The organism is uncultured Nostoc sp. (assembly GCF_964247315.1).
GTDB lineage: Bacteria > Cyanobacteriota > Cyanobacteriia > Cyanobacteriales > Nostocaceae > Nostoc.
Window position 1 is genome coordinate 1 of sequence record NZ_CAXTTT010000065.1, and the last position, 42,932, is coordinate 42,932.

36 protein-coding genes and 1 tRNA gene are annotated in these 42,932 nt (G+C 40.4%); 17 read left to right on the forward strand and 20 right to left on the reverse strand.

What is annotated here, in order from left to right; all coding sequences use genetic code 11:
• Positions 1 to 219 precede the first annotated feature (219 nt).
• Positions 220 to 4,446, forward strand: a complete 4,227-nt coding sequence (locus ACFE93_RS19470; protein ID WP_375475309.1) for a CHAT domain-containing protein — start codon at positions 220 to 222, stop codon at positions 4,444 to 4,446.
• Between the two features lie 36 nt (positions 4,447 to 4,482).
• Here the strand turns inward: ACFE93_RS19470 and ACFE93_RS19475 are convergent, their stop codons facing one another.
• Entirely contained in the window at positions 4,483 to 4,758 is a 276-nt protein-coding gene (locus ACFE93_RS19475; RefSeq protein ID WP_375475311.1) for a hypothetical protein, read from the reverse strand.
• Positions 4,759 to 5,069: 311 nt separating this feature from the next.
• Between ACFE93_RS19475 and ACFE93_RS19480 the strand changes: the two genes are divergently transcribed.
• Both ACFE93_RS19480 and ACFE93_RS19485 read left to right on the forward strand, forming a co-directional pair.
• Entirely contained in the window at positions 5,070 to 5,453 is a 384-nt protein-coding gene (locus tag ACFE93_RS19480) for a hypothetical protein (RefSeq protein WP_375475313.1), read from the forward strand.
• A gap of 145 nt (positions 5,454 to 5,598) precedes the next feature.
• A complete protein-coding gene (locus ACFE93_RS19485; protein ID WP_375475315.1) occupies positions 5,599 to 6,252 on the forward strand; it encodes a Uma2 family endonuclease in 654 nt (217 codons plus the stop codon).
• On the opposite strand, the gene ACFE93_RS19490 is transcribed toward ACFE93_RS19485, so the two are convergent.
• Positions 6,249 to 7,631, reverse strand: a complete 1,383-nt coding sequence (locus ACFE93_RS19490; RefSeq protein WP_375475317.1) for a DUF2079 domain-containing protein — start codon at positions 7,629 to 7,631, stop codon at positions 6,249 to 6,251. The genes ACFE93_RS19485 and ACFE93_RS19490 overlap by 4 nt on opposite strands.
• Before the next feature lie 50 nt (positions 7,632 to 7,681).
• Entirely contained in the window at positions 7,682 to 8,881 is a 1,200-nt protein-coding gene (locus tag ACFE93_RS19495; protein ID WP_375475319.1) for a hypothetical protein, read from the reverse strand.
• A 179-nt stretch (positions 8,882 to 9,060) separates the two neighbouring features.
• Between ACFE93_RS19495 and ACFE93_RS19500 the strand changes: the two genes are divergently transcribed.
• Positions 9,061 to 10,602 (forward strand): ArnT family glycosyltransferase, encoded by a 1,542-nt coding sequence (locus ACFE93_RS19500; RefSeq protein ID WP_375475366.1) that lies wholly within the window; start codon positions 9,061 to 9,063, stop codon positions 10,600 to 10,602.
• A 42-nt stretch (positions 10,603 to 10,644) separates the two neighbouring features.
• Here ACFE93_RS19500 and ACFE93_RS19505 read toward each other — a convergent pair whose 3' ends face one another.
• The 3 genes from ACFE93_RS19505 to ACFE93_RS19515 form a co-directional block, all read right to left on the reverse strand.
• Entirely contained in the window at positions 10,645 to 11,844 is a 1,200-nt protein-coding gene (locus ACFE93_RS19505) for a hypothetical protein (RefSeq protein WP_375475321.1), read from the reverse strand.
• 186 nt (positions 11,845 to 12,030) lie between these two features.
• Positions 12,031 to 14,016, reverse strand: coding sequence for a DMT family transporter (locus tag ACFE93_RS19510; protein ID WP_375475323.1), 1,986 nt, complete (start codon positions 14,014 to 14,016; stop codon positions 12,031 to 12,033).
• Between the two features lie 35 nt (positions 14,017 to 14,051).
• Complete coding sequence (locus ACFE93_RS19515) at positions 14,052 to 15,359, reverse strand: mannosyltransferase family protein (RefSeq protein ID WP_375475325.1); 1,308 nt, start codon at positions 15,357 to 15,359, stop codon at positions 14,052 to 14,054.
• A 492-nt stretch (positions 15,360 to 15,851) separates the two neighbouring features.
• Between ACFE93_RS19515 and ACFE93_RS19520 the strand changes: the two genes are divergently transcribed.
• Positions 15,852 to 17,048 carry a 1-deoxy-D-xylulose-5-phosphate reductoisomerase gene (locus tag ACFE93_RS19520; protein WP_375475327.1) on the forward strand — a complete coding sequence of 399 codons (1,197 nt, stop codon included), beginning with the start codon at positions 15,852 to 15,854 and terminating at the stop codon, positions 17,046 to 17,048.
• 213 nt (positions 17,049 to 17,261) lie between these two features.
• Here the strand turns inward: ACFE93_RS19520 and ACFE93_RS19525 are convergent, their stop codons facing one another.
• Positions 17,262 to 17,759, reverse strand: a complete 498-nt coding sequence (locus ACFE93_RS19525) for a PDDEXK nuclease domain-containing protein (protein WP_375475329.1) — start codon at positions 17,757 to 17,759, stop codon at positions 17,262 to 17,264.
• Positions 17,760 to 18,112: 353 nt separating this feature from the next.
• On the opposite strand from ACFE93_RS19525, the gene ACFE93_RS19530 reads away from it, so the two are divergent.
• Positions 18,113 to 18,310, forward strand: a complete 198-nt coding sequence (locus tag ACFE93_RS19530) for a hypothetical protein (protein WP_292699786.1) — start codon at positions 18,113 to 18,115, stop codon at positions 18,308 to 18,310.
• A 41-nt stretch (positions 18,311 to 18,351) separates the two neighbouring features.
• On the opposite strand, the gene ACFE93_RS19535 is transcribed toward ACFE93_RS19530, so the two are convergent.
• Positions 18,352 to 18,852 carry an acyl-CoA thioesterase gene (locus tag ACFE93_RS19535; RefSeq protein WP_375475331.1) on the reverse strand — a complete coding sequence of 167 codons (501 nt, stop codon included), beginning with the start codon at positions 18,850 to 18,852 and terminating at the stop codon, positions 18,352 to 18,354.
• A gap of 117 nt (positions 18,853 to 18,969) precedes the next feature.
• Between ACFE93_RS19535 and ACFE93_RS19540 the strand changes: the two genes are divergently transcribed.
• Positions 18,970 to 21,039 carry a CHAT domain-containing protein gene (locus tag ACFE93_RS19540; protein ID WP_375475333.1) on the forward strand — a complete coding sequence of 690 codons (2,070 nt, stop codon included), beginning with the start codon at positions 18,970 to 18,972 and terminating at the stop codon, positions 21,037 to 21,039.
• Positions 21,040 to 21,284: 245 nt separating this feature from the next.
• Here the strand turns inward: ACFE93_RS19540 and ACFE93_RS19545 are convergent, their stop codons facing one another.
• From ACFE93_RS19545 to ACFE93_RS19555, 3 genes are all read right to left on the reverse strand, one after another.
• Positions 21,285 to 21,629: a DUF1815 family protein gene (locus ACFE93_RS19545; protein ID WP_334862670.1), complete on the reverse strand. Its 345-nt coding sequence runs from the start codon at positions 21,627 to 21,629 to the stop codon at positions 21,285 to 21,287.
• Positions 21,630 to 22,661: 1,032 nt separating this feature from the next.
• Positions 22,662 to 22,877, reverse strand: coding sequence for a DUF2839 domain-containing protein (locus tag ACFE93_RS19550; RefSeq protein ID WP_099101660.1), 216 nt, complete (start codon positions 22,875 to 22,877; stop codon positions 22,662 to 22,664).
• 220 nt (positions 22,878 to 23,097) lie between these two features.
• Positions 23,098 to 24,645, reverse strand: coding sequence for an ATP-dependent DNA helicase (locus ACFE93_RS19555; protein WP_375475335.1), 1,548 nt, complete (start codon positions 24,643 to 24,645; stop codon positions 23,098 to 23,100).
• 132 nt (positions 24,646 to 24,777) lie between these two features.
• Here ACFE93_RS19555 and ACFE93_RS19560 point away from each other — a divergent pair, with 132 nt between their 5' ends.
• Positions 24,778 to 25,740, forward strand: a complete 963-nt coding sequence (locus tag ACFE93_RS19560) for a M48 family metallopeptidase (RefSeq protein ID WP_375475337.1) — start codon at positions 24,778 to 24,780, stop codon at positions 25,738 to 25,740.
• Between the two features lie 128 nt (positions 25,741 to 25,868).
• Here ACFE93_RS19560 and ACFE93_RS19565 read toward each other — a convergent pair whose 3' ends face one another.
• Both ACFE93_RS19565 and ACFE93_RS19570 read right to left on the reverse strand, forming a co-directional pair.
• Complete coding sequence (locus ACFE93_RS19565) at positions 25,869 to 26,744, reverse strand: lysostaphin resistance A-like protein (RefSeq protein ID WP_375475339.1); 876 nt, start codon at positions 26,742 to 26,744, stop codon at positions 25,869 to 25,871.
• Positions 26,745 to 26,892: 148 nt separating this feature from the next.
• Positions 26,893 to 27,330, reverse strand: a complete 438-nt coding sequence (locus ACFE93_RS19570; RefSeq protein WP_094350106.1) for an AbrB family transcriptional regulator — start codon at positions 27,328 to 27,330, stop codon at positions 26,893 to 26,895.
• Between the two features lie 148 nt (positions 27,331 to 27,478).
• Between ACFE93_RS19570 and ACFE93_RS19575 the strand changes: the two genes are divergently transcribed.
• Together ACFE93_RS19575 and ACFE93_RS19580 are read left to right on the forward strand one after the other, a co-directional pair.
• Positions 27,479 to 27,640, forward strand: a complete 162-nt coding sequence (locus ACFE93_RS19575; RefSeq protein WP_375475341.1) for a hypothetical protein — start codon at positions 27,479 to 27,481, stop codon at positions 27,638 to 27,640.
• A 1,162-nt stretch (positions 27,641 to 28,802) separates the two neighbouring features.
• Complete coding sequence (locus ACFE93_RS19580; RefSeq protein WP_375475368.1) at positions 28,803 to 29,807, forward strand: succinate dehydrogenase/fumarate reductase iron-sulfur subunit; 1,005 nt, start codon at positions 28,803 to 28,805, stop codon at positions 29,805 to 29,807.
• A gap of 65 nt (positions 29,808 to 29,872) precedes the next feature.
• On the opposite strand, the gene ACFE93_RS19585 is transcribed toward ACFE93_RS19580, so the two are convergent.
• From ACFE93_RS19585 to psbX, 4 genes are all read right to left on the reverse strand, one after another.
• Positions 29,873 to 30,397: a TolB family protein gene (locus ACFE93_RS19585; protein WP_375475343.1), complete on the reverse strand. Its 525-nt coding sequence runs from the start codon at positions 30,395 to 30,397 to the stop codon at positions 29,873 to 29,875.
• A gap of 75 nt (positions 30,398 to 30,472) precedes the next feature.
• The gene (locus ACFE93_RS19590) at positions 30,473 to 31,033 is read right to left on the reverse strand and encodes a TolB family protein (protein WP_375475345.1); all 561 of its coding nucleotides are present in this window, start codon (positions 31,031 to 31,033) and stop codon (positions 30,473 to 30,475) included.
• A gap of 47 nt (positions 31,034 to 31,080) precedes the next feature.
• Entirely contained in the window at positions 31,081 to 31,998 is a 918-nt protein-coding gene (locus ACFE93_RS19595; protein ID WP_375475347.1) for a Ycf66 family protein, read from the reverse strand.
• 248 nt (positions 31,999 to 32,246) lie between these two features.
• Positions 32,247 to 32,366, reverse strand: a complete 120-nt coding sequence (gene psbX / locus ACFE93_RS19600; RefSeq protein WP_099100805.1) for a photosystem II reaction center X protein — start codon at positions 32,364 to 32,366, stop codon at positions 32,247 to 32,249.
• A 305-nt stretch (positions 32,367 to 32,671) separates the two neighbouring features.
• Here psbX and ACFE93_RS19605 point away from each other — a divergent pair, with 305 nt between their 5' ends.
• Positions 32,672 to 32,959 (forward strand): YggT family protein, encoded by a 288-nt coding sequence (locus ACFE93_RS19605; protein WP_292862288.1) that lies wholly within the window; start codon positions 32,672 to 32,674, stop codon positions 32,957 to 32,959.
• A 143-nt stretch (positions 32,960 to 33,102) separates the two neighbouring features.
• Here the strand turns inward: ACFE93_RS19605 and accC are convergent, their stop codons facing one another.
• Positions 33,103 to 34,446: an acetyl-CoA carboxylase biotin carboxylase subunit gene (gene accC, locus ACFE93_RS19610; RefSeq protein WP_375475350.1), complete on the reverse strand. Its 1,344-nt coding sequence runs from the start codon at positions 34,444 to 34,446 to the stop codon at positions 33,103 to 33,105.
• Positions 34,447 to 34,876: 430 nt separating this feature from the next.
• On the opposite strand from accC, the gene ACFE93_RS19615 reads away from it, so the two are divergent.
• The 6 genes from ACFE93_RS19615 (at position 34,877) to ACFE93_RS19640 (ending at position 40,767) form a co-directional block, all read left to right on the forward strand.
• Positions 34,877 to 34,957: transfer RNA gene (locus ACFE93_RS19615), tRNA-Leu, on the forward strand.
• Between the two features lie 200 nt (positions 34,958 to 35,157).
• Positions 35,158 to 35,787, forward strand: coding sequence for a chorismate lyase (locus ACFE93_RS19620; protein WP_375475352.1), 630 nt, complete (start codon positions 35,158 to 35,160; stop codon positions 35,785 to 35,787).
• A gap of 591 nt (positions 35,788 to 36,378) precedes the next feature.
• Positions 36,379 to 38,148 (forward strand): DUF3352 domain-containing protein, encoded by a 1,770-nt coding sequence (locus tag ACFE93_RS19625; protein WP_375475354.1) that lies wholly within the window; start codon positions 36,379 to 36,381, stop codon positions 38,146 to 38,148.
• A gap of 154 nt (positions 38,149 to 38,302) precedes the next feature.
• Positions 38,303 to 39,364 carry a c-type cytochrome biogenesis protein CcsB gene (gene ccsB / locus ACFE93_RS19630; RefSeq protein ID WP_375475356.1) on the forward strand — a complete coding sequence of 354 codons (1,062 nt, stop codon included), beginning with the start codon at positions 38,303 to 38,305 and terminating at the stop codon, positions 39,362 to 39,364.
• Positions 39,365 to 39,586: 222 nt separating this feature from the next.
• Positions 39,587 to 39,895 carry a KGK domain-containing protein gene (locus ACFE93_RS19635; protein ID WP_375475358.1) on the forward strand — a complete coding sequence of 103 codons (309 nt, stop codon included), beginning with the start codon at positions 39,587 to 39,589 and terminating at the stop codon, positions 39,893 to 39,895.
• 152 nt (positions 39,896 to 40,047) lie between these two features.
• Complete coding sequence (locus ACFE93_RS19640; protein WP_375475360.1) at positions 40,048 to 40,767, forward strand: Uma2 family endonuclease; 720 nt, start codon at positions 40,048 to 40,050, stop codon at positions 40,765 to 40,767.
• 71 nt (positions 40,768 to 40,838) lie between these two features.
• Here ACFE93_RS19640 and ACFE93_RS19645 read toward each other — a convergent pair whose 3' ends face one another.
• Positions 40,839 to 42,182, reverse strand: coding sequence for a TMEM143 family protein (locus ACFE93_RS19645; protein WP_375475362.1), 1,344 nt, complete (start codon positions 42,180 to 42,182; stop codon positions 40,839 to 40,841).
• A gap of 337 nt (positions 42,183 to 42,519) precedes the next feature.
• The coding region (locus tag ACFE93_RS19650) for a tetratricopeptide repeat protein (protein ID WP_375475364.1) at positions 42,520 to 42,932 on the reverse strand (413 nt) is incomplete at its 5' end.

A 42,932-nucleotide genomic window follows, 5' to 3' on the forward strand; every position in this document is an offset into this window, starting at 1 on the left:
TCAAAGGCTCAACGTTCAAGCAAAAAGGTGCAACTTCCGAGTTCAGAGGCTCAACATTCGAGTAATAAGGTGCAACCTCCGAGTTCAGAGGTTGAAAATTGAGATTTTGAAGGCGATTGCAGACGCATAATATCTCAAAAGCTCGTTTCCGATAGAACAACATTAAGGATTGGATGCGGTTAACATAGTAAAAATATTTTCAGCCTATTGTAAGTAAAAATGCCAAGTCAGGTTTACACATGGAAGCGCTTCTGGTGTCCCCGGTCAGGTCACATCGATCTACGTGATGGTGGATATTTAGTCAATCCAGATTCAGAGTGGGGGCATTTTTACAAATCTGATTCAGTTGCCTTTGAAACTATATCTGAGATGCGCTGTTTGGTGCTGCTAGGTGAAGCTGGTATGGGTAAGACCACAGCCACCGAACAAGCATATCATCAAGTTTCTCACAAGTTTAGTGACTCAGAAAATGTTTGTTTGTGGTTCAGACTTGGTGATTATGATTCAGACAAGCAACTATGTGATGCAATTTTCCGCGATGAAACATTGCAAGCTTGGCGCAAAGGAACAAATAAACTACATCTTTTTCTGGATAGCCTAGATGAGGGATTACTTTCTATCAAAATACTTGTCAGGATTCTTAAACGTGAAATAGAACAGCTACCTTGCGATCGCCTGTATTTTCGGATTACTTGCAGGACGGCTGATTGGAAGGATAGCTTGGAGCAAAAGCTAAAAGACAAGTGGGGAGAAGAAAATGTAGTGGTATATGAGCTAGCTCCTCTATGTCGAGTAGATGTAATTGAAGCAGCAAATAGAGGTAACATCAACTCTAATGATTTTTTACAGGAAGTCTTTAATAAAAATGCTATTCCACTTGCTATTAAGCCAATCACACTAAAATTTCTTCTGGGTATTTATCAAAATGGACGGTTTCCTTCTTCTCAGAAAGATTTATACGAAGAAGGTTGTTTACAACTATGTGAAGAGGTGAACCCAGATCGCTGCGATTCTGGCTTTACCGGGAATTTAGATGCAAAACACCGATTAGTTATAGCAAGTCGAATTGCAGCTTTACTTCTATTTTCTAAACGCTCTGCCATCTGGATAAGTCCAGAATATGGGAAGATGCCAAATTCTGATATTGCTATACGAGATATTTGCATAGGCAAAGAAAGTATTAATCAGCAAGAGTTTCCAGTTGACGAAAACTGCATTAAAGAGGTTTTGTCTGTTACCGAACTATTTTCTTCGCGCGGCCCGCATCGAATTGGTTTTGCTCATCAGACCTATGCTGAGTTTCTTGCTGCACGATACTTGGTTCACCACGAAACACCTTTAGAGCAAGTAATGAAATTAATTGCTTCCTCTGAAGATTCTGAATTTAGGTTAATTCCACAGCTTCATGAAACTGCTGCTTGGCTAGCTGGTATACTTCCTGAAGTTTTTAGGGAAGTAATGAAAACAGATCCCGATGTACTACTCCTAAGTGATGTAGCCACTGCTGGTGAAACTGATAAGGCCGCTCTAGTTGAATCACTTCTGAGATTACACAATCAGGAAAAATTAACCTACCAATACATTACTTGGCTATACAAAAATCTGAATCATCCAAAACTACCCGATCAGCTTCAACTTTATATTTGTGATTCAACAAAGAGTATAAATGCAAGGAACGTAGCTATTGATATTGCAGAAGCCTGTAATGTAAAAGCCGTACAGGAATATCTTGCCGATGTTGCTCTTGATCCTCAGCAACATTCTTCGGTTCGCATCAATGCAGCAGTGGCTGTATGCAATCTTGGCGATGAAAAAACCAAGGCAAGATTAAAACCTTTAGCAGTTGCTCAAATCCAAAATGATGTAGAAGAGCAGCTAAAAGGGTGTGGACTCCGAGCAGTTTGGCCAGGCAACATCACAGCAGAAGAGGTTTTTACCACCTTAATACAGCCAGTATCTAAATCCATTGGTGGAAGATATCAGGACTTTATAGCAAAAGAGCTTGGACAACATCTTCAAATATCTGATCTACCAGTAGCTTTCAAATGGCTAAAAAAACAAGTTACTAGGCGCGACTTGGGTTATCCTTTTGGAGAGTTGTCAGATGCAATTATGTTGAAAGCCTGGGAACATTTGAATAAACCCGAAGTAATGCAGGAATTTACTATAGTTGCTTTTTCGCGGTTGAAGAATCACGACGTAATTATATATGATGACTCATATAAACCAATCACCTTTAGCCAGGTTTTAAAAGATGATGTTCAAAAGCGCCGTCAAATTGTTGAGTCAATTATCTCGATAATTCCAGAATCAGATCAAGAGCCTTTATGGTTAATTGGCTACATAATAACAGCAATAGTTTTTGAGCAAGATTTTCAATGGTTAATTCAATGTATCCAAAAAACACAAACCGAATATCATCAAATAATTTGGGCAAAATTAATACGATGTAATTTTAGACGATTTAAATCGGAATTTGAGTATGTAGATGCCGTACTTATAGCAAGCGAAACCAACTTAATATTGAGAAAAGAGTTTGAATCTCTTATCGAAGCAATTGAGTTAGGCTCACCAAGAGCGCAGCAGGAACAGGCAATATATCTGGAAGAACAGGATGAGCGAGACGAAGACGATAAGCAAGCTCTTTTAGAACTTCTACCAAAAAAACGAGTACTTGAGATTTTAAGTCAGATTGAGGCTGGTCAGTCTAATTTTTGGTGTTCTTTATGTTTTGCATTAACTCTTAAATCTCATAGTACTCATTATGGTGATCCATTTGCATCTAGTTTGATAAATCTTCCTGGTTGGATTGAGGCAGAAGATTCAACAAAAGAAAGGATTATTAACGCTGCGAGGCTATATCTGAGTGATGGTGATCCAGAAAGTCAAGCTTGGCTGGGTACCAATAATTTACGCAACTCTGCATTAGTAGGTTATCAAGCATTAAATTTGTTGCTGCAAAAAGCACCAAACTTGATTTTCACTCTATCTGCCGAAGAATGGCAAAAGTGGACAGCAATAATCCTTGCGTATCCCAACTGGGGAAGAACTGAAAACCGAGAGCATAGACAGGAATTAATCAAGAAAGCCTATCAAAATGCTCCTAGTGAATTTATCAGAGTCTTAATGATATCAATTGAAAAAGAGAATCAAGAATATGGTTTTGTTGACATCAACCGCTTAATAAAAAATTGCTGGGATGAAAAGTTAGCTAAGGCAGTATTCGATAAAGTTCAAGACAAAGAATTAACTGATAAAAGTTTAGGTGATTTACTTGAGGATTTACTGAGATATGGATTTCTTGAAGCTAAAGCATTTGCAGAGTCTCTAATTCTTTCACCTCTTCCTAGTAGTAGCGATAAAAGAGCAAAAGCAGTTGCAGCAGCGAAAGCACTTATACTCTATACAGAAGATGCAGGCTGGCCAGTTGTTTGGCCTGCTATTCAGCAAGATACCGAATTTGGTCGAGAAGTTATTGAAAAAGTATCGTCTCACATTAAGTATAACGGGAGTGTGGAGCAACGTCTTAAAGAAGAATACATAGCTGATCTTTATATTTTTCTTGCCAAGCAATATCCTGACTCAGATGACAAAAAGCAAAACAGTTCTGAAGATAAAAAACTAACTGATATTGATATTGAAGCATATACAGTAACACCACAACACAGCATTAAAACGTGGAAAGAGTATATTCCAAAGCGTCTACAAGAGCGTGGTACTCCTCAAGCCCTTGAAGCACTTCGCAAGATTATACGTGAACTTCCAGAATTGAAAGACAAATTGCAATGGAGATTGCTAGAGGCTGAGGCTTTAATTCGTCGTCAAACTTGGCAACCACTTAAACCAGAGCAGATTCTCCAGATTGTGACTCACAAAAAGTCATCCCCCATGAAAACAATACTAATTTTGGCAGCAAATCCTAATAATTCAACTCCCCTACGTTTGGGTGAGGAGGTACGAGAAATTGATGAGGGTTTACGTCGATCTCAGAAACGCGATCAATTCAGATTAGAACAGAAATGGGCTGTTCGGGCTGCTGATGTACGTCGAGCTTTATTAGATCATGAACCACAAATCGTCCATTTCTGCGGACATGGATCTGGAAATGAAGGATTGGTGCTAGAAGATGAAAACGGACAATCAAAACTAGTCACTACAGAGGCTTTAGCAAATACATTTGAACTGTGTACTGAACACGTTGAATGTGTTCTCCTTAATGCTTGCTATTCTGAAGTGCAAGCAGAGGCAATTGTAGAACATATTGACTATGTGATTGGGATGAATGATGCAATTGGAGATGCTGCCGCAATTCATTTTGCTACGGGATTTTATGATGCTCTTGGAGCAGGAAAGTCTATTGAAAATGCTTATAAATGGGGTTGTAATGCAATTCAGTCTGAGAATCTGCCAGATCATCTGAAACCAAAACTAAAGAAGAAAAAATAGCTCAATCAGCTTTCTGGTAATTAGAAAACCGCCTCTTCAATCACCATCATCCAACCTTATACCTTCAAGTTTTAACCTCAGAACCCGAAACTTAAACTTCAGAAGCTCAACGTTCAAGCAAAAAGGTGCAACTTCCGAGTTCAAAGGCTCAACGTTCAAGCAAAAAGGTGCAACTTCCGAGTTCAGAGGCTCAACGTTCGAGCAAAAAGGTGCAACTTCCAAGTTCAAAGACTCAACGTTCAAGCAAAAAGGTGCAACTTCCAAGTTCAGAGGCTCAACGTTCGAGTAAAAAGGTGCAACTTCCGAGTTCAAAGGTTAAAAATTGAGATTTTGAAAGTGATCGCAGACGCATAATATCTCAAAAGCTAGACTCGTCGCCAAACTTGGCAACCGCTTCAACCAGAGCAGATTCTCCAGATTGTGAGCAATAAGCCAAAAAATCAAAGTGCATTTATATTTGAGGCACTTCAAAAAGTTTCAGATCAGTGGTAAGTTGCTCCATTTGTGAAAGCAATCGAGGCTGTGGTGAAAGGAGAATAAACTAAGTTGAGAAAATAAAGCGATCGCCTTCCAAGCCTGATCATGCAGACTCAGATATCGAAGAAGCAGGTAAAATTAATAGAATGGTAAAACAAAATTTTCAACCGGAACATACGCCGATATCTCCGTCAGATGGTTCTGAAAACCTGTCAACTACCATTCATTTCAACGAGATATCCAAATTAAGTGAACTTTCCTTTGACCCAAACGCTATGCCTATTTGGGAACTGGTAGCTGAAATCTCTGCCCAAGTTCCTGATGAAAAATGGCAAAAACTATCCACAGACTTAGCTAGGAGATTTGATTACTACCAGCGATCGCCTTCTGAACACCATCATTCAACCTCAGAACTCGAAAGTTGCACTTCAGAACACAAAGTTTCGACCTCAGAACGACAACAGCCAAGCAAAAAGCTCGAAACTTCTCCTTCAGAACACCAAGCTTCCCCTTCAGAACAGCATTGTTGAGCCTCTAAACTCGAAATTTCCACTTCAAAACCTCAAACTTCCCCTTCAGAACTCAAATCTTGAACTTCAAATGTCAAAGGAGCGAGCAAAAAGCCTAACAATTTGAGTTACAAGAGATATAGCTTATTGGCATAAGGGTTAAATAATGAGTGAAACTCAGACCCAGTTACCGACAGATACATGGATTTGTGCTTCTTGGCAAGAGTATGAGCAAGCGATCGCTAACTTGCTCAACGAGAAGGCAAAGAGTTACTACTATAAGGGGCACATGAGGCTGGAGATGGCACCAGTTAGTTTTGATCATGGTAAAGACCATGTTGTAATTATTTTTGCAGTGACTCTATTTGTGGCACTTAAAGGAATACTGGCGACAGGTTTAGACACAACCACTTTTCGTAAAACTGGTGTTCAGGACTGTCAGCCCGATGTAGCGTATTACCTTAGAGAACGTGCCCAAACTATCCCAGCAGGTACAGGAATCGTCAACCTTGATCGGTATCCTGTACCGGATTTGGTGATTGAGATTGCTAAAACATCTTTGCTGGATGACTTGGGGACAAAGCGATCGCTCTATGAAGAGTTAGGCGTTGCTGAATATTGGGTAGTAGATGTTCAAAATGCCCAAATCATTGCTTATGCTATGGCAGAGCAGGGTAGTAAACGTATTCAAGAATCACAAGTATTGCCGGGATTGGCAATGTTTACTTTAGAGGAAGCTTTACGCCGTAGCCGTGAGATGAATCAATCTGAAGTTGGAGCTTGGTTATTGAGCCAGTTTCAGCAAAAGGAGTATTGTTAACTAATAATTTTTTCAAAAAGATATACATCATCTTGTTGATATTCCAAGTGAAAATTTGACTGATTTTTCAATATATTTACTAAGTTAGAAAGAGATTCAGAACTTGCAGCCCAACCTGGATGGCGAACATTGAGCAAGACATAATGAAACTTATTCAATTCAGCAATATTTTGAGAAGGATTATATTTAAAACTAATTAACTGTCTGTGGGTTAAATGTGGAGTAATTATATCTGTAGTTAAAACACTATCTTTAGTCTTCACTAAAGCGATCGCCTCTTTTGTAGCTGCCCAATTGTCCAGATTATGGAGATACTTTGAGCTAAAGAAACCAAATTTAGCGAAAGCGAAAAAGCAAAGTAAAGACCACAAGATAATTGCTCGTCTTTGTTTTAGCCATGCTTTACCTACTGCTAGGCTGGCAATTAAAACTAAAATAATAAATGGAATTGCTGGTAAAGAGTAATGTAAAACTAGATTTTTTTGCGAAGGATGATCGGCAAGTAAATTTAGCGCAACGCAAGGAATTATACTTATCAACGGCATAAGAGATTGTGGTCTTAAACCCCAAAAAACAGGTAAGAATAAAAAACATAAATATTCTAAGTTTATAGTTGAAAAAAGGTTGTTAAAAATGATTTTGGGTTGAAACAGGAATATTTGTAGCGTTTCGGAAAAGGAGTTTCCCAAATAGCTATAGCGATAAAGATGACGGTTCAATAAGGTTGCTTCGCTACCAAAATAAGGGATGATCATCCAGTTAGCAATCAAAAACCATATTGTCCCACCAATAATGGCGATCGCACCATATAAACGTCGCTTTTCAAACAAGAGTAACCAAATCCCCATCGCCACTACAGTCAGCGATAATACAGCTTTACAACCTAATACCACAAGAATACTGAGGCAAAACCAAGCGATTTTTCTCGATCTAGCGGTCAAAACTGCGAACAAAAGGGCAGGAACTGCGATCGTCTCAGGGTGAAAATCACAGAGATTGCTGTTGTACACCACCGGATACATTAGATATACAGCCATAATTGCGACTGCTAAATTTTCTTTTAAACCGGCTTGTAACGCCAGAAAATATGTAGGTAAAGCACCTAACGCTAAAGCAATAGACTGTACTGCAAACAGCCAATAAACGCTAGGGTAAATTTTGTACAGTAAAGCCAAAGGATATAAAATCCAAGCAGCATGATCGGCTAACAGATGAAAACCAAGTACAGAAGAAACTGGCGGTTTTCCTTGACTAATTAAGTAAATACATTGGTCGAAAAATGCTAAATCACCAGATGAATTAAATAATTCGTGTCGTAAGCTACTGGAGATAAATAAAATTAAGCTACTAATGCCGATAATTACTTTAATATAATTCATTTTTGACAGGTTTTCTGTTATTTAAATCCTACTTGCCCTGACTAATTTTTTTATTTAAGATTAGAAGAAAATCCAGCTTGTAATTTTGGATAAATCAGATCGCACTTTCGTACAACAAACCAGAGAACAAAACCTAAAGGTATTGAAAATAACTGGATAAATATGGGAGTTCCCAAGTAACTAAATAATGATGCCATTTGCACAACTATAGCTACCCAAAAATATCGCGGAAAGTAAAAGGCAAAGATAATCGAAACAATATCGGCAGGATAAAAATATCTTTGGTGCATTTTGGGCAGGATATAGGGCATAAACAAAACTGAGATGGTGGCTAAGTGTATCAGTCTATCTTGAGTAATTTTTAGCTTACTTTTATAAACAAGATATGCTAATAAAAATATTGCAGATACAGTTAATGTTAAACCGATAGGCACAACAGTATTATAAAAATTGTTAGGAATCCATTGATAAATATTAGGCACACCTTTCGCCAATTCTTTGTATTTATTAGCTTGACTAAAGTAGATTAATAGCAATTCTTGTATCGGTCTTCCCATCAACCAAGGCGGTAAAACTGCAATTATATATACCGCCGGGATAAATGGTAAATAATACCAATGTATTTTCTTTTTAACTAAAAAAACTAATAATAAAGGTGCTAAAAACATTGCTTGTAACTTAAAAGAAAGTCCGACACCAAAACTGAGCAAAGCAGGAATTTCTTTTTGAATACATAAGAAGTAAATGCAAGCAATCATCCCTGTTGTATATATGCTGTCACATTGACCCCAGATGGCACTATTATATATGACAGTCGGACTCAAAATAACTGCTAAAAAAGCAAAGATTGGTTTACTACCAGTTGGGTATTTTAGTCTGACAATTTTGTAAGTTAAAAAGCCACAAAGAAAATCAACAGCCATTGCAAAAAGCTTGATTGTGAAAATTTTTGGCAATCCAGAAAGCAGGGTGGCAGCAATTAAAATCCAATATAGGTAGGGCGGCGTATAGTCAGCAAAACTATATTTAAGAGCGTTCAACCCACCATGAGATGCGATGAAATCATACCAAGGCGCTAAGAAAGATTTATAATCAGATGATTGATTAGGAACACAAACCAATCGGATCAGCACTGCTAAGATAATTCCAATAGTTAAGTATCCAGAAACTGGAGATGGGAAAAAATTTAAAAACCTATTAAACGGAGATTTCACTAATTTTAATAATGTATTGTCTGAAGTTTTCGTCATAAATTGTATCTATTATTCAAAAATAATGAAATCATGTCAAATTATCTATTGTTTCAGCAAAGGCTGCTCAACACTTTGCTGTAGCATAAGACTGGTTTACGAAGCTGCTATGATGCCATATAAAGCAAGCTTTCGTGGGAATATCCTGGAGGTTTGAGATGATTATCCCGATTTTAGATATGCGTCTATTCCGAGAAAAAGAATGGTTATTTAGCCTAGTGGTAATATCTCTATTTCTATGGCTGATATTTTTGGGAAACTCCCCTTTACGAGATTGGGATGAAGGTACTGTGGCACAGGTTGCTCGTGAAATTTGGCGTGCCCCACTTGGTTCAATGCATTGGCTTTACCCCACTTTGGGAGGAGAACCTTATTATAATAAGCCACCCCTGATGCACTTGTTAATTGCTTGGACTTATTCAATCGGCGGCGTGAATGAGTGGACAACGCGTCTACCGGGTGCAGTGTTAACTGCTTTAGGAGTGCCTTTGCTTTACTTGGTGGGATGTTTGCTTTTTAACCAAAGTTTACCAGCTCTGTTTAGCGCTTTAGTTTACCTGACGATGTTACCTGTGGTGCGTCACGGACGGCTAGCAATGCTAGATGGTACAACTATTACGTTTTTCTTGCTGCTGTTGTTTTGTTTGCTAAAAGCACGTCAAAATCGTCAATATGCTCTAGGTATAGGATTTTGTTTAGGGTTGATCGCTCTCACGAAAGGGATGATAGTTTTGCCGCTAGGAGCGATCGCTTGTTTATTCCTGATTGTAGATCGACAGTTTGCTTTGTTAACAAGCCCCTATTTATTGGTGGGAATGTTTTTAGGAAATGCACCAGCGATCGCTTGGTTTGTTACTCAATGGCAACATTATGGCGAAACTTTCTTTCAAGTGAACTTTCAAACACAAACCTTCGATCGACTGACACAATCTGTTGAAGGTCATAGTGGGCCACCCTGGTACTATTTAATTGAGTTAATTAAGTATAGTTTTCCGTGGCTATTATTTTTACCGTCAGGTTTTTATCTAGCTTGGAAAAAACGTCATACTTCCTGGGGTCATCTAATTATAATCGGCACAATTGTTTATTTAGGAAGTATCTCTTTAATGAGAACTAAGCTGCCGTGGTATGTTATGCCTGTATATCCATTTTTAGCTTTGGCAATTGGTGCTAAACTTAGCGAAATTTGGCAGTACGGTCATTTTAAGGTGCGAACTTGGACAATATTTATGGCTATTATTGCGATTGCTGGTTTAGGAGGTTGTGTTTACTTTATTATTGCAAAAAAAGAGCCTATTTTAATAGTCATGAGCATTGTTTTGACAATAAGTATGAGTGCAGTAGTCTGGTTAGTTAGACAACGCGATCGCAACTTTATTCCAGTGTTATTTTCTGGGATGTACTTAGTTTTAGCACTGTTAATGAGTTCGCAATCATGGATTTGGGAATTAAAGGAAGCTTTTCCAGTTAAACCAGTAGCAGAATTAATTCGGGCAAATGTTTTACCAGGAACACAAATTTATACTTCTTTTGCTTATGGGCGTCCTAGTTTAGACTTTTACTGCGATTGTAAGGTAACTCCTGCAACTGTCCCAACTTTACAACAAATGTTATCTAATAAATCTTATTTACTGTTAGACAATGGGGCTTTACAGCAAATTAATATAACTGGTAGTAAAATTATTGGAGCGACTAAAGAATTCACACTTGTTTCACCATAAGTTAAATATCTAAGATATCTTACTTTTTTAATCTTAATTAATTTATCCTTTAGGTACATATTCTCTAAAATTTAGCTTTGGATAAATTAGATCGCACTTTCGCACAACAAACCAGAGAGCAAAACCTAAAGGTACTGAAAATAACTGGATAAATAGGGGAGTTCCCAAATAGCTGAAAAATGATGCCATTTGTACAACTATAGCTACCCAAAAATATCGAGGGAAGTAAAAGGCAAAGATAATCGAAAGGATATCAGCAGGATAAAAATATCTTTCGTGCATTTTGGGCAGGATATATGGCATAAACAAAACTGAGATGGTGGCTAAGTGTATCAGTCTGTTATGAGTAATTTTTAGTTTACTTTTATAAACAATGTATGCTAATAAAAATATTGCACATACAGTTAATGTTAAACCGATAGGGACAACAATATTATAAAAATTGTTAGGAATCCATTGATAAAGATTCGGCGCACCTTTAGCCAATTCTTTATATTTATTAGCTTGGTTAAAGTATACTAACAGCAATTCTTGTATCGGTCTTCCCATCAACCACGATGGCAAAACTAAAATTATATATACCGCTGGAATTAATGGCAAATAATACCAATGAATTCTTTTTTTCAATAAAAGAGCTAATAATAGAGGTGCTAAAAACATCGCTTGCAACTTAAAAGAAAGTCCCACACCAAAACTGAGCAAGGCAGGAATTTCTTTTTGAATACACAAAAAGTAAATACAAGCAATTATTCCTGTTGTATAGATGCTGTCACATTGACCCCAGAGGGCACTATTATATATAACAGTCGGACTTAGAATAACTGCCAAAAAAGCAAAGATTGGTTTATTATCCTCTGGGTATTTTAGTCGAACAATTTTGTAAGTTAAAAAACCACAAAGAAAATCAACAGTCATCGCAAAAAGCTTAATTGCAAAAATTTTCGGCAATCCAGAAAGCAGGGTGGCAGCAATTAAAATCCAATATAGGTAGGGCGGCGTATAGTCAGCAAAACTATATTTAAGAGCGTTCAACCCACCATGAGATGCAATGAAATCATACCAACGCGCTAAAAAAAACTTGTAATCCACCGACTTATTTGGAACACAAAGCAATCGAATCATCACTGCTAATATAATCCCAATAGGCAAGTATCCAGGAACTGGGAATGGCAGAGAGTTTAAGAACCTATTAAACGGAAATTTCACTAATCTTAATAATGTTTTGTCGGAAGCTTTCGTCATAAATTGTATCAGTCTCGTTGGCTGTGTCCAAATATTACAGCAGATTTTAAGTTGATGAGGTACAAAAATACCCCACCCGCACCGATATAAATTTCATCAATATTTTGTAGTTTGGGCAATATTCCCACACTACTTATACAAGTTAAATGTGGAACAGCTGATCTTTGTTTACTAGCTGTCATGCTGCTACGAGCCTTCGTTTGTTACTTGAATAATGGATTGACTAGATTGGGCTAGATAGATACCCGCTAAAACTACGGCAAAAGTAGCCCAGTCAAACAAACCTACTTGTTCTGAAAAAATGAACCAAGCAAAAATGGAAGCTAGAACTGGTTCTAGAAGAAGTGTGACGGCGACAACGCCTGAAGAGATTCTACTGAGGCTATAAGCTAAAAGTCCCTGACCCAGCACTTGACAGAAGAGAGCTTGGAAAATGATGAAAAACCAACCCATCCAAGAATAGGGCAATAGTCTATCTTCGAGGAATGGCAGGACGGGTAGTAGAAACATTGTTGTTACTCCACAGCGCCACAGCATGATAGTTGCAGTGCTAAATCTGGTTCGGAGTTTTTCTATTAGCAGCATACATGTAGCCATGAAAACCGCAGTTAGCAATGCTAATGCATCACCTAATATTTGATCGCTTGCAAATTGCACCTTATTGAGTTCAAATGCGATCGCTCCTCCCAAAGCGATGACCAGACCAATCACGAATCTGTTGTCAAAACGTCGACCAAATAACAAATACCCAGCCAAAGCAACAAATAAGGAGTTCAAATTAGATAGTAAAGCTACATTAGCAACACTAGTTTGACTCAGCGACCAAGCCCACAAGAGGAGGTAAGTTCCAGCAGAGGTTCCCATTGCCAACAATAGCCACACTTCTTGACTTGTAAAAGGCTTCTGTTCTATAGATTGGTTATCAAGCAAGGCAGGAGTAATATTGCCTTCTGTTTCCTGCCTCCTGCCTCCTCTAATAGACTGTTGGTAGCGGAAAGCCTCAAGTCCATTCCAAAAACCAAAGACAACTGTCGCAATCCAACTGCGATGAAATACTACAGCATTTGCACCAATTTCTTGTTGACACAATTTGGTCAGCGATGGTGCTAAAGATATGGGAATTAGAGCAAACAATAATGAGACAGTTCCTAATAAAGCTGGTGTTTCAGAGAATTGTTGCTTTAGTAATGACAGTTTGATCGTCATACTTTGAACGAAAGTGTTAATTATATTTTTAACTGATTCTTGGAACGGCAAATTAACAGCCTCTTGGCTGGATACGGCTAAGTATAAACCCATTAAAACTACAGCGAAACCTACCCAATTTGAGAAAGTTAATGTTTCGGAAAAAATTACAAGAGCGAAAATGCCGCTAAATACTGGCTCTAATAGATGCACCAAGGAGACAACCACAGAGGAAAACTTGGCAAGGCTATAGGTCAAAAGCCCATGACCTAAAACTTGGCAAATCAGCGCCAAGAAAATTACCCAAAGCCACCCACTGACTGTAGAGGGAAAAAGCTGATCTTGAGTAAACAAAAGTATAGGGAAGATCGCTAAAGCCGCGATCGCACAGATCCACAACTGAATTGTGGCCGGAGAAAATTTGGTTCGTAATTTTTCTACGATCAGCAGGTATGCACTCAAGAAAATCGCCGAAACGATCGCAGCCAAGCTTCCTTGAACCTCGTCTGTGGCAATTTGCAACTCCTCAAATTCAATAGCGATCGCTCCTCCAAGGGCAATAACCATCCCAATCAGGAATTGGTTCTCAAAACCCTGACGAAATAACAGCCACACCCCTAAGCTAGTAAATATGGGAGCGAGATTATGCAACACACTAGAAATTGCAACGCTAGTTTGAGTTAGCGACCAAGCCAACAAAACTAAAGTGGCAGCCCAAAGAATACCAGCACCTAGCAATAGCAAAAGATCCTGACTGGTATAGGGTTGCTGTTCTATAGGTTTATCTCCAGAAAATTGCTGCCGTATTGCCTTGTATCCATGCCAGAGCAAGAAGACCACACTAGCAAGCCAAAAGCGATTAAATACAGTGGCACTGGGGGTGAGTTCAATTTCGCTCAATTTCATAAAAATAGAGCCAAAAGATATGGCACCTACACCTAGAAATAATGAAGCGATCGCTATCTTCGTTTGATTGGATACATTCATTAGAAAATTTAAATTCAAATAATGGATCAAATCTTCTAACCAACCCAATGCTCTTGGGCAAATCCTATAGCTATTTTGGCTAGTAGTATCACAAAAGCTCCCAATATTAAATATCCCTGACGAGGATGACGAGATAGCAGCACACCAATTGCGATGTTCAAAGGCACAATACCGTACGCGAGACGGCTTAATGAGATAGTGCCTCCAGAAGCTAGCAGCAAACCAATACCACAAAAGCCATAAACAACTGTAACTGGGGTCAGTTGCGTGTGTAAACGCCACAACACAAAGCCACCACCTAAGACCATGAACAAGTTGAGGAGGTTATCGATCCACTGTTCGCTTGCCAGAATCAACAAAAATAAGACTAAACCATAAAAGCCATAAAATAATTTTACAGAAATAAAACGTTGACGGAAATGCCATAAAAGATAGCCACTGATCACAATCGCGCCAAATAACAAGAGATACCAGGGATCTTGAATCCTGCCAGAGGAGTTTTGAACCCAGCCAAATTGCCAATTTTTACTGCCAACGGCAATTTGCATGAACATATTTAACCAACCCTGCCAATCAAACCCCAGAGTTGGTCGCCATCCCCGCTGTGCTTCGATAAAAGCTAAAGGGTCGCCAAAATAAATCGCACAATACAAACTGAATAGAAGTATGCCAATAGCAGTAGTGAAACTAACTATATAAGCAATCGGTGGTCGGCGTTCTTTCCAGGCTGCGATCGCTAATGCTGGAATTAGTGCCATACCTGTAGGACGTGTTGCTGTCGCCATCGCGCCCCAAAGGGCAGTCCAGCCATACTGCTTTCGATCGAACGCCCGCAAAGTTGCCGTACTCAAAAACAAATATAGCCCCTCTGTGTAAATCACCCCCGTAAACATCGAAGCTGGATACAAAGAAAGCACAGCAGTTACCCAGTGTGCTGCATTGATGCCATGATGCTCCTTGGCCCAAAAGTACAAACAGTAAAGTGCTGCAAAAAATGCCAAGTTGTTGATTAATGTGCCTGCCAATTCAAATGGTAAGCCCAACTCCATCAAAACCCAGATGCTTAAGGGAAACAGGGGAAAGAAGGCCAGATTATGTTGCTTGCCGTCATTCACAAATTCATAACCAGAAGTTGCGATCGCTCGATAATGGATACTATCCCAAGCATCAAAAACCCCCCAGCCAAAATGAGGCAAAAATTCCTCTGCTGGTAATGGTAGTTTTGGCGCAACCAGCAACATAGCTGTCCAGATGAATATTCGACTGGCAAGCCATATTGCTGCTGGAAATAGGAAATCATTCTTCCATAAAACTTTTTTTATAACTACTTGAACTTTGACCATAGGGTTGAGTGCTTCAACAAACTCCTTTGTGCATCCTTTTACCTATGGCTGTAACACAGTAATTTATGAGTAATATTTTGCATATTAAATCCTCCACCAACATAATTAACAAACTGGACAGATTAAAAATTACTTAAAAGTGTTCCATGCTTGGTTACTTTTGCCAATTTTCTCAGAATTTATCTTTAGAAATATAGTATTTATAAATACAAATTTTGTCTAGTTATATGAAAATTTGTCATTTGTCAAGAGTCATTGGGCATTGGGGAAAAGGCAGGAAGCAAGTGGTAACAGAGCGTAGTCGTTGGCGCAGCCTCTCGTAGAGAAGTGAGGCAGAAGGCAGAAGTTCTTTAATGCGTGAATTTTGAATTGATTTCTCCCTCATCTCCCCACTCCCTCTTTTGGCATCAGTGTATCGATTATAGTGATTGCTGTGATTAAAGAGTCCCAAGCAACTTATAGTGAGAGTTGTCTGTAAATCCTTAAGCAATTGTGAAAGCGATTACTCTTGTTGGTTCCACTGGTTCTATTGGTACTCAGACTTTAGATATTGTCACTCAGTATCCAGACCGATTTCGGATTGTGGGATTGGCAGCTGGTAACAATGTCGAAATGTTGGCTGCCCAAATTCGGCAGTTTCGACCAGAAATAGCAGCCATTTGCTCAGAAGAGAAGTTACCAGCGCTCAAAGAAGCGATCGTTGACCTCGATCCCCAGCCGATTCTATTGGCAGGTGATGCCGGAGTGATAGAAGTCGCTCGCTATGGCGATGCCCAAACCGTTGTTACTGGTATCGTTGGTTGTGCTGGTTTGCTACCCACGATCGCAGCGATTGAAGCTGGTAAAGATATTGCCTTAGCAAACAAAGAAACTCTAATTGCTGGGGCCCCTGTGGTTCTACCCCTAGTTGAAAAACATGGTGTAAAATTACTCCCAGCTGATTCCGAACATTCCGCAATCTTTCAATGCCTCCAAGGTGTGCCCAAGGGAGGCTTGCGGAAAATTTTACTCACTGCATCTGGTGGAGCTTTCCGGGAATGGGATGTAGAAAAGTTAGCAGAAGTGACTGTTGCTGACGCCATCAAGCATCCTAATTGGTCGATGGGGCGGAAAATCACAGTAGACTCTGCTACTTTGATGAATAAAGGACTGGAAGTCATTGAGGCTCACTTTCTGTTTGGCTTGGATTATGACGATATCGAAATTGTCATTCATCCCCAGAGCATTATTCACTCGCTGATTGAACTGCAAGATACTTCAGTTTTAGCCCAACTCGGTTGGCCAGATATGCGCTTACCTTTACTGTATGCTCTATCTTGGCCCGATCGCATCTACACCAACTGGGAACGACTAGATTTAGTCAAAGCTGGAAATTTCACCTTCCGCGAACCAGATCACCAGAAGTATCCTTGTATGCAGTTGGCTTATGCTGTGGGTAAAGCTGGTGGTTCAATGCCAGCGGTGTTGAATGCTGCAAATGAGCAAGCTGTAGCTTTATTTTTAGATGAAAAAATTCGGTTTTTAGATATTCCTCGGTGTATCGAATGGGTGTGCGATCGCCATCAAAATGATAACCGTGCAAATCCCTCTTTAGATGACATTTTGACAGCAGATAAATGGGCAAGACAAGAAGTTTTAACAGCGACTGAAAAATTAGAAACTCACTCGCGGATAATTTCTTTGCGATAAAAACCTTTAATTCAGATACCCAAAAGGCAGATTTTCTGGCTCTTGACCAATTCTTGTTTAGCCTTCAGCATTAGACTGAAGGCTAACGGTTAAATCCAACTGCGATAATTAGTCCAAGAAAAGCTACCTCAAGGGAGTGCCCTGCCACAAATCCCAATAAATGCGTAGCCGTAAAGCTTGTCGTTAGACATCACACTTTCCCATCAACCCCATCTAAGAATCACGTTTTTTTGTCGAACCAAAATCAAACTGTTTCTCAAGCCGATCTTGTTCTTCTTTCAACCATTGTTTAAGAGTTTCTTCTGAAGGAAGTGCTACCATATAACGCGAGACAAATAATTGATTATTAAGTCCTGCTGTCGCATAGTAAACCTCTTCTGCATCTTTTTCAGCACAAAGAAGAATACCCACGGGAAAATTTTTATGAGGATATGCAACGTTTTCTCGCAAGTAGTTTAGGTAAAAATTCATTTGTCCGGCATAATTATGCTTAAACTTACCTAGCTTTAAATCTATAGCAATCAAGCACTGCAAAGAGCGATGATAAAATAATAAATCAAGAAAATAATGCTCTCCCTTAACTGTAATTCGGAATTGACGGTCAACAAAGCAAAAATCTCGACATAATTCATGTATAAATTCTTGCAAATGATTAATTAAAGCTTCTTCGAGGTCAGATTCCGAATAGCTAGCTCTTTCTTCTAAGAGCAAAATTTCAAATTAAACCCTGATACAACAGCCTTTTCAGTCTCAGGATGTTTTCAAAAATCAAATCGGAGTCCTAATCTAACTCTTGTATCTTGTGATTATTGATACAAAAGCTTTAAAAAAGTCTTTCCAGTAATTCTGCCAAATTGCCAAATAACTTGCCTCTGCTCCGCATTTTTGTTTCATTTTCAGGTAATATGGCATTGGCACAGTTACACAAAAAATCTGAGCTTTAGTATCTATTCAAAATTAGGTCTAATAGCTTTAGCACTAGTAATTGTTACTCAGACAAAAGTTTATCTTTTCTGAATAAACGGGTTCTCAGATAACGGCTACTGTTAAGGAATTTATATATTATGATTGCTACGTTGATTGTAGCTTGGATTGTCTTCATAATATTATGGAAGTTGCTAAAGGCAACCGTGAGTAGTGCATTAACTATAGCGGCAATCCTTGTTTTATTAAACATCGGTTTTGGCGTTACTCCGCAAGATATTTGGAATCATATAACGCAGTTTGCTCAAACTCTCTCGCAGATCCAAATCGGCAAGTAAAAAATGAATTATGAATGCAGAATTCAGAATTAATTTTTTGTTCAATTGTTATTTAATACTGAAATCTTGGCTAATGCATCCTTAACACTCGCCGGCAACTGACGCATAATCTTACCTCTTTCACGATCTAAAGCGACTAAAGTCACCTTGGCAGTGACGTACAATTGTTGTCCATCGGTTGAGACAATGGCATAGTCCCAATTGATTCGTACACCAGTCACCTCAGCCATGCGGGTTTTTACCAGCACTGCCATACCCAATTGAATTGAACGGTGATAGCGCACCGACAGTTCTACAACTGGTAAATCGCAGCCTATAGCAACTAAATCAGCAAATTCAACCCCTATAGATCGTAAACATTCAATCCGCGCTTCTTCCATCCAAGCTATATAGGAACCGTGCCAGACAAGACCGGCATAATCAGTGTGGTGGGGTTGCACTCTTACAGGATATTCAAACCAATTCCCAAATTCATGACTTGATCGATTGTCAAGGGCACTGGTTGGTGGTAGTTTTGGTTGGCTGGGTTTTTCTTCTGACATCTTCAATTTTCTCAATACCTATAAATTTTTCAAATTATTGAATAGCATAAAAATTAATTGTGTTGCCGGAATTCTTGATTTAATATTTACACTTCTGAGTATAGGGAGTGTTTTGTTATGCAGCCTAATCTCCGGTATGTTGGTGTTGTTACTTTAACTCTACTTAGTTTACTAACTTTTGGGATGGCTTTCCGAGAAAGTAGCCAGGTAAACCCAAATGCAAGGTTGAGGTATGATTCTGGAGAAAAAGCTCAAGCTTTACCCAAGAATAATCAGCTCTCAGAAATTGCAAGGCTCAACGAAGAAGCTATCAAAGAATCTCGGCAAGGTCAATCGAAAGAAGGATTGCAGAAGTTACAGAAAGCATTAGCCATCAGCAGAGATTTTGGAGAGCGCTCTTGGGAAGCGATAACATTCAACAATATTGGCAGAATCTACCAAAGTCAAAAAAAGTATCCTGAAGCACTTCAATCCTATCAGCAAGCCTTATTAATTAACAAAGAACTTGGGGATCTGGTTCGACTTGGCAAAACCTACAGTAACATAGGTTACTTATTCGATATCCAAAACAAACCAGAGTTAGCAATTTTTTTCTACAAGCATTGCTTGATTAATCGTGAGAAAGCTCGCTTGAATCCATCAGCACTGAGTGCAGCACAACCAGATGCTTACAGCATAACTGTTAGCCAGACATATCGCATTTTGGGCGAACGATTGCTGAAACAGGAACGTGTTGCTGAGGCACAAAGGACGATGGATTTACTCAAAGTTGAAGAACTAGAGGAATATCTCCAGACTGTGCGAGGTAATCAACGTACTGTCAAAGGTATTAATATAGCGGCAACAGAAAAACCAATTCATGCTAAGTGGGAGCAAAGCGTTGATAATGCTGTTGTGTTGGGTAAAGAACTAACAACACTACGTAAAATTGACTACAAAGAGCGATCGCTCCAACAGAAACAACGCATCGAACAACTAGTCTTAAATCAACAGCAAGTTCTAGATGGATTTAACGAATTTATCAATAGTCCTTCAGTGAAAGCACAGGTAGAGCAAATTAGCCGTACAGCTAGGCGGCAAAATTTGGATTTGGAGAGTCTCAACGAACTTCGAGATAATTTGGCGCGATTACCTCAAAAATCGGCATTACTCTACCCATTGATTTTAAAAGATAGTTTGGAATTGGTATTGGTAACTCCTGAATCCCCACCAATTCATCGCACCGTTGCTGTAAAACGCGAAAACCTTTATCAAACAATTGATGCTTTCCGCCAAGCTTTAATCAATCCTAGTCGAAATATCAAAGCACCTGCACGCCAATTATATGACTGGCTAATTAAACCGATAGAGAAAGACTTGAAGCTATCAGGTACACAAACTCTGATTTACGCTCCAGACGATCGGTTACGCTACATTCCTTTAACTGCTTTATATGATGGCAAACAATGGCTAGTGCAACGCTTCAACGTGAATCACATTACATCCGCCAGTTTGACTAACTTAAACACCCCAAAACAATCGACTTTGCGGGTTTTAGCCGGTGCTTTTACTAAAGGTAATTATCAAATCAAAATTGGGAATCGACAGGTTGCTTTCGCTGGTTTACCCTTTGCAACGCGGGAAGTGGAAAGTGTAGCAGCTGCGGTTCCTGAAACTACGAAGCTTTTAGACGATGCCTTTACCCCTAGAGTCGCTGTACCCCAAATGGATGATTATACAATTGTCCATTTAGCGACTCATGCAGCTTTTGTGGTGGGTAAACCAGAAGATTCGTTTATTTTATTCGGGAATGGCGATCGCGTTAATTTTAGAAATGTCGCCACTTGGTCACTCACGAATGTAGATTTGGTAGTGTTGAGCGCCTGTGAAACCGGCTTGGGAGGCAAGTTAGGTAACGGTGAGGAAATTTTGGGCTTCGGCTATCAGATGCAACAAACTGGCGCTAGAGCCGCGATCGCCTCTTTGTGGTCTGTAGATGATGGTGGTACGCAAGCACTTATGAGTGCTTTTTATGCTATCCTCTCTACTGAAAAGCTGACTAAAACTGAAGCTTTACGCCAAGCTCAAGTCTCATTAATCACTGGAAACTGGAAGGAAATAAGTCATAATGTACCTGTAGCAGCAGTTAATGACTTTAGTCACCCGTACTATTGGGCACCCTTTATTTTAATTGGCAATGGACTTTAGATGGATCGCATCTGACATCAACTAGCCAACCTCTCACTTTGGTGTGTTTTAACACCTTCTATTTAGAGGCTGAAAATCCGACTCGTGAGATTTTGGCAGATACAAAAAAATATGCGATGGGCCAGCCCTAGCCAATCACTTCAATGGTAATAGAGAATAGGTAAGAGCGATCGCTAACTAAGCCACTATTACCGATTAACAGTTACCGATAATCAATTTCTAATTTGCTATCGACCTCTGAAACCTTAATACTTCTTGGCAAGAGTTTTAGAGCCTGTATCACTTTGCATAGATTGCTTGACAAGATTGGCCAATTCATCTAGTTGGCTAATTGCCTCTGCACCTTCTAGCTTCATTAATTCGCGGTCATCCCGCATTTCCGTCCAAGTAATGCCGTAATCGGACACTAAAAATCGAATCAGATGGTTATCACCTAAGCTAACCATAAACGATGCACTATTCATTTGGTCGCCACAGGTATAGCAGGATGCAGGATACCCACGCCGCTCTAATACAATCGCCAAGGCTTGCAGGTTCATTACTAAGTCTTGGACGAATTGTCGATGTTGATGTGCTAGTCTCAGAAACACTTTTGTCCTCCAGACACCACAGTAATTTGAGTTTCTTTTATATTTTCTTTAGATTTTCTCACCCATTGGTATTGTAAACTATTCATTACAATTACCAGACAAATGATATTGAGTCGTTAATTGACTACCTTGTTTAGGGTAGTGGATCGAGATTTTGAGGGCCGTATCAAACTATTCAGTTTGCAAATTCAAAATCTCGAACAGAATTGCTAAATTTAACTATATCTTTATACACCTCTGTCAGGGTAGATTCTTAGAGTAAGCGATCCGCTTTAAGAGTAACTTAAATCTACCACTAGTCAACTACAGAAAAGCTACATATTTGGTTTTTATTACCTATGTGCAGTCAAATACACTGTTATTAAATGCCAAAATGTAGTTTTGCTTCGTTATAGTGTCTCTTGCTTAGATGTTTAACCTATTTTCTTTATAACGTAGATTTTGGTACAGACAAATGATTAGTTATACCAAATTCGTTCCTCCCATATATTTAAAGTTAAGCAAATGACAGTGCAAATTAGAGATTAAGTAGTTACCAGAGAGTAAAAGAGATACTTTATACTGAAAACACGTAGTCAGTAGACAAGTGTGAGTGTAGAATCCACAATGGGAAAACTTAACACTGACAATACCGAAACTCAGCAGAACAATGTTGCCATTTAGGCAATATTTTTAGATATTTTGGGATTATTTTCAAAAAGTTGTACGAACCAAAGCACGCTAATTTAGAAGGATTCTTATCTTAGTTTGGTTTTGCCAAATTTAATGCATATATAATATATTTCGATTATCTATTCAAAGTTAGTAATTATTTTTTATTAATAACTGAGTTAACTAATTTGTAATTCGTAATAACGCTCTCTATGACAAGCTGTGCCTAGCTTGCTTCTCATAGAGGTACGTATACCCGCCACCGTTGCGCTAATGTAATTCGTAATTATTTAGCGAAACACTAGCGCGTCATTGTCTTTTTTAATGGTCTTGAATTAGTTAGAGTCTAGATATCCAACTAATTCAATTATGAATTAGGAATTAATAAACTACTTGCCACCAACCGAAAGCTGGGCCGATAAAACGGATTGTTGCCCATCCTACAACCATAAGACCAATGCCTATCCAAGCACCACGAGTAGTCCAAGTGACAAATTGTTCGCCTTGAGTTTTTGTGATCGGAACCCAAGACAAGATCCGAGTCTCTTGACCGTATGTTTCCCCTAGTGTGGTTTTACGACGTTTTGCTTCACCCATAATCAGCAACTCAAATTCTACTTAGGTTCTAAATTTATTTTGCCAGTAATCATGCCAACACAGAGGCGATGAATCGCATCACCCTCTATAAGCTGATAATAGTGCTTGCTTCTTTGCGATCGCGCTTTGTTTAAAAAAATTAAATTTGGTCTTTGGCGACCCAGTTGCACCTGGTGGGCACACCCAATGTGTAGAATGTGGCGTCACTGGTAACTGAATTTTAAGCAGAATTTTCCTCATTGGTATTGGAAAATAAGCTGGGATCAAGATAGTTTATGCGTGCTAGAGGACTTAAAACTGCGAGAATTTGAGCGCCGTAGCTGCGGTTAACGACACGACTATCAAGCAAAGCCACAATCCCTTGACTTTCTCGTACTGGAGCGATCGCCCGTTGTAATTCATTTAAAGCTGCTGGCAACAAGTATAAACGGAACCAATCTTGATGCGATCGCTTATAAAGAGCTACCCTACCAGCTACCAGGGGATTTTCCAAAGATGGTAGGGGCAAAGTAGCAATGATTAACAGATGGGGTGCTGGCAAGACTCGTTGATGTTCTCGCCAAAATTCCCAACCGCTAATCAAAATACCATTTTCATCTAAACAAGTTTTTTCTACTTGCACCCGCGAACCAAACTCTGAGGCCAGAATTGTTGCCACTTGAGACTTGAGTGGTACATCCCCCACCAAGACAACTGTTAACCCTGGTGCTGTCGCACTTAGACAAACCAGTGTGCGGACTTTATGAATAAATGCCGCTTGAAATTCTGGCGTGTTTGGTAGGGGCAACTTATAGGGTACATACAGTTGAATTGCTTCTGCTTGACTCTCCGAGGAGAACTTCAGGCAAGTTAAATCGTCCAAACCCAGGCGCTGGCGAAAAAGGGGAGCCTCAGTTTCCGGTTCGATAGCGCTGCCAATTAAAACTACTGGTTGTCGCTGCCAAATGGGCGAGAGTATTTCCCCTAATTCCATTGGGGCGTAGTGCAAAGAAAATAAACCTTGTCGATGGGCAATAGTCGCCCAGAAGAGAGCAGGGGGGGAAAGATTTTCATCAAGGGTTTGAAATTGTTGCCAGAATTTTTTCCAATTATCTGGGAGGTTGGCTCCATCTAAAGCTAAATACAGACGACTCAAAATTTCTATTTCTGGCTGGGAAATTAGATAACACTGATATGGATTAGCCGGATGTTGAAAAAGTTCGTGTGTTAGTTGTATCCGTGCTTCGCGAATTGCCTCAGCTTGGTTTGGACAAGCTAGTATCAGTTGATCCCAATCATCGGGTTGAATATCTTGAGTAAGTTGATGACGCATCCAATCTTCAAGATCGTCTACCCCATCAATAATTGTGGGAATGCCTTGGGGAAAGCGTGAGCCACCAGCCAATTGTCCTCTTAACCACGCTTCTGGGGAGGTCAACAGTAGCCCTTGGAACTCAGCATCAGGCCAAGCGTCACCTGTTCTAATCGATTTATTGGCTGGTAGCCACTGCTGTAGGCGGGGAATTTCCACCCGCAGCAGAAGTTGCTGCACTGCTTCTTGAGCAACAATAATTACAGGGCCATGCCACATTAGAGCTGATGCTACGAAACTAGTACGATACCGCCCTTGATAACCACAAACTGCCCCGACTTGAATTAGGGCGCTACGTCCCAGGCGCAAGGCGCGTGCTACCAACCGTGCCATCGTCAAATGATGGGGCCAGGAAGGGAACCCCGCTTGCGATCGCAAAAAGTTATGTAGTGACAAATGAACTTCTGCCTCAATCACACGCTTTCAATTCCATACAAAGTGATTTTTACTTCCAATTGCCCCATTTCTATTATCTTGTCATTTGTCCTTTGTCCTTTGCCATCGATCCAAAACTAATGACCAATGACTAATCACCCAATATCCTAAATTATGCCAACTTATACAGGAATTTCCAGCGAAGCCTTTAGGCATCCACTAGATCGTCAAGCCGAGCAAGCTTTACGAAATTTACCAGGATTTGATTTAATCGCTCGTAAATTTGTGGAATTTATCTACGAACGCCCTCAATTAGTCTATCTAATGGGTAACACCATCCAAGTCGGGCCGCGTCAATATTCCACTATTTACCAGATGTTTCGGGAATGCGTCCGAGATTTGGACATTTACCCAGAACCAACACTGTTTGTCTCGCAAAATCCCCAAGCAAATAGCTATGCGCTGGGGCAAGAGAATCCTTACATAGTCATAAATACAGGGATACTAGACCTACTAGACGAAACCGAGATTCGGGCGGTGCTAGCCCATGAACTAGGGCATATTAAATGTGGTCATACTATTTTAATTCAAATGGCGATGTGGGCGATGAGTGCTGCTTCTGCCTTGGGAGAATTGACCTTTGGCATCGGTAATATTGTCACACAAGGCTTGATTTACGCCTTTTTTGAGTGGCGGCGCAAAGCCGAGTTATCGTCAGATCGCGCTGCACTACTAGTGATGGATGATTTGAATCCAGTAATGTCAACGATGATGAAACTTTCTGGCGGTAGTAACAAATATGCCAATGAGTGTAGTTTACAAGAGTTTATCAAGCAGTCAGAAAATTATCAGGCATTGGATGAGGATGGACTGAATCAGATATATAAATTCTTGATCTACAATGGCGCTCAGGGTATGATGTTGAGTCATCCTTTCCCTGTTGAACGCTTACATTACTTACGGTCGTGGGCAGTATCTGAAGAATATCAGCAAATTCGCCGAGGAAATTATCAGCGATCGCCTGCTTCCGGATCGGTAAATGTTTCAGCAGAATCTTCCGAAAATCAAACAGAAGTTTTACGCCGTCAAATTGAAGAATTACAACGAGAAATCGACAGAATCCGAAGGTCTGAGTAGTTTTGAGTACTAAATAAAGATTAGTAGAGTGGAATGGTATCTACTAAATCGTTGGATTTAGATCCCCAACTTTTTCGAGAAGTCGGGGATCTGCGTTAACATACATCTTCTATGGAAAATTAAAATACTTAAGAGTTGAACCAAATAATTACTCCAGTTCCCAATATACAAATAATTCCCGCCAAGCCAGCTAGGGGTTTCTTATTTTTACCTGTGAACCATTCAGAGACTTTACCTGTGTAAGTAATTAGTTGTGCTGTATCTATGGTAGCGATCGCCCATACCCATCCCGCGTGCAATCCCCAAGCTAAACCCAAATTACCACTTGTAGCAAAGCGTGCTAACACCAACACCATTCCCATCAGCCACAATCCAGGAAGTTGGGGTGCGGTTTCGCGTTGCTCCCAAACCAAGTGTAACAAGGCAAAAATCAAGCTAGAAATTGCTGCTGCTACCCAAACTGGGTAATCCTGCGCTAATTCTGTGAACAGGAAACCACGAAAAACTAACTCTTCTATCCCAGCGACTAACAACGCTATCAAGAAAATCGGTAGCAAGATGGGTAATACTAATTTGAAATTCGACTTCTCAAAAGAACACCAACCTAACCCGGATTGCCCACTAAATACAATAGCTAGACTCAGCACTCCCAAACTAAAACCTAGTGCTAAAAAACCAAGAGTTGAAAAATTGGCAACAAAGCCGTAATCTGAAAAAGATTTATTAGTCAACCAAACAACTCCCCAGAGAATCAGGGGAGCTAATAGGTAAAGTGACACCAATAACGGAATTTTTTGTTCTGGCTGTAAAGGTTTAGGAGGTTGCCAATTAAGCAATATTGCTGATACTGTTGCTACTGGCAACCAGCAAACTATCCAGCAAACAAAAAATGCCGTCACTATAACTAGTGCCGGTGCATTTTTTATAAACGCCAGTAAGACGTTGACCGAAGACTCAAAGAAAGTTATCAAAATAAACAAAAAAACACGATAGACTTCTTGCATTATAGATTTCTTGCTGATTAATCAAGACTCTACTAAATTTGGTGACTTCTGCAAGGGGTCTAATCGTATTTTTTACTTGGCTACCAATTTGCTGTCGGGGTAAGGACAAGTTATCATCACCTGAAATTTATCCCTACCATCAGCAAATTTACTCTTCGTCTTCTAAATCTTCGTCTGATTCGTCAGAATCTATATCTTGTGAGGTTAGTTTTTTATCACTTTCACCTAGTTGAATCAGGTGAATATGTTTGTATCCCAGCCTAATTTCAAACTCATCTCCAGCCTTCAAGCCCATTGCTTTGGTATATGTAGCACCAATTACAATCTGACCATTTTGATGGACACTAACCCGATATGTCGGTTCACGACCACGACCATCTTTAGGTGCTTCTGGACTTAGAGGAATTCCCCTAGCAGAAAGCAAAGCGTCATAAAAATCGGTGAGATTGACACGAACCTGATTATTCTTAGTAACAGTGTAATAGCCGCACTGTTTAGCTCTTTCTCGGCGTGGTAATGTGGAAAGTTCTTTTACTTTAGCAAGTAGTGCTTTTCCAGTTAATGGCGCGGTTGCAGTTTCAGTCATTATGCTCAAATTTTCCTTACTCTCTCCAAACTGATAAACGATGTAGTCTCATGCCAGCATTTAATTTTTTAGCATTTGCATAGAGCTACTGAAGACCCTAGTGTAACGGGTGAATTCCTGCCGATAGGAGCCAAAAGCACTTCTATATATGGTTGTCCACAACCAACTAGAGGCCATAGTTGCCACAGACATTAATTTTGACGATGTTACGGCACTTTTAACCATTATTCGCCATCAGAAAGAAAACTATTTTCTCCTTTGGCGCTACTGTAGCGGTGTAACTTTCAGCCACCTTTACAAATGGGGTTAGGTTCTACTGCAAATAAGTTGTAGACCCAAATAATTGCAGGTTTTTCACTTTCAGTGCTTGCCTTTCTTGCCAATGAGCAAGTAGAGTTTTCTCCACTCGTCCTCTCAAGCTTAGGACAGCATAGTATTTCAATAGAGTCCTACGGGCATACACCCTTTTGTCCTACCAGTAGAGACGCGAATTTTCTTGTCTCTACATTACGAATCAACAAAGCAGAATTAACCGCGCTGATACGGCTATTGATTCTGGTTTTGTTACTTCGTAATTTTATATTAAATACTAGCATGGACTAATAATAGCAAAATAGTTGTTTAATTTTGAATTAAAGTTGCTAGTAAATTTTTATTTAAATTCCTGGACTTAAAGAAGAAAAAAGTAGTGACTATTTTCTTAACCCTTTATTGCAAGCGCGAGGATTGCTATCTGAATTTTATAAAAATTTATATAATTGAGACGAGCAGTTTTGACCAATGAGTTCGATCCCATATTTACTTGATTGAGAGCAAGCCAAAAAGCGAAAAGTCTCGCACCTCCGGGTTTCGCGGTGCTCTAACTTTTCTTTGAAAGTGGTGAGGATTTTTCCTTGGTTTATTATCTTCAGGTCAAAAGCGATCAGAAGATTTTGCACGTCTGTCTATGGGAAGAACAAATCTCTTAACATCTGCCTAGTACTTGATTGCCACTACTATATATTAAACATGGGCTTTCACACTTCTATATAATCAAAAAATTCTGCCTTCGCTACCACTTGACGGAATTTTACTGTCAGGACTGCTTGACTCAAGTTGACATCAAGACGTGTTGCTAACCTCACATGCATTTCATTTGTATACGATCGCTAAGTCAAAGATAAACTTAAGTTACTTTTCAAGCAAACTCTCTTTCCTTTACATTCCCAAACAAGTGAATTCAATGCAAAGCTACGATTACATTTTTGGCGTTTTAACTCAGAATCTGACAAAAATCTTGCCTACAACGCTACTACAAGTAAAATTTTAATGGTTATCCTTAAACTAGAAGTCAGTCGCCCTTTAATCGTCAGCCTATCAACACTAGAGTTTGAATTAGGGGCGAAAAAGTATAACTCACTTTTTGCAACTACCTGCTTTAACTCATGATTGTTGAGGCTGGTGAAGTAATTTTAAAATTTTGGTTAGTAGTTATGGAAGTTATTTTTAAGGTCATTCGACAGCAACAAAATTCCTCCCCTGTTGTGCAAACCTACCTTGTGGAGGCCGAACCAGGTAATACAATCTTGGATTGCCTCAATCATATTAAGTGGGAGCAAGATGGAACTTTGGCATTTCGCAAAAATTGCCGCAATACTATTTGTGGTAGTTGTGCTATGCGAATTAATGGGCGTTCGGCTTTAGCTTGTAAAGAAAATGTTGGGAGTGAACTTGCCAGATTACAACAAATACCATCATCCCAAAGTAAAGTAAATGCTATTGGTGAAATCACGATCGCGCCTCTTGGCAATATGCCCGTGATTAAAGATTTGGTTGTAGATATGAGCAGTTTCTGGAATAATTTAGAGGCAGTTGCCCCTTATGTGAGTACGGCAGCACGACAAGTACCAGAAAGAGAGTTTTTGCAAACACCACAAGAGCGATCGCGCCTCGATCAAACTGGTAACTGTATTATGTGCGGTGCTTGTTACTCTGAATGCAACGCTCGTGAAGTTAATCCAGACTTTGTTGGCCCCCATGCCCTTGCCAAAGCTTACCGAATGGTAGCAGACTCCCGCGATAGCGATACCGAAAATCGTTTAGCAAGCTATAACGAAGGTACTAAAGGCGTATGGGGTTGCACCCGTTGTTTGTACTGCGATTCTGTTTGTCCAATGGAAGTTGCACCATTAGAACAAATCACCAAAGTTAAACAAGAAATTCTCACCCAGAAACAAACCAGTGATAGCCGTTCAATTCGTCACCGGAAAGTATTGGTGGATTTAGTTAAAGAAGGTGGTTGGATTGATGAACGTCAATTTGGTTTACAAGTAGTTGGTAACTACTTTCAGGATTTAAAAGGATTACTCAGTCTTGCACCCCTCGGTTTGCGGATGATCCTTCGGGGTAAGTTTCCCCTATCATTTGAAGCTTCAGAAGGGACGCAACAAGTGCGATCGCTCATTGAATCTGTTCAACAAGTAGAAAACAAAACTTAAAAGTGAAAAGTTAGGAGTTAGGAATTTTAACTCTTCACTCCTAACTCCTAACTTCTAACTGTAGTTCAACGCGGTTCTTGAGGTATATTCAACGGTTGTCCGTAACGGTCATATACTAAAACATCCCACTGACCATTGTTACTAGACTCAAAAGCAATCCTGCTACCATCAGCGCTAATTGTAGGGTTACGGACTTCTGATTGCAGGTTGTTGGTTAAATTCCGCGATTGGCGTGTTTCTCGGTCGTAGAGAAAAATAGCCGATCGCCCCTGACGGCTAGCAGCAAACACAATATAACGACCATCTTGTGAAACGCTAGGATGATTTGCGATCGCATCAAAGGAATTTAAACCTGGCAAATCAACCAAATCACGAGTTACCGTATCAAACATATAAACATCTTGGCTACCGCGTCGATCAGTAATAAAAACAATGTATCTCCCAGAAATTTGGGGGTTTAATTCCGACGCTAAACTATTGAGACTCCGACCTCCCGGATCAAAGGGATAACTCAAAATCCGAGGGTAGCCAAAACACCCAGTCAATAAATTTAAACAGAAAAATACAGGTACAAAAAAAATACGTTTCATATATTGGGCATGGGGCATTGGGCATTGGACATTAATTATTCTCCCTCATCTCCCTGCTCCCCTGCTCTCTGCCTTCTACGGAGGTGAACCCACAGTTGCACCATTGGGAATATCTAACTCAATATTTGGCCCTCGGTCTAGGACTTCAATATCCCACTGACCACGAGTGGCGGTTTCAAAGACAACATAACGTCCATCTGGACTAATATTTGGTTTTCTAACCCAGCCGCGATAAATTGGTGTGACGATTTGTGACTGTTGCGTAGCGCGATCGTAAAGCGCTACCACTGGTCTACCTTGATCGCTAGTAAGATAAGAAATATAACGCCCGGTGTAGCTCAAACTAGGAGTTTCGGCAATTGTCTCTTGTCGGTTTATGCCTGGTGTGCTAATAAACAGTTGCCTTTCTAAGTCGTACATTAGTAGCTGCTGATTACCATTCCGATTAGATACAAACGCTAAAAAGCGCCCATTTCCACTCAAAGCAGGTTGCTCTTCAGTGTAGCGACTGTTAAGAGAAGTAGGCCCTATGGGAATATCGTTAGAACCACAGGATACAAGCAAACTTGTTAAACCAAAAACCAGGCTCCAATGAATTGGTCTTTGGAGCCAAAATGTAGGCGTAAATTTTTCCACCTCAACTGTTTTCCGTCGCCTCTAAACCTAATTGCACGCCAACTGTTTTAAACATTGTCATCAAAATCGCTCAAATTATCTGACCCCTCATTTGGTTTTTCAATTGGGTTGTATGGCACATAATCAGTTGGGATCGCATCATCATCTTCGCGCGGTCTTCGAGAAGTTGAGTCAGTGGGCGGACGACGCCTTCTCGGTCTGGGAGAAACATCATCTTCACGACTTTCGGGACGCTGTGACCCGTTATTACTACGGCGAGAAGGTTTTCTAACTTCCCCACCCGAATTTTCCCAATCATCAACTTGTCTAGATGAAGAATCCCAGTTCTCTTCTTCAAAGCTTTCAGAAGGGCGATTTACAGGACGCCCAGAAGTCCGCCGACGCGTTCTATCAGATGGAGCCTGTTTTTCACTACTGCTGCTGTTGCGGCGTTCTGTACGACGGGGGGGTTGTTCCTGATAGTAGTCATCACGAGTTGAAATCTCATCCCTGCTACCGCGAATCCGGGCACGCACTGGGCGTTCTTCCTCGTCTTCATAAGGCAATGGATCTAAGTCTGCCTCCATTTCAGCCTGATATTTGCTGCGATTATTGTACGAATAGCGATCGCTAACCGGTCGATCTTCGTCCACAATCGGAGTGTTGCGCTTTGCTTGCTGGGTAGCTATACTCCGCAGACGAATACTTTCAACTGCAAAAAACACAGTTGTGCCAACTAAAAGCAGTTGACCAAATTGTAAAATCGGGTCTAGCCGCCATCCTTGAAAGACAAGAATGAAGCCGCAAAGCAAGCCGACTGCTGCAAAAAAGATATCTTGATCCCGTGACAATTCTGGGCGCACAGTGCGGAGAAAATACAGTGCTGCCCCAGCCACAGCTAGGAAAATTCCTAGAATACTGGCTGAGTTTGCCCCAAAATTTACCTGAGCCAGAAAACTGGCTGAGTTCAGCCCAAAATTTATCATTGCTGTTTTCCCAATATCAAATCTATGTTAGCGAGTCACAATTAAAATCACTACTCTAATTAGTCACAATATATTGAAGCTTCAAAGCCTCTGGTAAAGAAGCTCTGAAGCTATTCACCGAAAAGTAAAAACGTCTATGTCTATCATCTACAACTGCCACCAGCCACAGTTTATGCTGCTTTTGGTGAAATAAATGTAGATAACTGACAAACTATCGATTATGAGAGTTAATTTAACTCTCATAAGCATTATGAACGCTGTATTTTATCTTTTTGGCTAATGAAAACTAGACCAACTGTAACGGGTATCACAACAATTGCTGTACCCCATAGCAGACTCCAAAGAAAATTTGCTAAAGAAGGCGTCATACTTCTCAACCTTTTTTTACACACTTCATCCTAATTTTAATAGTGTATTACTTTCTTGAGAAGCCTCTAACTCTGAACTGCTAAACTTGGTAACTGCTTTCACCATTTGTTGAGTTAACCGCGTCAGCAAGTTCGCTTTTCTATTTCAGAAGGAAATGACAGCATTTAGTTAAAATGATGATCGCAGTGCTTTACAAAGCTTAAAGTTTCCTGGCGATGTCTACGACGGGCGTAGATGCAGCAAAGCGAAGCTTGGCGGCGCCTAAGTTTTTTCTTTCTTTACAGATAGATAGTACCTGAAACCGATGACTGGTGTTAACCTGACTGCTTGGATTCTTGGCCCTGTGTTAGGGGTAATGACATTCTTATTTATATTTCGTATCATTCTCACTTGGTATCCGCAAGTGGATTTGAATCGGTTGCCCTTTAATTTAATAGCTTGGCCCACTGAGCCATTTTTAATACCTTTGCGAAAGCTGGTGCAACCTATTGGTGGGGTAGACATTACACCTATTATTTGGGTTGGTATCTTCAGCTTGCTACGAGAAATTCTGCTAGGTCAACAAGGATTGCTGACTATGCTATCTCGGTGAATTAAAAATGGGGCATTGAGGAGCTAGTGCGTTGGGCGGCTTTGCCGACTTGAAGCAACTGGCGTCATTGGGTACAAGAGGCAGAGGGGCAGAGGGGAAAAACTTACTGCAACTGCTCCCCTGCTCTCCGACTCCCCACTCCCCTAACCGTTCATTTCCTGCACAAAATTTGTATAGACATTACCCTGCCAAAACTGTGGAGTTTCCATAATTTTTTGATGAAACCCGATGGTGGTAGGTAGTCCAGTAATGGCGCATTCTCGTAGTGCGCGTTTCATACGGTTAATAGCAGTGGGTCGATCTGGCGCCCAAACGATTAACTTGCCGATCAAGGAATCGTAGTAGGGTGGGATTTGATAATCTGTATAAACGTGGGAATCAATCCGCACACCAGGGCCTCCGGGGGGCAGATAGCTACTGATCCGTCCAGGAGAAGGGCGAAAGTCATGATCGGGATCTTCAGCGTTGATTCGGCATTCGATCGCATGACCTCGTAATACTACTTGCTCTTGGGTAAGCTTGAGTCTTTCACCTTGAGCAATGCGAATTTGTTCGGCAACTAAGTCTATACCAGTAATCATTTCTGTTACAGGATGTTCTACTTGAATCCGGGTGTTCATTTCCATAAAGTAGAATTTACCGGATCGATCCAAGAGAAACTCAATAGTACCCGCCCCACTATAGTTAATGAATTGAGCAGCTTTGACAGCAGCTTGTCCCATTTTCTCACGCAGGTCTTGGTCGAGAGCTGGACTGGGTGCTTCTTCTAGTAGCTTTTGATTCCGGCGCTGAATTGAGCAATCGCGTTCGCCCAAGTGGATGACATTACCGTAGTTATCCGCCAAAATTTGAAATTCGATGTGGCGGGGACGCTCAATAAATTTTTCTATGTAAACGCCAGAATTGCCAAAAGCTGCTCCTGCTTCGCCTTGGGCTGCGAGGAAAAGTTTGACAAATTCGTCTTCAGAACGAACTAGGCGCATACCCCTTCCACCGCCACCTGCTGTAGCTTTGATCATTACTGGATAACCGATATCCTTGGCGAATCCTAATCCTTCTTGCTCGGATTCTACCAATCCCTCAGTACCTGGTACCGTTGGTACTCCAGCTTTTTGCATGGTTTCTTTGGCAGTAGATTTATCGCCCATCCGTCTCATAGCTTCTGGAGTTGGGCCGATAAAAGCAATATGATGGTCGGCACAAATTTCCGCAAATCGGGCATTTTCTGCCAAAAAACCATAGCCTGGATGAATGGCAGTAGCATTGCGCGTTAATGCAGCAGCAATAATATTGGGAATATTCAAATAACTTTTACCGCTAGCAGGTTCGCCAATGCAAACCGTTTCATCAGCAAGTTGGACGTGCAGAGCATTACGGTCAACGGTGGAGTGAACCGCAACTGTGGCAATTCCCATTTCTTCACAGGCGCGGAGAATGCGAAGGGCGATTTCTCCCCGATTGGCAATTAATATTTTGTCAAACTTCATTTTTTAGTTTCGATATCATTACCAGTAGATTGACATTTTCTGCGATCCAACTTGAAATAACGCTTCCGCATTATTTCAAATTATCACAGGAGATTTGCCACCCTGATTCTAAGCAAACTTGCATATTGCAGGCTTGCTGCCTCTACGGGTCTTACTACACTAACAACATTGCTGCTGTAAGTCTTGGCTAGACTATCAAGCTGGGCTTTTGCGCCCAATAGCCCGTCGTAGACATCGCCATAGCGGGGGTTACGCCATCGACCCCGCCGAACACAGTAGCTATACCCTTTTCAATATCACTTGTACAGCTGCTAAATTTCTGTCAGTCTGATACCGCCTTGAGAAAATTTATATTTTTGAGCAACTGAATTTAGATATCACCTTACTATAATTACTTTGTTATGTTATAGTCTATGTTTAGACAAACCATGCGGATGTGGCGGAATTGGTATACGCGCACGCTTGAGGTGCGTGTGGCTTTGCCTTGCGAGTTCGAGTCTCGCCATCCGCATTTTTGCTTGTTTAAGCATGGGGTCAATAGTTATAGGTCAAAAAACCTTAGACTATTGACCCTTAAATATAAGTTTGCAGTGATGACTTTAGTCTTTTTCCTAAGCACTTCACTAGTTACTACATACTAAGCAAAGTTGCCTTGTCAAAGTACTAGTTCTTTATGCTTTTATAGAAATAGGTGAAGTTTTGTAAAAAGCATTGACTATTACTTTTACGCCGACAAACAATCTAACATCGCCACCAGCTTGGCATCGCCTCACTCCGATTTGGCAAGGAGGGGAGGAAATAATTCAACAAAGTTTACCTCACACTCAGTTGGCACCTGCATGGCAGCTAATGCTTTTGGGTGACGGCTCTCCAACACGTCACTTAGAATTACTCACAGGTGAGGCTGTAGAAGTAGATGTTATTGATATGTCATTGATTGGCATCGATTTGGATGCTGCTCCTGAGTTAATCCAAGCTGTCCCAGAACCGCGATTACGGCGACAAGTATGGCTGCGTACCGCTTCTGGTCAACGATTAGCCTATGCTACTTCGTGGTGGGAAGCCAGTCATGTCGATGAATATTTACAAAACCGTTCATTACCAATTTGGGCAAGTTTAGCTCGTCTTCGCACAGAATTGTATCGGGATGTTCGAGGAATTTACTACGGTGACTCATTGGCACTAGAGTCTGGTTTTGGTGTAACTGGGCCTTTTTGGGGTCGCCACTACTTGTTTTGGCATCATGGGCAGCCACTTACATTAATTTATGAAGTTTTTTCACCTTATTTAACTAAATATCTAGGGCCAATGCAGTTGAGTGCTGTTAATGCTGAGGCATAGTAAGTAGGTCGGCGTCAAAATTTATCGTTGGGATAAGGCAGGAGGCAGGAAGGAAAAGGGTTTTAGTCCAGTTTATCTTTCTTCACATAGTTTGGTTTTATTGTGGCAACTTAACTTATTATTTAAAAGTTTTTTATCTTTTGCAGTGCGCCTCAAAGTATGGAAATTTTGCACTAATGACTTTGAACCTATGTAAAATACCGGACATTTGATCTTGCTTAGATTGAGTGAATACCAAAGATGGAAGCTATCTAAATAGAAGGTAGTGTAAGTTACAGATTACTTGCAGCTTTTTCAAGTTAGTTATATCCTCAAAGTGCTTGAAATGCAGGATGTTAACTTTCGGAGACTTTCCGAAACAGACAGCCGTTTAAAGGAGTGTCCTGCGAAATTCAACAAAGCGTGTTAAAAAAGGTAACTAACCACTAAAACACCGCTTTGAAACAGTAGAGAAGGTTGATTACGAAAATATCATCAATGTCTATGGTGGAGAAATTTATCAAGTTAACTGCCTTAGATCGCAAGAAACTTTTTGGTTGACTTAACCAATTCAGCAAGTAATGAGTTTGCAAATATGAGGTATAGGTTTCAATGGCACTGCCTCTTGTGTCTGTTCCGATGAAGAAAAATAAGAAACCGTCTCTGGTGCTGACGATCTCGGCTGCTGGGTTATTGATTGGTGCGGGGAGTGTAGCCTACTGGTTGTTAGCCCAAAGACAAACATCTTCTAGCGATTTGCTAGTAGGTGCAAATATTATTCCTGGTGATGCCCTGTTTGCGGTTTCCTTAACAACAGATCCCCAGCAGTGGCAAAAATTGCGACAGTTTGGGACAAAAGAAACCCAAACAGAACTGGACAAAAATTTAGTCCAGTTACGCGATCGCTTTCTGACTAATAATGGTTATGACTTCCAGAAAGATATCGCTCCTTGGGTAGGCGATGATGTGACGATCGCAATTCTTGCCCCAGCAACAGGGAATAAACCTGCACCCAAACCAGTTACCACCAATGAAAATGCTGCCAGCGATCAGCAGTCGATGGTAATGGTATTGCCAGTGAAAAACCCAGAAATCGCCAAAAGTATTTTGGCACAACCCAAAACCCTTAAACAAGGCAAATGGAGCGATCGCACTTATCAAGGGATCGCCATTAAACAAAGTCAGGGACAAGCAGGGCAAAACTTCTCGGCTGCATTACTAGATGGGCGTTTTTTAGTCATAACTGATAGTCCTAAAGCCACAGAACGAGCGATCGACGCCTACAAACATCAAACATCTCTAGCCACAACAGGCGGTTTTACTGAGAATTTCCCGAAAATTGCCAACTACCAACCCTTTGCCCAGTTTTATGTGAATGTGCCAACAGCTGCGAAAATAGCCGCAGCTTCTCCAAATCGCCCTTTACCTGCTCAAGTTTTGGCTCAACTGCAAAATAACCAAGGTTTAGCAGGGACAATAACCTTAGAGTCAGAAGGAATCCGCTTCAAGGGCGTTTCTTGGTTAAATCCTAATAGTCAACGTGTGTTGGTGGTGGAAAACAAAGCTGGGAAAATGCAAAGCCGCATACCCGCGGAAACCTTAATGATGCTTACTGGTGGTAACTTACAGAGGTTGTGGAGAGACTATGTTTTAACATCTCAAGGAAATCCTTTATCACCGATCGCACCAGAACAGATCAGAGGTGGTATAAAATCTCTTACCGATCTCGATTTAGAGAAGGATTTACTTAGTTGGATGAAAGGGGAGTTTTCATTATCAGTGATTCCTGCTACTCCAAAAGAAGGTTCGCCAAATGATTTTCGTGCGGGTTTTCTGTTCATGGTACAGACAAGCGATGCCTATAGTGGGCAAAGCCTACGCAAATCTGCTGAAGCATCCATCAGTAAACTGGATGAAGTGATGAAAAATCAATACCAGTTTCAAGTGCAACCGGGGAAAGTCGCAGGTCAACCCGTTGTTAACTGGGTATCACCTTATGGTACGTTAACTGCAACCCACGGTTGGTTAGATGGAGATGTGGCTTTTCTGATAGTGGGCGCTCCGATCGCGGATAAAATTGTTCCCAAACCTAATTACACATTAGCTGGCACTCTTCCCTTCCAACAAACAGTTCCTACAGAACCCAATCCGACGAATGGTCAATTTTTCCTGGATGTGGAACGAACTGTGAAAAATTTCCCTTTACCAACTCTAATTCCCAATCAAGAAACTTTGCTAGATGCAACGCGCTCAATTGGGATGACATCTGCCGTCAGCGACAATCGCAGTAACCGTTACGATATTTTTATCGAACTTAAAAAAGTTACTAACGCGACTACATTACCTAGTCCAGAAGGGAGTAAGAGTAACTCTGTTAGATAGGGAAGCAGGGGAGCAGGGGAGAAGTTGCAGTAAGTTTTTCCCCTCTGCCCCTTTGCCTCTTGTACCCAATCCCCCATTCCCGATTCCCCTTTAAACATATAGGATCAAAACAGTCAGAATCGATATTTTAAATTATCCACGGAGAGAACACTTTATGAATTTGGTTGTACTCCAGAACTGGCTGGACAATGCGTCCTTTGCCATATTATTCCTAACAATGCTGGTGTATTGGGGAGGAGCGGCTTTTCCAAATCTGCCTTATCTAGCCGCTTTGGGGACAGCTGGGATGGCGATCGCAAATTTGTGCATTGCTACTCTACTAGGGGCACGATGGATCGAAGCTGGTTATTTTCCCTTAAGTAATCTCTATGAATCTTTGTTTTTCTTAACTTGGGGAATTACCGCAGTTCATCTAATTGCTGAAAATAGTAGCCGTAGCCGCTTAGTAGGAGTTGCGACAGCTCCAGTGGCAATGGCGATCGCAGCTTTTGCTACCATGACACTACCATCCCAGATGCAAGCGTCAGAACCCTTAGTACCTGCCTTAAAGTCAAATTGGCTGATGATGCATGTCAGCGTCATGATGTTGAGTTATTCTGCTTTGATGGTGGGTTCATTATTAGCGATTGCTTTTTTAATTGTCACTCGCGGTCAAAATATCCAACTACAAGGCAGTTCTGTTGGTACTGGTGGCTATCGCAGCAACGGCTACCGCTTGCACAAAGCCACTGAACTAATTTCTCAACCACCAACCCCTACTGTCGAAAATAACGGCTTTGCTCGTTTTGAAACTAGTAGTAATGGCAACAGTAACGGTAACACTGCTGTTTTGAATTTAGTAACTACCCCTGAATCCCAAGCCGTAGCATCTGCTGAACCTCTTTCACTCCAGCGCCTTAGCCTTGCCGAAACCCTCGACAACATCAGCTATCGCATCATCGGATTAGGATTTCCCCTGTTGACAATTGGCATCATTGCCGGTGGCGTTTGGGCTAACGAAGCCTGGGGTTCCTACTGGAGTTGGGATCCGAAAGAAACTTGGGCATTAATCACCTGGCTAGTATTCGCCGCCTACCTTCACGCCAGAATTACTCGCGGTTGGCAAGGGCGTCGTCCGGCAATTTTAGCCTCCGCCGGCTTGCTTGTTGTTTGGGTTTGCTATCTCGGTGTGAATCTTTTGGGTAAAGGTTTACATTCTTACGGTTGGTTTTTCTAAGAACCGTTTAAATAAAACTATCCCACCCGCGCTGCCGCGCACCCTCCCCTTGATAAGGGGAGGGTTGGGGAGGGGTAACGCGAGAATTATAGGCTAATTTACCGGAGATCAAATTATTACTGAATTGTTATTTAAGCAGCACTAAATCTATAAAATCATCATTTTATTTCGGATGAACTGTTATATCTCTGGAAAATATAGATTTATTGACAGGAGATTTTTATGGAAGATGGATTCGAGAGACTAAATCATGATGAAGTTGTGTCTATACAACCAGACACTTTTAATAAGTTAAATATTGCTAAAACCTTTAAAGTCCGTGATTTGATTACAGCAATTAAGGAATATGTTGGAGCAGAAGAAACAGATGAAGTAAATTTGTATACCCAAGGATTAAATTGTGAAGTTTTACAATTTAGTACTTTGGGATGGAAAAAAGGAAAAGTTAGACTTGCTTTAGAATTTTGCCCTGATGAATCTGAGTCACCACTTGATGAAATTTTTCAAAAACTTAAACAAGTGGAAAACTAATACCCAATGATCAAAAGAACCCCGACTTCTTGAAGGAGTCGGGTATCTGAGCCTCTTGATGTTTGCAAATAAAATTAGGATGTGCTGAATTGCTATCAAAATTAATTAAGAAAATAAGGATGTACTAACAACTGAAAAACGGTAAACCTATCATGCTAAATTACGATCCATTAGCTTGTTTGCCCTCATCTGAGGAACTGCCCGACTCTGACGATACCCCAGTGGATAACGAATTACAAAATATAATTCCAGGTTTACTCAAAGTTATCTTAGCGATGGTTTGGGCAGAACGCATGGATTGGTATTTTGGTATAGATATGGGGATTTATCATGATCCAGATTTACCAGCGATAGTCCCAGATGGATTTTTGAGTTTGGGGGTAGAGCGATTTTACGATCAAAACCTCCGCCTCAGTTATGTGCTTTGGGAAGAAAAGAGAGTACCGATATTAGCGCTGGAGGTAATGTCTCAGACATATCGTGGTGAGTACTCAACCAAGAAAGCAGAGTATGCAAGATTGGGGATTTTGTATTATGTGGTTTACAATCCATTTCGTCACCGTAAGCCACGTTTAGAAGTTTACAAATTAGTTAATAATGTTTATGAATTTCAAGATGGTAATCCTGTTTGGCTAACAGAGATTGGTTTAGGAATTGGCATGGAACAAGGAACTTATCTAGGTATTCCACGCGAGTGGTTGTATTGGTATAACCAGCAAGGACAAAGGTTTTTAACACCAGAAGAAGAAAAAAAACTTGCTCAACAACAAACACAGCAAGCACAGCAAGAAGCTCAACAAGCACGACGACTTGCTGAATTATTAGCAGAACAGTTGCGATCGCTTGGTGTAGATCCTGATTCTCTCATCTGAATTGCTCTGAAGATTCATCAATGAACTCAAAGGTACAAATTAAAAGATGTACAGATAACCGAGAGACTAAACTACAAGATTATCCCGTTATATTGAAACGCATTATCCCAAACATAATCAATCACTGCTTTCGCATCATCCAAGGGTAGAACGTGACATGCTCCTTGGCGATCATAGGCTAGTAAAGGGATTTTTGGTACATTGTCTGTTGTTTTGCTATTTTGAGTTACTTGACCACGAATATCTTCTAAATTGCTTAGAGGCCCTTGAATATCAAAGTTAATCTTCGTGCCTAATTTATTGTCTATCCAAGTTTCGATGCGAGAATCTAATTGTTGAGGAGTTAATGGTGTAGGGCTAGTAAGTAAATGATAGTATGCCAGAATAATTTCCTTACATTCTTCTTCTTCTGCTAATTCCATAAACATTTGAAAAACACTATGATTGTTAGCTAAATTCTTAAAAAATAGCGTATCAGTTACAATTTTCTGAAACTTAATTTTTTTATTTTTATAATTATTGTATTGCGTAAAGGCAAATCCACCCAAAGCGATCGCTAATGATAAAGCTGCCACCAAGACGGGCATAAAATTTCTGACTTTATCCAACTCTACATTTAATGATTCAACCAAAAAAGTAACATTTAGTACTAGTAAGATTGCAGCAACTAGCAATAATAAATTCGGCAATGTTCTTAATAGCAAAGGAATTGCCGCGCCTATTGCCGGAATTCCAAATAGTAACCGATCTTTCCAGGTCATACTTGTTTTTACATTGGGAAAGATTAAGTCAACATCTAGTTTTGGAATATTTTTGTAGAAGTAAACATACATCTTACCGGGAATGAATTTTAATTCTTGGATATTGCCTTTCTTCGCCCGAAAGTAAGCTGCTTCTTTGAACTTGACTAATAAAACAATCCGTTCAAAAATATCAATCGTCTTTTCTTCTTGCCAAAAGAAGAATTTTTTTACCGAAATTTTTTTATAACTATCACCTCGGTAATAACAGATCAAGCGGTCAAAATCCTCAAAATTTACTTGAGTTTTCAATTCAATTAGAGATTTGGTTGCCAGCGCTCGTTTTAAAATCGATTCAGACAAAAGAATATAATTAGCTCTTTCGACAATATGCCCAAAGGCTTCAACTACTTTCAACTCCATGTCATCATATTGCTCGAATGTTGGTGGAGTTATTGGTTGAATCTCTGCATTAGGGTTAAAGGGAACGTAGTTATCTTTGATAACTTCTAAGGTTTTGTGGAAGCGAAAGTGATAGTATGCAATGAGGATTTGGCAGAAATCTTGAAATTTTTTGACATCAGCTTCATCTAGCTGACCGTCTTGCAGGCAAAGTTTGATAATATCACTGCGAGTGTAGGGAATAAACGCTTCTCTATTTTCGGAAACAGCCATGTTCAAAGATGAATCAGAATCTAACTAGGGTTTGCCACATCCCACGAAAACGGCGACCATGAGACATTATGTCTTCATTGGCAACTAAATTCTAGTATCTTGGGTGGTAAATCTAATAGTTTTTTCCTGAGCCCAGGGAAAAAGTAAGTAGGGATATTTGCTTTGCCTTGCACATCTCCAATGCGTTCTATTATTTTCAAAGACTCATTCACGAGTATCAAAGCCTTATTACAGCAGTTTTCATTTACTTAAATTACACTCTTGCTTTCTTCTTTACGCCTTTGCACCTTTGCGTGAGACAAAAATCTTTCAGTAATTACGAATTACGCATTACGAATTACGAATTATGAATACGCATTACCCTATCAAGACTTGCACTCACACTTTCAGCATCCGGTGACTTCAATCGTTGCAAAATCTCTAAAGCTGGTTGCAAATAGGATATCGCTTTAGTGTATTCACCCTGCTGTTCTGCCAAATCTCCTAAGCACCATAGAGTCATTGCTTGAGTTCGGACATCTCCAATGTGTTCAGTTATTTCCAAAGACTGATTAAAAAGTGCGATCGCTTCATCCACATCTCCTTTGTTGACGTAGATACTTGCCAGTTGGTGCAATGTCGCCGCTTTGCCTTGGACATTACCAGTGCGTTCATCAATTTCAAGAACTTGATTGTAGAGTGCCATCGCTTCATCCACATCCCCTTTATTGGCGTAGATCATTCCCAAACAGTGCAACGTCGCCGCTTTGC

Excerpts from the sequence above, each read along its gene's own strand:
- ACFE93_RS19585 (WP_375475343.1), bottom strand. The coding sequence starts at position 30,397 with ATGAAACGTATTTTTTTTGTACCTGTATTTTTCTGTTTAAATTTATTG.
- ACFE93_RS19605 (WP_292862288.1), top strand. The coding sequence starts at position 32,672 with ATGACTGGTGTTAACCTGACTGCTTGGATTCTTGGCCCTGTGTTAGGG.
- ACFE93_RS19535 (WP_375475331.1), bottom strand. The coding sequence starts at position 18,852 with ATGTCAGAAGAAAAACCCAGCCAACCAAAACTACCACCAACCAGTGCC.
- ACFE93_RS19595 (WP_375475347.1), bottom strand. The coding sequence starts at position 31,998 with ATGATAAATTTTGGGCTGAACTCAGCCAGTTTTCTGGCTCAGGTAAAT.
- ACFE93_RS19640 (WP_375475360.1), top strand. The coding sequence starts at position 40,048 with ATGCTAAATTACGATCCATTAGCTTGTTTGCCCTCATCTGAGGAACTG.
- ACFE93_RS19485 (WP_375475315.1), top strand. The coding sequence starts at position 5,599 with ATGAGTGAAACTCAGACCCAGTTACCGACAGATACATGGATTTGTGCT.
- ACFE93_RS19500 (WP_375475366.1), top strand. The coding sequence starts at position 9,061 with ATGCGTCTATTCCGAGAAAAAGAATGGTTATTTAGCCTAGTGGTAATA.
- ACFE93_RS19575 (WP_375475341.1), top strand. The coding sequence starts at position 27,479 with ATGGTTGTCCACAACCAACTAGAGGCCATAGTTGCCACAGACATTAAT.
- ACFE93_RS19570 (WP_094350106.1), bottom strand. The coding sequence starts at position 27,330 with ATGACTGAAACTGCAACCGCGCCATTAACTGGAAAAGCACTACTTGCT.
- ACFE93_RS19565 (WP_375475339.1), bottom strand. The coding sequence starts at position 26,744 with ATGCAAGAAGTCTATCGTGTTTTTTTGTTTATTTTGATAACTTTCTTT.
- ACFE93_RS19560 (WP_375475337.1), top strand. The coding sequence starts at position 24,778 with ATGCCAACTTATACAGGAATTTCCAGCGAAGCCTTTAGGCATCCACTA.
- ACFE93_RS19580 (WP_375475368.1), top strand. The coding sequence starts at position 28,803 with ATGGAAGTTATTTTTAAGGTCATTCGACAGCAACAAAATTCCTCCCCT.
- ACFE93_RS19495 (WP_375475319.1), bottom strand. The coding sequence starts at position 8,881 with ATGACGAAAACTTCAGACAATACATTATTAAAATTAGTGAAATCTCCG.
- accC (WP_375475350.1), bottom strand. The coding sequence starts at position 34,446 with ATGAAGTTTGACAAAATATTAATTGCCAATCGGGGAGAAATCGCCCTT.
- ACFE93_RS19645 (WP_375475362.1), bottom strand. The coding sequence starts at position 42,182 with ATGGCTGTTTCCGAAAATAGAGAAGCGTTTATTCCCTACACTCGCAGT.
- ACFE93_RS19510 (WP_375475323.1), bottom strand. The coding sequence starts at position 14,016 with ATGAATGTATCCAATCAAACGAAGATAGCGATCGCTTCATTATTTCTA.
- ACFE93_RS19505 (WP_375475321.1), bottom strand. The coding sequence starts at position 11,844 with ATGACGAAAGCTTCCGACAAAACATTATTAAGATTAGTGAAATTTCCG.
- psbX (WP_099100805.1), bottom strand. The coding sequence starts at position 32,366 with ATGACGCCTTCTTTAGCAAATTTTCTTTGGAGTCTGCTATGGGGTACA.
- ACFE93_RS19490 (WP_375475317.1), bottom strand. The coding sequence starts at position 7,631 with ATGAATTATATTAAAGTAATTATCGGCATTAGTAGCTTAATTTTATTT.
- ACFE93_RS19515 (WP_375475325.1), bottom strand. The coding sequence starts at position 15,359 with ATGGTCAAAGTTCAAGTAGTTATAAAAAAAGTTTTATGGAAGAATGAT.
- ACFE93_RS19635 (WP_375475358.1), top strand. The coding sequence starts at position 39,587 with ATGGAAGATGGATTCGAGAGACTAAATCATGATGAAGTTGTGTCTATA.
- ACFE93_RS19470 (WP_375475309.1), top strand. The coding sequence starts at position 220 with ATGCCAAGTCAGGTTTACACATGGAAGCGCTTCTGGTGTCCCCGGTCA.
- ccsB (WP_375475356.1), top strand. The coding sequence starts at position 38,303 with ATGAATTTGGTTGTACTCCAGAACTGGCTGGACAATGCGTCCTTTGCC.
- ACFE93_RS19480 (WP_375475313.1), top strand. The coding sequence starts at position 5,070 with ATGGTAAAACAAAATTTTCAACCGGAACATACGCCGATATCTCCGTCA.
- ACFE93_RS19530 (WP_292699786.1), top strand. The coding sequence starts at position 18,113 with ATGATTGCTACGTTGATTGTAGCTTGGATTGTCTTCATAATATTATGG.
- ACFE93_RS19625 (WP_375475354.1), top strand. The coding sequence starts at position 36,379 with ATGGCACTGCCTCTTGTGTCTGTTCCGATGAAGAAAAATAAGAAACCG.
- ACFE93_RS19540 (WP_375475333.1), top strand. The coding sequence starts at position 18,970 with ATGCAGCCTAATCTCCGGTATGTTGGTGTTGTTACTTTAACTCTACTT.
- ACFE93_RS19550 (WP_099101660.1), bottom strand. The coding sequence starts at position 22,877 with ATGGGTGAAGCAAAACGTCGTAAAACCACACTAGGGGAAACATACGGT.